This is a genomic window from Aeromonas sp. MR7 (assembly GCF_963899385.1).
Lineage (GTDB): Bacteria > Pseudomonadota > Gammaproteobacteria > Enterobacterales > Aeromonadaceae > Aeromonas > Aeromonas bestiarum.
In genome coordinates this window covers 115,343-172,236 of sequence record NZ_CAWQXH010000052.1, presented here as the reverse complement: position 1 = coordinate 172,236, position 56,894 = coordinate 115,343, and the positions used below count along the sequence as shown (strand labels likewise).

The following is a 56,894-nucleotide window of genomic DNA, read 5'->3' as shown; positions in this document are numbered from 1 at the left end:
GGCGCTGATCACGCTGCGGGCGCTGCTGCAAACCTGGCGCTCACGCACATCGTTTCCGCTTCGGATCACCCTGGCCGCGCAAGTGCTGGGGCTGGCCATGGCCGCGACCCTGCTGCTACCCGCCCTGCTGGATCAGGGAGCCATCTCCATGGAGCTGATGCGTGGCGGCATGTTCGACTTCAGGCGCAACTTTCTCGACCACTTGCCCTCGGGCTGGGGCGACTGGCGCTTTCGCGGCCATCTGGCCTGGCAAAGCCTGCTGACCATGGGGTTGCTGCTGCTCGCCTGGGCAGCGGCCCGTGAGCCACGCCACCCAGAGCTCCTGTGCTGGGGGGTGTTGGGGGTAGGTGCCTTCCTGATGATGCTGCCCCTCAGCCAGCCAATCTGGCACCTGCTGCCACCGCTGCAGCGGCTGCAATTTCCCTGGCGGTGCAATCTGATCCTCACCCTGGCCACGGTGGCGGTGGTCGCGCTGGGAACCCCGGTCAAGCAGCCATGGCAAGGGATCTGGTGGAGCCTGCTGCTGATCACCCTGGTCTCCAACCTCGCCTATGTCTATTACGCCCCCCTCACCCAGGCACCGCTCAAGACGGTGATCGATGCCGAGTTCGACAGCAAGCGCAGTGCCCGGGAATACCGCCCCATTCAGGTGCCCAGTGGCCGGTTCACCCCGACTCTGCTCGCCTGGAAGGAGGAGTTTCAACCCCCGGTCACCACTGAGCAGCAAGGCGCCGAGTGGACGCTGGTCCGCTGGCAACCCAGATGGCTGGAACTGACGGTGAGGACACAGAGGCCCACCAGGCTAACCTTGCACCAATATGACTACCCGGGCTGGCAGGCCAGGCTGGATGACTCGCTGACGCTGACGGTCAGCGCAAACCGGCAGGGGCTGCTGCAAGTCTGGGTGCCTGCCGGCCAGCACAGGCTCAGCCTGAGGCTGACGGCTCGCTGGCCAGAACGGTGGGGTGGCGGAATTTCCCTGCTGGGCTGGCTCTGCTGGCTGCTGCTTGCCTATCGAGGCTGTCAGGCGCCGAAACGGCAGTGATCCGGCAGCCCGGACCGCAATTCGCCGCCGGGCATCACAGCCAGAGCGTGACGGGGGACGGCATAGCCCTGCCCAAACCAGCCAAAACTGATAGACTGACTACTTGTTACTTTTTTCACGCGAACTTGCTCACGATCGGACATCCTATGCCCCAACCCGCAGCCCTCTCTCCCCGTTTTCTGTTTATCCTGCTCGGCGCCCTGGCGGGCCTGACGCCGCTGGCAGTGGACATGTACCTGCCCGCCATTCCGGCCATCGCCCGGGATCTCGCCACCAGCATAGACGGTGCCCAGCTCACCATCAGTGCCTTCCTCGGCGGCTTCGCCATCGGCCAGCTGTTCTACGGGCCGCTCGCCGACAGCTATGGCCGCAAGCCGGTGATCCTGGCGGGTCTGGTAATGTTTGCCATCGCCTCGGTGGGCTGCGCCATGGCGGACTCCCTGCCCGAATTGCTGGCCTGGCGCATGCTGCAGGCGGCGGGCGGTGCGGCCGGCTCCGTGGTGGTCAATGCCCTGCTGCGCGACCTGTTCGAGAAGGATGCGTTTTCGCGGGCCATGTCGTTCGTCATCCTGGTGATGACGCTGGCGCCCCTGGTGGCCCCCGTAATAGGCGGTTACATCAGCGCCCACAGCGACTGGCGGGTGATCTTCTGGCTGCTGGTGGGCATCAGCCTGCTCATCTGCGTAGTGATGCAGTGGAAAATTCAGGAGACCCTGAAGCCTGAACACAGGCAGCCGCTCAGGCTGGGGCAGGTGCTGCGCAACTACTGGGGCGTGCTCTCCCATCGCGGCGCCATGGGTTATGTGCTGTGTGGCGCCCTGTCGAGCTCGGGCATGTTCGCCTTTATCAGCGCCTCGCCCTACGTCTACATCGAGTATTTCAAGGTGCCGACCGAGCACTATGGCTGGCTGTTCGGCCTAAACATACTGCTGATGATGGTGGTCACTTTCGTCAACAGCCGGCTGGTGAAAGGAGTGGGCGCCGAGCGCATGTTGCAATACGGTCTGCTGATGCTGCCCTGTGCCGGTGCCCTGCTCATCTACAACGCCTGGAGCCAGACCGGGGGCCTGTGGGGCATCGTCATCCCTGTGGTGCTGTTCGTCGGTCACATCAGCCTGGTGGGGGCCAACGCCATGACGGGACTGATGGGTCACTTCCCCCAGTCGGCAGGCACGGCCTCGGCCCTGGCCGGCACATTGCGCTTTGGCATAGGTGCCCTGGTGGGCATTCTGGTCAACCTCAATCCGCCCGAATCGCCGCTGCCCATGGCCATCGCCATCGCCGGCTGCGGCTTTGGTTCGGCCATCAGCTACTGGCTGCTGACCGGCAAGAAATAAGCGCCTGACGAAAAACGCCGCCCTCCTTGATCACCAAAGAGGGCGGCGTTTTCATGTCCGTTGTGTTGTTCCCGCAAGCGGCAGGGAGGCGCAGTTGACTTGCCGGGGAATTACTTCTTGCCAAAACCCGACTGCTTGAGGGTGTAGCCGGCGCTGTTTTGCCAGGCATCCAGGCCGCTGCGGTTGTTGCCCGCCACCAGACTGGCGGCCAGGCTCGGGCTGTTGAACAGCTGATCGGCGGTGAACACAAACCCTCCTTCACTGCGAGGGGCCAGGATCCCCTTGCCCAGCAGCTCCTGACGCAGTTCGATCACGGCTTCACGCAAGGAGGCGGCATCCTCGCCATTGGCGGTGGAGCCCGCCAGCACCATGAAGCCGGGATTTTGCCGCTTGCCCACCGGATAACCGTGGGCCTCGGCGCCCTTGCCGTTGAAGTGGTACAGCTCGCGCTCCCCCGGCTTGTTGTCGGAGAGCGCCTTTTGCAGGGTCATCAGCTCGTTATAAATCTCGATGGGGACGACGGCAGCCTGCTTGTTGCCCTTGCTATCGATGATAAAACTGACTTGCTTGTGTAACATCCTTGCTCATCCTGTGACCCATGGAAGCCCCTATTCTAACCACCTCTGGCAAGCGGGATCCAGCGAGGATCCTCACCTCTTTTGCAGGCTTGATCACTAACTGGCCCTCTTGATCCGTCGCGAGGCGTGTTGATCATTCCCGCCCGTGGTAGCCTAGATGGCATGATGAAAGCCATTGACCATCAAGCGGTTATCCCATGCTGACCCTGCGCAACCTCTGCAAGAGCTTCGATAACGGCAGCGAACGTCTGCCGCTGTTCCATCACCTGGATCTCACCCTGGCCGCTGGCGAGATCACCCTGCTGCTGGGGCAGAGCGGCTGTGGCAAGTCGACCCTGCTCAACCTGATCGCCGGCCTCATCCCCCCGGATGAGGGGGAGATCTGGCTGGGGCAGACCCGGCTCGACAACCAGTCCCCGGACGATCGGGCCCGCCTGCGCGGCCGGCATTTTGGCATCGTCTATCAGGATTTCAATCTGTTGCCAACCCTGAACGTGGAGGAGAACCTCTGCCTGCCGCTCGCCATCAACGGTCTGCCCCGCCATGAGACAACCCTTGACGCCCTGCTCACCCGGCTCGATCTCGTCCACAAGCGCCACGCCTGGCCGGAGCAGCTCTCCGGCGGCCAGCGCCAGCGGGTGGCCCTGGCCCGCGCCCTCATTCATCAGCCCAGGTGGCTGCTGGCCGACGAGCCCACCGGCAGTCTCGATGAGCACAACGCCGAGCAGGTGATGGCGCTGATGATGGAGGCGGTGCGCGAAACCGGCGCCGGGCTCTTGCTGGTGAGCCACAACCCCGCCTATGGCGCCCTGGCCGATAGAGTGCTGCGCCTCGAAGGGGGCCAACTTGTCGAGCTCAAGGGCGCACGCCATGAGTGACGCCAGCCGCGATCGCGAGGCCGCATCATGCTGCCGTTAAAGGCGCTGCTGCGCCTCTATCGCACCCATCCCTGGCTGCTGCTGATGAGCCTGACCGGGCTCATGCTGGGGGTCTCGCTGGTGGTGGCCATCGAGCTTCTCAACCACAGTGCCAGCACCAACTTCGTCGCCGCCCGCAGCCAGCTGGCGGGGGATGCCAACTACCGGCTGGCCCCGAGCGGCGGTCTGGATGAGCAGCTTTACGTCAAACTGGTGCGCAGCCAGCCGAGCCTCAATGCCATGCCGCAGCTGCACGCCTGGCTCAAAGACGAGCAGGGGCGCAGTTTTCAGCTGCTGGGGATGGATCTGTTCAACCCCGGCCCCCTGCGCCGGCTGTTTGGTGAAGGCCCATCCAGCGAACCCGCCTTTTCGCTCAACCGCGCCGACAGCGTCTGGCTGGCGGCGCCGGAGGCTAGGAGGCTCGACTGGCTGCCGGGCCAGTCCCGCACCTTTGTGCTGGGCGGCGAGGGTGATCATCCGCTGACTCTGACCCTGGCGGGCACCTTCGAGCCAGGCGCCGTGCCCATGGAGCGGCTGCTGGTGACCGACATAGGCCTAGCCCAGCCCCTGCTTGGCAAAGAGGGTCGACTCGATCGCATCGTCTTCCAGCTGAGTGACGCCGAGGCCCGCGCCCTGCAAGCCCTGCTGCAAACCTATCGCCCCCATCAGCCGCTCTGGCTCGAGCCCATCAGCCCGGCGCTCGATGCCAGCCAGCTCGGCGATGCCCTGGCGCTCAACCTCACCGCCCTCTCCCTGCTCGCCATGGCAGTGGGACTGTTTCTGGTGTTCAACGCCCAGCGCTTCGTGCAGAGCGTGCGTCGCCCCCAGCTGGCCCAGCTGATCATTCTGGGGCTGCCGCCGAGCCGGCTGCTGCGCTGGCTGGCGCTCGAACTGCTGATCCTCGCCACTCTGGGCACACTGCTCGGGCTGCTGCTCGGCAGCCTGCTGGCCCTGGCGCTCATGGGACAGCTGACCCAGGCGCTGGCCGATCTCTATGGCCCCAATCCCATCGATCTGCTGCGTCTCTCCCCTCTGAGCCTGCTCAAGGCGCTGGTGATCGGCCTTGCCGGGACGCTTGCCGCCAACCTGCCCGGCTGGTGGCAACTGCTGCGCCAATCCCCCCTTGATCTTCGTGAGGGCAACAGCCGCCCGCCGCGACATACCTGGAGCCGCCGGGGGCTGGCCATCGCCATACTGCTGCTGTGCGCACTTTGCCTCTGGCTGCCACAAACCGGCCTGGGTGGCGCCCTGTTTGTGGCCGGTGGCTGGCTGCTGGCCATGGCGCTCTGGCTGCCGGACGCCCTGCGCTGGCTGCTGGGGCGGCTGCGCCGCGCCATGGGGGCGCCGGATCGCCACCACCTCCTGACCGCCCGACTCGGGGTGGCCGAAACCCAATATCATCTGGATCGCACCGCCATCGCCGTGATGGCGCTGCAGCTGGCCATAGCCGCAGCCATCGGCATAGGGGTCATGGTGTCGAGTTTTCGCTCAAGCGTGGAGATCTGGCTGGGCCAGCGTCTGGCCGCCGATCTCTATGTCACGGCCCCCAAGGGGGTGGCAGGCAACAAGGGCGCCCTGAGCAAGGCGACCCTGGCCGCCATTCTGGCCGAACCTGAGGTGGCGCAAGCATCGCGCCGCGCCGTGCACCCCGCCCGCTGGCAGGGCCAGCCCATTGAGTGGGCGCAGATGGACTTTATCCCCGAGCTTAAAGCCGCCTATCCCCTGCTGGCCGGGCGCTGGCCCGAGGGCCCCGATGAGGTGCTGGCAAGCGAGCCGCTGACGGTACGGCTCGGGGTCAAGGTGGGCCAGACGCTCAGCATCACAAGCGAACAGGGGCCAAGGCGGCTCACCGTCACCGGCGTCTATCAGGACTACGGCAGCGACAAGGGGCAACTCCTGCACGCCTTCGAAGAGGGGAAGGTGCAATCCCTCGCCCTGTTCAGTGCCAGCCCCGAGCAGCTGGCCGACCGGCTGCGCGCCCGTTTTGGCGAGGGGGTCAACCTCTTGCCCGCCCCCGCCATCCATGCCGCCGCCCTCAAGGTGTTCGACCAGACCTTTGTGGTGACCGAGTTGCTTAAATTGCTGATTTTGGGCATCGCCTTCGTCGGCATAGGCTCGGCCTTCATGGTGCTGGGGCTTGCCCGGCGCAGTGAGTTGCAGACCTTGCAGAGTCTGGGATTGAGCCCGCGCCACTGCCGCCGCCTGCTGGTGTGGCAGGGGGCGGGCCTCGGGCTGCTCACCGCGCTGCTGGCACTGCCGGTGGGCTATGGGCTGGCCTGGGTGCTGATCGAGGTGGTCAACCCCCGCGCCTTTGGCTGGCGCCTCGCCTTCGAGGCCGCCCCCTTGCATGCCATAACGGCCCTGCTGCTGGCGCCTGTGTGTGGCGCATTGGCGTCCTGGTTTGCCGCGAGGAAACTGGTATGAAAAAACGCAATGTCTGGCTACTGCTGCTCACCTGCACCCTTTATGGCGGGGCGGCCTGGGCCAACGATCTGGGCGCCATCCTCGGCGGCGGCAGCGATCAGTTCAAAAAGGCCGTGCCGGGCCAGCCCATCCGCTTGCCCGCCGATCACAGTGCCCACCCCGACTACAGATCCGAGTGGTGGTATCTCACCGGCAACCTCAAGGATGAACAAGGACGCGACTATGGCCTGCAGTGGACCCTGTTTCGCCAGGGCATAGAGCAAGCGATAACGTCGAACAACCCCTGGCTCACCCCCCAGCTCTGGTTGGCCCAGTTTGCCATCACTGACCTCGGCAAAGGCAGCCACCAACAGGATGAGCGCACCAGCCGTCAGGGACCGGGGCTCGCGGGTGCCAGCGGCGGCGAATATTGGCTGCGGGAATGGGGGCTGACCTCACAGGGGAAGGCACTCTTCCCCGCTACCCTCAAGGTGCAGAGCAAGGCGGGGGATCTTGATCTCAAGGTGAGCGCCGCCAAGCCTGTGGTGCTGCAGGGCAAGCAGGGTTACAGCGAGAAGAGCCCGGGCAACGCTTCGTTTTATTACTCCTACCCCAGGCTGACGCTCACCGGCACTTTGACCCTCGATGGCGAGGAGCGCACCGTCACGGGCCAAGGCTGGTTCGATCACGAGTGGAGCAGCTCGGTATTGGCCGACTGGCAGTCAGGTTGGGACTGGTTCTCGCTGCAACTTGCCGATGGCCGCGAGCTGATGCTGTTTCGCCTGCGCACCAAAGCGGGCCGCCCCGAACCCGAAAACCGCTACGGCATCCTGATTGAACAGGACGGCAGCAGCCGGGTGCTCTCCCCCGACAGCATACGCCTCACCCCGGGCAAGACCTGGCGCGGCCCCAAGGGGCAGCCCTACTCCGTCGAATGGCAGCTTAAGGCCGCCGATTTGAATCTCGTTATCAAGGCACGTCAGCCCAATCAGGCCATGACAGGCCGCTTCGACTACTGGGAGGGAGCGGTGACGGTATCTGGGGATGCCAAGGGGCTGGGCTATCTGGAGATGACGGGGTATTGAGTCGAGCAGATATTTAGCATTGCGATTGTGCATCTAGTTTTGGGATGACTTTAGCTTCACCATAGCCAATAGGCTGATAACAAAGCTATTTTCAGTCATGGGATAAAGTAGCAGAGATTTCCAATATGCAAAGTGTCAAACTTTGCAGTTGATACTTATATATAAAATGTGGAACATCTATCGGCCATTAGATATATAGCTAGGTTTTTGCATTTTTAATTTTACCAGCTTGTTTGATAGTGATTTAAGGTTTCCATCAGGTCACTGCGAAATCAAATACATAGCATCATAACTAAATTTTAGAGGGTAATAGTATGGGAAGTTTAACCATAGTGAATGCCTTGGGTGTTGATGTAGAAATTATCGAAGCAAGTCCGTACCAATTCATGACCCTGACCATCAAGAACGGCCAATCTGCGGTTGCAAACGTAGCGACCAGTTTTGAACGATTCATACTGAAAATCAGAGTGCTGGGGAATATCTATTATTACGACCTTAATAAAGGACACTGGTATGGTGGTGATGGTGATAACCACTACCCTAACCCAGGCAGCAAGGTAAATATCATTTTGACTGGCGATCGTGGCAGTTATATTGAAACCAGCTACAACTATGCAGCTGATAACACAACAGTCATGTGCAAATACGCTTCAGACACCAAAGCACTGGATAAAGTCTAAATCCTTCCCTCAAATATTTTAAGATTGTGCCAAATAGACCCTAGGCATATCCTAGGGTCTTAATTAAGAACGTAATGCTGTCAGAACTTTTCGCCCATCACCATCAGGCCGTTTTGCTCGGGAAAGCCCACCACCAGGGTCGCCTTGCGGGTACCCGGCATCTCGAACGCGGCAGCGTAGGCCTGCGCCCCATCCCTGGCCTTGGCCAGACCCAGCACCCACTTGTTTTCGAGCGGGCTGAGATCGCTTGATGCCTTGAAGCTGCACTTGCCAAACCCGCTCAGACTGAGCTTGCTCAGACCATTGTGCTGATCGGCCTTGCCCTTGCCGGTCAGGGTACAACCGGCTCTGGGGAACTCGATATCCAGGGTCAGAGAGCCGCCGTTGTTGGTGCTGCGGATCAGGCCCACCATGGCATCGGCAAGGCCGGCGTCATCTTCCACCAGCCAGCTGTCGCTGGTGATCACCCGGGTGGTCAGCTTGCTCACGGCAAGGTGACCGCTCCAGTCGCGATAGAGGGCTGTGCTCTGATCCGGATCCCGGAACTTGGTGCCGACGCGGGTAAAGTCAAAGGTCCAGCGCTTGACCTCCTTGCCAGCCAGATCGGTGACCGATTGGTCTTGAAAGCTGATGAGGTTGTGGTCGTTGCTCTGGGCATCGAGCCGCTTGCCCCGCACCGAGGTGCGCTCCAGCAGCACCGGATAGATGCCATCCTTGTTCTCCTTCCGGGCCGCCTGACCGGTCCATTGTGAGATGGTGACCGGCTTGCCATCGTTCTCGACCCAGACACCCCAGCGCTGCTCGCTGTCGCCCTTGGGGTAGACCAACGCCAACCCGCTCGGCCCCTTGATCATCTTGAGCGGCCCCTGATCGCCGTCGCGACTGAGCAGGTTCGCCTCATAGACGCCGGCATCGGGCAGTGGCAGCGGCGCGCGCTTGGCAATGCTGTTGGCGGCTTTCTCGCTGTCACAGGCGGACAGGGCGGCGGTGCAGGCGATGGCCAGCATGGCTTTGTGGTGCATTCTCATTGACGCTTGTTCCTTGCAATTGCTTTGTTATGTGAGGTGAATTCAATCGCCGCTGAATTTACTGGAGGGAGGGTTCGCCGGTCGACTCAAGATCTGTAACCAGCTGTTACAAGGCATTGATGGGCAAGGAACAAAACCGGGACTTGCCGCCCAAGCGGCTCGAAAGGAAGGTGAGCCCAGCGCCCCTCCCCCACTTACCTCGTGACTTAAGCGTCAAAATCTGACCGCCATCAAGATTTCATTCAAAACCCACGGGTTGGCTATGTTTTCACTCAACAAAGTGAGTCTGCGTTTGATAGGCTACTCATCCGGCCCTCTGATCCCCAAAGGCAGCCAGGAGCCCTATATGGATTTCCTCGATTCAATCCGGTTAAAAGCAGCATTTGGGGCGCTGAAACCCCGTGCGGTAGCCATGTAATTTTCTGATATGCAGCGTAACAAACGGATACTAGCGAAACTCACAATAAGATTGTAAAACAGGTTCCATATATCCACAGCATGGATCACGTGGGGTTGCCTAGTGTATTTAAATATCAATGATCCTTTCAGTTCTTCAGAAGTACTCCTGGATATATATGTAACAGAAATCCTTTACTATATGGAAGCCTTCCATATAAGGAGTTGTTGAATGGCTATTAGATACTTATGGGGGTTCAATGAAAGGTAAAATTACTCAATGGAATGACGGTAAAGGTTTTGGCCTTATTAAATCTGACGATAATTCAGAAAAAATTTCTTTCATACCTCCGCTATAAACCAACGATTCAAACAACCACAAATTAATGATGATGTATGGTTTGAAGCTACAGTAGATAGTCAACAATGCATGAGAGTCACTGTAGTTTACTATAAAAGCTTGACACTTATCTCTATAAAATCGCACGCCAAACAAAACCCTCACATTAAGAGTCAATCAAGTGATAGAAAAATCATCCTTGAGCCAGTCAGGAAAACGCCTCTAGATTTTTTATTGTTAATCATTACTATAGTGTTTATAGCTTTAGCTGGCTTTAATTACTATAAAAATATTGTAACAATATCGGCGATAATTGCATTACCTGCAGTCATTTTTTTGCTATTTTTAATTATTCCAAAATACCTTCAAGTAAGTTATTTACCTGTTCTAGTTGCCGCTGCAATGTTCCGTTTGATAATCGAACTATACGCGCATGGAACATGGGCACACTAAAACTCTACTGTTCAAATTGCCATACTGAATGGTTGCACAATCTAGAAACCCCAAGTAATAACCCCTATTCGTCATCAAGCCAAGGCAATGGTTACCTTGGCACTCTAGCAATGCTGATAGCCATTCCTGTGGGTTTATTATTTATTGCACATTGGCTGAGTTGAACATCAATTAAAAAACTTGGTGTGTGCCAGCTACGCATTCAAGCGCGCCAACCCAATCAGGCCATAACGGGGCGCTTGACTACTAGGAAGGGGGCTGCAACTGTGAAGGGAGATGACCAAGGACTTGGCTATCTGGATAGTGACGGGGTATTAATCGCTTGTAAATCTGATCGCCTTCAAAAAATAATTTAAATTACATTCATTGGGTGAGTTTTCACTAAACAAACTGACATATAATTGATATCCTCTTCAGCTAGCCCATTAACTGCCCTGTTATATATGGTTTCTATGATTCATTGGCTTAGAAGACCAAGATAAATCTGCGAAAGTCCGATTATGCTTCGCTAATCGAACCTACCGAGCTAAAAATGGATATGACATAAATGAAAGGTATTATTGCTAAAATAGAAAGTGACAAATATACTGTCTTGGTGAGTTTTCATGAAAATGGAATAGAAAAAAATATAATGATGAGAGTTTTAGATTACGATGTCAGTAAGCTTCGAGTAGGAATGGATGTCGAATTTAACAACAATGAAAAAGAACTTTATGGTAGAGTTATTTGCAGGGTGATAAATAGGTGAAAGCATGAGTGGACTCAATAAGCGAAAATATATCAAACCTAAAAGTAGAGGCGAATGGTTAAAACATCCCATAGCAATAGTATTAGTAACCGCATTACTATCATCAGTTGGCTCAATTATTGGAGTTAAATTATCAGCTCCAATTGTTTTTACTCAATTTAAAGAGCAAAGGAACTATGAAAACAAAGCCAATGCATATTCACAGTTTCTGATGAACATGAGCAATGATGTATCATCTGCTTCAATAAAACTAATTTCACTAAATCAAATGGTTCAATATTCAAATACTGACTATAGCATTCAGAAAATCGAAAACAATATAGCTTCACTTGTCAAGTATGATACTGAAAACAAACTATTTCCTTATCTAATAAGTAATATGCAAACGCTTAGGCTTTATGGGAGTGACAAGGTAGAACTATACATAAATGATTTTATTAAAGTTTTTTTTGGTAATGATCACCTAGTTGATTGGGAGTTACATGATATCGATACTAGAGAGATAAGAAACACATGGATAAATAATAAAGGTGCAATTTATGGCTGGGAGCCTCAAGTTAGCGATGATGACAGAGCAAAATTTATTATTCTATCCTCTCAATATGTTGAGTTAGTCACGCGCCTTAAAAGTGAGCTGTCGAACTCTAATATCTAATGTAGTAAGTGCTTCAAAAACAAGCTGCCATGATATGGTGTCTACAGACTAGTAGGTTCGAATTTCGATACATATTCAAATTTTCATAGTTCTAGAAACGGAACAGTTTCGAGATAACACAGGGGCACTTATCTATTATTACTTGATGAACGAAAGTGATATTTAAGGTTCCCGCTACCAAGTCTCACTTTGTCAGATCTATTTACTGACCCGCCCCGGCGTCCTTGACTCATTAGATGGTGCTCGCCGCAGTTGCTTGACTGGACAAAAACGCCAACGACTGGCGGTTAAAGTGCTCAGGCTGCTCCACGTTACAGACGTGGCCGCAGTTTTCTATGATCTCGAGCTGGCTGTAGGCATCGCGGGCCACCTGCTCGCGCACCGGCGCCAGGAACATATGATCCTCCTCCCCCATCACATAGAGGGTCGGAATCGGCAGGGCGCGCTCCTTGAAGTAGCGCATCAGGGGGTTGACCTCGGTGGCGAGGCGGAACCAGCGTTTGAACTCCTTCTGGCACAATTTGCGCGCCTCGCGCACGAACAGGTTGCGCGACTCCTGATGGTGCTGGCGCGGCATTATGATGAAGGCGAACAGCCGGTAGAGCCACATGTAGGGCAGGATGTGCTGGCCGACCCGGCCAAGCTGCACCAATACCCGGGAGCGGATGTCGAGGCGCAATATGGCGCCGCCCAATACCATGCTCTTGACCCGCTCCGGGCAGAGCTCCGCCAGATGGCGAATGAGGATGGTGCCGAGCGAAATGCCGACGAAGTGGGCGGAGGAAATGCGCAGGTGATCGAGCAGGCGCACTATGTCTTCGGTCACGGCCCGGAAGCTGTAGTGACCCTTGACCACCTGCTGCAACTGGTGGGATTGACCGTGGCCACGCAGGTCCAGCAGCAGCACGTTGAAGTGCTCGCGATAGGCGCGCAGCTGCTTGAACCAGATGGAGGAGCTGCCACCTGCGCCGTGCACGAATACCACCCAATCCCTGTCGGGGCCAAGCTCGAACGTCTTGTGATACAGCATCTTGCGACTCCCTCATCGACGGCATTGGGGTATAGTAGGCGCGCATCTTAGCAGATATTTTCACCCAAAAAATACGTTTGCATGGCAACTGGCGAGGAGCGTGACCATGGAGTTGACGAGTTTGAGAGCCTTTCTGCTGACCCTGCCGGGCACTCAGGAGGACACCCCCTTCGGCCCGGAGATCCTGGTCTATCGCATCGCCGGCAAGATGTTCGCGCTGGTGGATTGGCAGGCAGCGCCGCTCACCATCAACCTCAAATGCGAGCCCGACCTCGCCCTGCTGCTGCGGGAGATCCACCCCGAGGTCAAACCCGGCTGGCACATGAACAAGCAGCACTGGAACACGGTAACACTGAGCGACACCCTGGCCAGCGATCTTTGGCAAGGCTGGGTGCACCACTCCTATGAGCGGGTGGTCGCCGGTCTGCCCAAGGCCAAACGGCCGCAAGCGCCGACACTGTGAGCCATCCCATGCCAGAGCAGCCCGATATAGTCCCGCTGAGCGAGCGGCATATCCCCGCCCTCATCGCCCTGTTCGAGCAATCGGTGCGCCAACGCGGCCCCGAGCACTACAGCGAGGCGCAGGTAGAGCAGTGGGCCCTCGGCGCCCATCATCCCGGCTTTGTCAGCCAGTTGCGTGAGCACCACGGCTGGGTGCTGGAGCAAGCCGGCGCCGTGCTCGGCTTCGTCACCCTCAGCGACGATGGTCACCTGAGCCTGCTTTATGTGAGCCCTGACCATCAACGGCAGGGGCTTGGTGGCCTCTTGCTCGCCACCGCCCTCAGCCAGGCCGCTCGGCTCGGCATCGAGACCCTGACAACGGAGGCCAGTGCCTTCAGCTATGGGCTATTTTTACGGTATGGCTTTGAGCTGACCGGATTGGAAAGCGTGGAGCGCGGCGGGGTCGGTTTTATCCGCTATCGTCTGCACTGGCGCTTGCCAAGCTAGGTCCAGCCACTAAAATACGCACAGTTTTTCCGTATTGTTGAGGATTGAGGCCGCCATGGTTGTAGAAAGCGAAGGCTATATCGCCCTGATTGAGTATCTGGTGGAAAGTCTGGGACTGTTTGAAACCCAGCAACAGAGCAGTGGTGAACAGACCATCGAAGATCTGGTGAGCGGCCGGGTGGCCGGCAACCTGATGGCCATCTGCGAACAGAACCCGCAGCTCGATCCCAAGTTGCGCTTCATGATCATGCAAGAAGCCGATGCCGTGGTCGCCGATCTGGAAGAGGTGCTCTCCGCCGTCTGGCTGCGCGCCCCAACCCCGGCCCAGCAAGCCTTCCTCGAAGAGTTCATCGATCTCATCAAGAATCTGTTTGACGGCGCCATCAGCTAGCCCGTCGAGACAGCTTGTCGCCGTGGCGCAGACCCAAGCGCCCGAATATTCCCGCAAACAGCACGAATGAAAAGGGCCGCCTTCAACGGGCAGCCCTGCTTGCTATCATTTCAACTCATCAAGCTTTTCAATGACTTTTAATGAATATCGAGGCAAGAAATGTGTCTGGTCTTGGCTCCCATCCTTGGAAGCTACCAAGTTAGGCAAGGTCGATCCGGTTTAGTTCCCGGCCATGACACATTTTTTTACGATTTTTTTCATCGCGCTGACACTCAGCTTGTTCAGCGGCATGTTGACCGTCAAAAAGAGCCGCAACTGCGGCTCTTTTTCATGTGCAAACAGGGAGTCGCCAAACGCGGCTCTGCCTCTTAGCGATTGAGGCTCGGCGGCAGGCAGACACCTATGCCACCCAGTCCGCAATACCCTTCCGGATTCTTCTCCAAATATTGCTGATGGTAATCCTCGGCGTAATAGAAGGGCACGAGCGGCAAGATGCGGGTGCTGATGGCGCGGCTGTCGCCACTGGCCAGCATGGCCTGCTGATAGGCCGCCATGCTCTGCTGGGCGATGACCTGCTGGCTCTCGTCGGCATAGAAGATCACCGAGCGGTACTGGGTGCCGACATCACCGCCCTGGCGCATGCCCTGGGCCGGATCGTGCTGCTCCCAGAACAGCTTGAGCAGATCACCGTAGCCGATCACCTTGGGATCAAACACCACCTGCACCGTCTCGGCATGGCCGGTCAGCCCGCTGCACACCTCCTTGTAGGTCGGATTCTGGGTGACCCCGCCCTGATAGCCGGCGGCGGTGGAGTAAACCCCTGGCTGTTGCCAGAACAGGCGCTCCACGCCCCAGAAACAGCCCATGCCAAACCAGGCTGCCGCCATCTCTTCAGGCCAGGGACCCTGGGTCGGGTGGCCATTGACCGCATGCTGCTGGCCAATCACCATAGTCTCGCGGCGTCCCGGCAGCGCGTCTGCCGGTGAAATAATCTGTTCCATGAACCCTGTCCTTGTATAAAAACCTGTGCGATCGCACAGCTGACGAAAAGGAGTCTCGAAGATAACAGTTTATGGGCCGGGATCAACCAAGGCCGCAGCCACGCTGGGATGGCGACATCCTCCAGCGTCCGGCCATCGTCCGGCGGGAGTCCCTCATCCCCCGTCAGCCCAAATGGCGGCATAAAACGGCAAAATCAATATTTAGTCTTGATTTGTGAATTTATTTTCATATATTGAGCCCATTGCTGTTTTTTTATGGAAGAAGCCACAAGTGCGTGAACGCGAACCCAGCCTGGTCTATGCCTTTCGGCAGTCTACCCCCTATGTCAACGTGCACAGAGGCGCCACCTTCGTGCTGATGATGGGCGGGGAAGCCCTCTGCCACCCCAACTTTGCCAACATCGTCAGCGATATCGCCCTGCTGCAGACCTTGGGGATACGCTTGGTGCTGGTGTTCGGCTCACGTCCGCAAAACGACGAGGCGCTGGCCCAGGCCGGCATCGAGGCGCAATACCACAGACGGATCCGGGTCACCGATGACGCCAGCTTCGCCCTCATCAAGCAGGTGTGTGGCGGCCTGCAGTACGACATCACGGCCCAGCTCTCCATGGGGCTGGCTAACACCCCCATGCAGGGGGCACGCATCAGCGTGGTGAGCGGCAACTTCGTCACCGCCCAGCCGCTCGGGGTGGATGACGGCATCGATTTTTGCCATAGCGGTCGGGTACGCCGCATCGATGTGGAGGGGATCACTCGCCAGCTGGATCAGAAGAGCCTGGTGCTCATCTCCCCCATCGGCTGCTCGGTCACCGGCGAGAGCTTTAACCTGAGCTCGGAAGAGGTGGCCCGCCGGGTGGCGGTGGATCTCAAGGCCGACAAACTCATCTGCTTCAGCAGCACCCAGGGGGTGATGGACAGACACGGCGAAGCCATCTCCGAGCTCTTCCCCGAGCAGGCCGAGGAGCTGCTGGTGGAGCTGGAGCAGGCGGGGGAAGAGATGTCCGGTACCGCCCGCTACCTGCGCGCGGCCATTGCCTCCTGCCGCGGCGGCGTACCCCGCTCCCACCTGGTGAGTTATCAGGATGACGGCGCCATGCTGCAGGAGCTGTTCAGCCGCGATGGTCTCGGCACCCAGATAGTGCGGGAAAGCGCCGAACAGGCCCGCGCCGCCACCATAGAAGATATCGGTGGCATTCTGGATCTCATCCGCCCGCTGGAGGAGGAAGGCATACTGGTGCGCCGCTCCCGCGAGCAGCTGGAGATGGAAATAGACAAGTTCACCATCATAGAGCGCGACGGCCTCATCATCGGCTGCGCGGCGCTCTACTGCTTCATGGAAGAGGCGATGGCGGAGATGGCCTGCGTCGCCATTCATCCCGAGTATCGCAACTCCAACCGGGGGGATCAGCTGGTGGCCAAGGTGGCCGAGCGGGCCAGGCGGCTCGGCATTCGCCGCCTGTTCGTGCTCACCACCCGCTCCATTCACTGGTTCCGGGAGCGGGGCTTCGAGCCGCTGGAGGTGGAAGACCTGCCGGTGGAACGGCAGCGCTTCTACAACTGGCAGCGCCGCTCCAAGGTTTTGTCAAAAACCATTTCGTAAGTTATTGATCTTGTGTCTGGTTGTCGCCGATTGTTAAGTTTTTCACAATCTCGATTGACAGTGCAATCCAGCGCAGGGTATTTCTAATTGCACTCCACCGCCTGCGGTGGAGCCAGAAGAGGAGCGCTGCCCAGGCAGCCCGAGGGAGGACGCCAGAGTCCGATGAACTTGGGTCAGGGGGAGCAGCGCCGAGACGAGTGAGGCAACTGGATGCCTCAACGTCGGCTGCGGGGGCTGAATCCCCCGGGTTGTCATCGGTAGTGGTCATCCCCCACCGAGCCCCACAAGGGGCTGGTACGGGATGGGCTCTGCGGGTGGAGTGCTTCTGGCCGGGATAGCCTCTCTCATTCCTGCCATTTTCAGCCTCCTCCTCTCTTTTTGCCCGATGGATCCGGATTTTTAAATTAAGACAGGAGTATGCAATGAGCCCGATCAATGTCGCCAAGTTTGGCGGAACCAGTGTCGCCACGGCTGCGGCCATGAACAACTGCGCCGATGTGGTGCTGGCCAACCCGGCGACCCGGGTGGTGGTGCTGAGCGCCAGTGCCGGCGTCACCAACCTGCTGGTGGCCCTGGCCCAGGGCGATCTGGACGAGACGGGCCAGGAGGCGCAGCTGGCCAAACTGGCCGAGATCCAGCAGGCCATACTGACGGCGCTGGGTGACCCAAGCGATCTGAGCACCCTGATCCATGCCACCCTAGGCGAGATCCGCACCATGGCGCGCCAGGCCAGTCAGCATACGGATGCCGAGCTGGCCGATCGCCTCATCGCCTGCGGCGAGCTGATGTCCACCCGCCTCTTCACCGAGCTGCTGCGCCAGCGCGGCGTCAAGGCCCACTGGCAGGATGTGCGTCAGCTGATGCGCACCGACAGCCGCTTTGGCAAGGCAACCGTGGATCTCGCCGCCACCCGCGTCCTCTGCCAGCAGGCACTGGGCCCCCTGCTCGGCGACAGCCTCATCATCACCCAGGGCTTCATCGGCTCGGATGCCGATGGCCGCACCACCACCCTAGGTCGGGGCGGCTCCGATTACAGCGCCGCCCTGCTCGCCGAGGCGCTGGATGCGGGCAGCATAGAGATCTGGACCGACGTACCCGGCATCTACACCACGGATCCGCGCCTGGTCACCCGCGCCCGCCCCATCCCCGAAATCAGCTTCGTCGAGGCGGCCGAAATGGCCACCTTCGGCGCCAAGGTGCTGCACCCGGCCACCCTGCAGCCGGCGGTACGCCAGGACATACCCGTGTTTGTCGGCTCCAGCAAGGATCCGGCGGCCGGCGGCACCTGGATCCGCGCCAGCACCCGCACCAGCCCGCTGTTTCGCGCAGTGGCGCTGCGCCGCCAGCAGGTGCTGGTCACCCTCCACAGCCTCAACATGTTCCACGCCTATGGCTTCCTGGCCGAGGTGTTCGGCATCCTGGCCCGTCACCGCATCTCGGTGGATCTCATCACCACCTCGGAGGTGAGCGTGTCGCTGACCCTGGATCACACCGGCAGCCAGAGCAACGGCGAGCCCATCTTGAGCGACAAGGTGCTGGCCGAGCTGGGTCAGCTGTGCAAGGTGAAGGTCGAGACCGGGCTGGCCCTGGTGGCGCTCATCGGCAACCGCATGAGCGAGGCGGCCGGGGTGGGCAGTCAGGTCTTTGACGCCATCCGCGAGCACAACATCCGCATGATCTGTTACGGCGCCAGCGCCCATAACCTCTGCTTCCTGGTCAAGGAAGAGGAGGCGGGCCACATAGTCAACCGCCTCCATCAGGAGCTGCTCGACTGAGCCAGCCGAGGTTTGACACCGCATGAAAGAGGGGCACCCAGGGTGCCCCTCTTTTCGTTGCGGCCAAGGTCATAGACGCAGATAGCCTAGCCCGCCAGGGTGGGCACCGGCAGCAGACAGGCGCGGATCGCCTCGCGCAGGCCAGCGAGTCGGGCCAGCAGCGTCGCCTGATCGAGCCCGGCTTCGTCCGGCCCCAGGTTGTCCGCCAGCTCGGCGAAGTGCTCGGTCACAGCCCGCTCCAGCCAGTCGAGCCGGCGCAGGGTGAGCGGGCCGCAGCTCTTGCCGCTGAGATCATCCTGGATGTCGAGCCTGTGGCTGCGATACATGTCGCGCCACCAGTTGGCGGCCAGCGCAGCGTCGCTGGCCAGTGCCGAGCGCCACTCCCCCTGCAAGCCCTGCAAGCGGGCCAGCACGGGGGCGCTGGCACCCTCCCGGGCCAGGTATTGCAGCTCGCGCTGCACCCAGGCCAGGCACAGACCGCGCCAGTAGCGAAACTGCGGCAGGGGATCCGGCTCGTTGAGCCAGAGGCCGGAGAGGGTGCGGGTCTCCAGCCGCTCGGGCACATGAAACTGGGGATCGGAGAGGCCGTTGGAGTTAAATTCATGACGGGGATCGAACGGCCACATGTAACCAAAGTCGAACACGGCGATCTGCTGGCCATCGTCGAGCAGGTTGCCCGGGCTCGGATCCCAGTCAAACCAGCCCCAGTGGGCAAGCTCGGCCTGCACCGCCAGCATCTGCGCCAGATTGCGCTCATTGAGATCATGCACAGGCACGCCCCGTAGCCAGGGGGAGATGAGCACCCCGGCCCGGGCCGAGCCGAAGCAGGTACAGACCACATTGGAGAGAATGGTGGGGTGCAGCTCGCGCAGGGCCTCTATCTCGCGGCGCCGCTCCAGCTCGGTCAGGAAGGCGGTCTTGCCGTCGACGTTGGCCACCAGGGAGTCGTGCCGGCGCCGTTTCAGGCACCAGTGATGTCCCTCCACCTTGAGGTGAAACACCTCGGCGGTGAGACCGTGACGATAGACCTTGATCACGGCGGGATGATCCTCCTTGAGTCTCACCAGCTGCGCCAGTGGCAAGGGGCAATCCCGCTCGCGCCCGATCCGTATCTCCTCCTTGCTCTCCAGCATGCGGAGCAATCTTGCCTGACGTGCCGCTACCTTGGGATTCATACATGCACCTCCATCATTATTGAGAGACTAAGCAGCAAGGCAGGCGCAGGCCAGAGGCAAAGCGTCATGATGACGCTTTCATCACAGAATGAGTGCGGCCGTCCGATCCGGATCACAGTTTGCATGGATCCATGGTCATGAAATATTCATTGTCTGGTCATTAAATTGACAACAAGGAACAAGCCCCTCACCATCGGGTCAAATTAAATGCAGCAGCCAATCGCCGTCATCACTCGCTCAAAGGATGAGCTCATATGAAAGTCCCCTCTTCAGCACGCTTGTCAGCCAGGGTACCCAGTCTGCCCTCCCTGCTGCTTGGCTTGCTGGCCGCGCTGCTGCTGCTGACCCTGATACTGCCGCAGATCAATCCCGGCAGCTGGCTCGGCCGGGCCCAGCCGCTGGTACTGGGGCCTGCCGATCAGCCGATCGCCACCCTCACCCGTCATGCCCTGCTCTACAAGAGCGACAGCCGTGGCCTCTACCTGGTGGTGCGCAGCCAGTGGCAACTGCTCAAGCCGTTGCAGGAGGGGGACAAGGTAAGGGTGGAGTTGCTCAACGAACGGGGTGAGCGGATCGATCAACTGAATCAGCCGGTAGACAAGCGCCAGGTGTGCCGCAAAACCCGCTGTACCCTGGATCTCAACAGCACACTGCGGGCGCCCGACGATGCCCTCGCCAGCCGCTATCAGCTGCGGATCGGCCTGCTGCTCAAGGAGAGACCCGAGAGCGCCGAGTTCAGCCAGATCCTGCAGACCCTGCCGGAGCAGGGTTTCAACCTCAGCTACCTCTTCACCAGCCTGGTGCTGGTGCTGGCCCTGAGCGCCGCCGTGCTCAGAACCGTGCTGCCCCGCCTCAGACGCAGCCTGCGCTGGCGAGTCATCGGCAGCCTGCTGCTCGGCAACCTCACCTTCGTGCTGCTGCACGGCTTCGTGGTGTTCAAACTGGGGGAGTTTCTGCTCTGGTCAGGTTTCAGGCCCGAGCACTACTACCTCGCCTGGGGCAGCATGGTGCTGGGCTGGAGCCTCTGCGCGCTGGCGGGTTTCAACCTCTACATGGGGCTGGTGTTCACCGCCCTCTCCGGCATAGGCCTGCTCGCCAACTTCATGAAGATCGCCATCTACGGGGTGCCGCTGGGGGGGGACGATCTCGGCAACCTGCTGGCGCTGCTGCGCATCCTGCTGGAACAACATCCCGTGTTGCCAGTGCTGGGCGCCGGCCTGCTGCTGTTTCTCTGCTGGCGCTTCGCCCTGTCGCGCTGGATCCTGCGCACCCTGGCCGCCACCGCCGCCTTCTTTGCCCTGTGCGTATTCGCCACCCAGACCGGCAACAAGCTGCTGGGGGCCAACATTCGCTACGTGGACAGGGCGGTCAACTATCACAGGGACATCATACGGGCCGGCCCCGGCCTCTATCTGTTCAACCTGGTGGACGAGATGCTGCAAAACGGCAGCGTGTTTCGCTACCCCTTGCAGATCAACGAGTTCACTCCCCAGCTAAGCCATGCGAGCCAGGGGCAAGCCCCCCGCTTCGATCTGGTGATAGTGCTGCAGTACGAGTCGCTCTGGCTCGGCTGGCAAGGCAAGATCTGCGCCCCGCCCCCGACCCTTAGCCTGCCCGCCAGCGTGCAGCAGTGGCACAAGACCATCCACTCCCCCACCACGGGCGGCATGACGGTACTGGCCGAGTTCGAGATGAACACGGGCCTGCCGGTGGGCCTGCTCAAGCAGGGGGTCGTGCCCTACTACTACCTCTCGGAGCAGGTGCCCGGCCTTGCGCAAAGCGCCAGACAAAGTGGCTACAAGACCCTGTTTGCCCACCCCTATGTGGAGAAGTTCTGGGGCCGCGCCAAGGCGATCCCGGCCCTTGGCTACGAGGAGCGCTGGTTCGATACCCGCTTCACCACGCTCGAACATAAAGGGCTCTATATCTCGGATGATGCGCTGATTGATCACCTGCTCAGGCGCAGCGAACAGGATAACCAGCCCCTGTTTGCCTATGCGGTCACCATGCAGGGCCACGGCCCCTTCGACGGGGATCGCTATCAGGCCCAGCAACTCGACAAGGCCTGTCCTGATCAGAGCGCGGCAGAGCGCCAGCTGCTCAACACCTACTACACCGGAGTGGTGGATGCCATGGCCTCGCTGGAGCGGCTGCTCAAGACCCTGGACCAGTCCGGCAAGCGCTATCTGGTGGTGGCCTTTGGCGATCACCAGCCGTTTCTGATGTCGGCGGGCAAGGGGATTCACGGTGACAAGCCGCCTCGCGATGCCACCTACCAGATCCCCATGATGGCCTTTGCCCGCGATGATGGTGCCCTCAACCTCGCGACCCAGTTCGCCCCGGTGCGCCAGCTCTACCAGATGGGCCAGGCCACCCGCCAGCTGCTGGCGGGGGACCTGACCCCGATCCCGGATCTGGCCCTGCTCCACCCTGTGCTGGGTGAAGAGAAGGGATTCGACGTCTCGCCCCTGGTGCCGCAGATCCGGGCCAGCTTCCGGCCGGATGCCCTGCCCTGATCCCTGATCTGAGAACGTAAAAGAGGCCGCTGTTGCGGCCTCTTTGCATTCTGGTCTGGATTGCGCGCTGCTATTGCACCGTGCTCTGAGCTGACACGGCCGCTAACGCAGCCAAGGCTCGCACAGGGTGAGAGTCTGGGCATCGAGATCCAGCTCAGCCTCTATGCCAAGAGGCAGGGTCAGCATGGGGTGGGTGTGGGCGCAGTCAAACTCCGCCAGTATGGGAAAGGCCGGCTCCCCCACTACTTCCAGCAGAATATCGAGCGGCCGCTTGCCACTGCCCTGTTGGTTGAACAGCTCGTGCTTGCCGAGCACCAGAGCACCGATGCGCTCAAACACCCCGCACAGCTTGAGGTGGGCAAACGATCGCTCAACGGTTTCGGCGGACAGCAGGCTGTCTTCCAGCAGCAGAATATCCCCGCTTTCAATCGGCGGCATGTAAGGGGAGCCCCAGATCCCCGCCAGGGTATTGAGGTTGCCGCCGATCAGCCTGCCCCGCACCTTGCCCGATCCCACCGAGATCAGCCGGTTGGGCAGGCACTGCTTGGCCCGGGTCTGGTTTTCCCAATCCAGCCGCTCGTCGGTCCATTGCGCCGGGGTCGGCAAGGTATGAGGCGCGGCGGCGCCACCGGCCTGGCAGATCTGGCGAAAGCCCGACAGGGTCTCGTCCACCAACGGCGGCAATTCACCGAACGAGGCCACCAGCGCCGGGCCGTAGAAGGTAACCAGGCCGGTTTTGGCATAAATGCCGAGCAACAGGGCCGTCACGTCCGAGTAGCCGATGATGATCTTGGGGTCCCGCTTGAGCGCCTCGTAATCGAGATACGGCAGCAGGGAGTTGGAATTGCTGCCGCCGATCACCGACATGATGCAACGCACCTCTGGATCGCGAATGAGTGCATTGAGCTCGGCTGCCCGCGCGGCTATGGAGCCGGATCGCCAGTGATCCTGCTGGCCGGTCAGGCTTCCCGCCTTGAGCCTGAAGCCCTGCGCCTCCAGAAACGCCCTGGCGCGAGCAAAGCGCTGTGGCGCCCAGGCCGTGGCCGCGCTGGAGGGGGAGAAAAAACCTATGGTGTCGCCAGGTTTGAGCCCTGGCGGCTTGAGTGATGTCATCGCAAGACGTCCTGTTCCGATTATGACCATCCAGGGCATGGCGCCCACAAGAAAGGACTCATAATAGCCATGCCATGGCCCTAAAGACACCAGGAAAAGATGGCAGAGCCAAGGTGCTGCCCGGCTCCAGCCGGTTGATGATCAGGGGATTGAGGCCGGGCACGGGCACGCGGAGTGATTCACTCGCTGGTCGGTTTAACCCAGAAACGGCGCACCCATTTCTGGGTGATCTTCTCGTAGGAGCCATCCTTGCGCATCTGATCGAATGCCTTCTGAAGCTGCTGTATGGTGGCGTCATCCGTGTTGCGGCTGAAGGCGAAGTAGAACAACATTGTCTCCTGAAACTGGAACATGGGGACAAAATCCGAGTAGTGATGCCCCAATGTCTCTATGTGATAGGCGGCCCCCATCTGCATGGCTGGGGCCACGTCTGCCCTCCCGCGCAACATCATGCGAAACTTGTCATCCTCGTCGTGTACCAATACCAGATTGAGCCCTTTTCCCGACAGCTCACGGGCCATCGCCGAGTCGCGTACCACGGCAATCCGCCAGGGAGCCAGCTCGGCTAGCTGGCTGGCCACCAGATCGTCACGGTTTGCCAGGCGATAAAACCAGATGACGCGAGGACCGATTGGGCCAATCCAATGGAAGAGCGCCTCCCGCTCCGGGAGCCGTATCATGCTGAAGATGACGGTATCGGGATCATACTGCGCCATCTGGTAGGCCCGCGCCCAGGGCAGCAGTTGTATGCCCTTGCTGTCGAGCGTGATGCCGCTGACCTCCAGCATTCGGTGCAGCATATCCACCGAGAGCCCTGTGACCTGACCATCCCTATCCCGGTAGTTGTAAGGGGGAAGCTCCTCTGTCACCGCCTGAATGCTCGCCCCCACGGCACTGCCCAGCCAGCACCACAACAATAACCAGCGAATATGGAACATGATTGACCTCCAGACCGTCCTCTCTTGTGTCAAGTATGGCGGGCGTGAGCCGTACTGCGTATAGCTGCTGACCATCAAGAACAGGCAGCGGATCGGCTGCCATCCCGCCACGCCGGGGCGTAGAAACTGAAAAACCGGCAGAAGGTTGCCGGTTTTTCAGTGTATTCAAGGGATCAGACCAGCACGGCGGTACCGCTGATGCTGACCATCAGCATGCTGCCGTTTTGCCCCACCACCTCGTAGTCGATGTCGATGCCAACCACGGCATTGGCACCCAGGGCGGAGGCACGTTCTTTGAGCTCATCAAAGGCAATCTCGCGGGCGCGGGCCAGCTCTTTTTCATAGGCGCCGGAGCGGCCGCCTATGATGTCGCGGATCCCGGCAAACAGATCCTTGAAGATATTGGCGCCGAGGATGGCTTCGCCCACGACTATGCCGCGATATTCACGAATGGTCTTGCCTTCCAGGGTGGGGGTAGTTGAGAGGATCATCTTGGTTTCCTTATCGATTCACTGGAGAGACAGCCTAAAGCAGCGATAGTTTCCAGGCAAGAAAACAGACTCGATGCGTGTCTGTGGATCACTGCTGTCTGTGTTTCGAGGGGCAGGATCCGTAGAGAGTCGACCGGTTAGATCCTGCCGGCATCAAGCAACGGGAGACAAGGTTGAGCAAGCTGCACGATCAGCATCCAAGCGCCCCCTCAATAGCCGATCTGGCCCAAACATCAAGTGATAGAAGTGTCAGTTGTGGCCCATTTCGCCTTTCCATAGGGTGAGTCTGTCCCGGCCCGACGCCGGAGACTGACCCACTTCGTCACGAGGACAGCATCATGATGCAGCTCGACACCCGACCACCTCATCCCACCCCTTCAACGCGGGTACCTTTCCACGCAAGCCACCTCGCCGAAGCCCGTGCGGAGGCCACACCATGACCACAATCACCACGCTGGATCTTGGGGATCAAGGCCTGCTGGCAGCCTACCTGTCTGCGGCCTCACCGGCCCTGCTCAACCAGAGCTATGCCAATCTGCTGCTGATGCAGCAGTCCCTGGCCAGGAGTGAGCTCGACTCATCCCTGGCAGTCAAGATTGAGGCCTACCAGGCCCAGATGCTCAACCAGGCGCGCTACTACCAGCAAGACAACCTGCCTGGCCTTATCCATCTGATGAGCTATGGCTCGAATTTCTACGCCCTGGTCGCGGCCTTCAACCGCTTGCTCGGCCAGGATGACGATGCGGCCGTGCTGGCCGGGCGAGCCAAGCTGGCAGAGCAGCTGACCTCGCTGGCCGATCAGGCCCGAAGTTACCGGCTCTTGGCCCAGACGCTCAACACCCGGGTTCAGGTCGCCTGGGGTTCGCTGCGTCCCCTGATGGAGAACTTCCTGGGGGTGATCACTCAGCTCGAGCAGGATCTGATCGCCGATGCCCAGCGCCAGGCCAAGGCCATAGACGCACTGAACCAGGCCATAGCGGCAAACATTCAGGCCATTGTCGATGAGGGTGGCAAGGCCGGTGAGGGTGTCAGCCAACTGGGCCACGCTATCGTGACCTCGCTGGCGCTGGAGGAAAAACCCGCCGCCAAGCCTGCCGCTAGCCAAGGCACGGCCAAGGGATCAGACCAGCAGACCCAATACATGATCGCCGGTATCCAGGCCCTGTCATCCGGCATAGCCGGTGCCAGCCTGGCGGCCAAGGAGCTCAAGGCCAATACCCAGAAACTGGCTCAGGCCTACCAGGCGCTGGCCGAGACCAACGCCATGCTGACGGTCGCAAAGTCGGTGCAGGCCCAGAATCAGCTGTTTGTCAGCACCTACGAGACGGTAGCCAGGGCGATCACCGGCCTGCCCTCGGGCTGGCAGAAGGTGGCCGACGCCTATCAGAGCGCCGTCCCCATAGTGGCCGACCTCAGCAACGACGGCGATGTGCGTCTGCTCAGGCGCACCCTGGCACTGGATACCCAATCCTGGCAACAGCTCTCCGATCAGGTGAATGACATCAAGACCGCCTACGCCGGCAACGGCGTCCTGCCCGATGCTTAACCCCACCACAAAAGGACGATAGACATGATAAATGCAACCATCTCCATGGATCAGAGCATGGCCGGTCAGGCCGGTCAGGCGCTGCAGATCCAGACCTATTGCAACAGCGTCAAGCAACAGGTGTCAGTGGATTTCAGCCAGTTCCCGAACCTCAAGGACAACCAGACCCAGATCAACCAGGGACTGGACGTCGCCAAAGGGCATGCGGATCTGTACCTCAACCAGATCCAGCCGCAGATCATCACCAATATCAGCAACATCTCCAACTATTACGCCCTGCAAAATGCCATCCCGACCGTGCTTCCTCCCGGTTCCACCAAGGCCCAGTGGCTCAGGCAGTTGAACGTCATCAAGGAACAGGCCACCGAGTACCACAAGGTCTCCTCCGATACCCGTCTTATTATCCTGGATCTCAACAACAACCTGATCACCGACTCCCGCAACTTCCAGGGCATAGTGGTGAACCTCAACAGCAAGGTGCAGGGTGACAACGGGGTGCTGGCTCAGCTCAACGGTGACATCGACAAGGTCAACGCGGCCATCGACGGCGCCATCGCCGGCATAGTGGTTGGGGGCTTGCTGGTGATTGGCGGCGCCTTCGTCACTGCCATAGGCGCAGTGGCCGACTTCGTCACCGCCGGCACCTCGACACCTGTGGTAATAGGTGGGGTCGCCATGATGGTGGCAGGCGCCGCCGGTATCACGGCAGGCTCCATAGTGCTGCACAACTCGCTGGGCGCCCGCCAGGATCTGTACCAGAAGCGCAGCAACCTCAACAGCGAGGTACTGATCGCCACCCAGATCGGCAATGGTTATAAAGGGCTCCAGGTACAGGCCCAAAACGCGGTCAATGCCGCGACCCAGATGAGCAATGCCTGGGACGCCCTGACCTCGGATCTCGGCAGCCTGATCACGGATCTGGACAAGGGCATCACCAGCGGCGACGACATCCGCCAGCTCTGGTTGACCGCCGCCGACACCACAGTGAAGACGGTGCTCGTCGACGTGAACACCATCAAGGCCCAGATGGCCGGCGTCAGCCCCATGCAAGTGCCCGCGACCGCCACCATAGCCGATTTCGTCGGCCGTCTGGCCGCCTAAACCACGGGAGGGCGGCCAGGCCGCCCTCTTCCATCAAGGAGAGCCCATGAGCAACGGTATTCTTTCTCAATCCATTGCCAACATGCAGCAGGCCGAAGCCGTCATTCAGTCCTTCACCGGTCTGCCGCAAAACGCCGTCAACATCCAGCAGAACGTCGAGGAGGTGGTCGCTGCGCTGCTGCCCCAGGTGCAAACCATGCAGCAGCAGGTACTGGCGTTTGGTGCGCGCCTGGAGGTGCAACTGACACAGCAGCTGGCCAATACCGGCCCCTTCAACCCAGAGGCGCTCAAGGCATTCGTCGATCTGGTCCAGCAGGAGATCGCCCCCATCCAGACGCTGACCGCCCAGACCCTGACCGCCAGCCAGACGGCCAACGATCGCATCACGCAAGACAACATAGCGTTGCAACGGATCGGCGTGGAGCTGCAAGCCACCATAGCCGGGCTGCAATCCAACCTGGCCGGGGCCCGTCAGGAGCTGGACTCCCTCAACAAGAAAAAGCTCTACCTGCTGGGGCTGGGATTGCTGGGGCTGCCGGGCCTCATCGCCCTGGCCGTCACCCTGACGCAAACCCAGAACAAGGTTAACAGTCTGGAGGGACAGATGAACCAGATTGAGGGGCAGATCCAGCGTCAGCAAGGCTTTCTCGGCCAGACGACGGCCTTCTCCCAGCAATTTGGTTCCCTCATCGATCGGGTGAGCAAGGTCGGCAACACCATCACCCTGCTCGGCGGCGATATTGCCAACGTCGCCCGCGATGCCGGGCAAGGGGATCCTGAGCTGGCGCGGCTCTTCTTCACCGCCGCCCTCACCGAGGTTCGCACCCTGCAGGTGGACGCCTCCTGATATCCCTGAAACAAAAAAGGAGAGGCCTTGGCCTCTCCTTTTTCATGGTGCGCGGGGCCATTGCCGCCCCGGCACGTTTGCCCCAAGCGGCTTAGTGCAGCTTCAGAGTCGGGCGCAGCACCCGGTTGATGCGGCCTACCAGCATGATGAGGCCGGTCTTGACGTAGCCGTGCAGGGCGACCTGGTGCATCCGATAGAGCGAGATGTACACCATGCGCGCTATGTAGCCTTCCACCATCATGGAGCCACGCATCAGGTTGCCCATCAGGCTGCCCACGGTGGAGAAGCGGCTCAGCGACACCAGCGAGCCGTGATCGTGGTAGAGGTAGGGCTTCATCTCGCCCCCTTCCAGCTTGGCCAGGATGTTCTTGCACGCCTGGGTTGCCATCTGGTGGGCGGACTGGGCGCGCGGCGGCACAAACTTGCCATCCGGCTGCGGGCAGGCGGCGCAGTCACCGATGACGAAGATGTTCTCGTCACGGCTGGTCTGCAGCGTCTCTTTCACCACCAGCTGGTTGATGCGGTTGGTCTCGAGCCCGGCGATATCCTTCATGAAGTCCGGCGCCTTGATACCGGCGGCCCACACCATCAGATCCGCTTCGATGAGCTCGCCATCCTTGGTGTGCAGACCCTCGCTGGTCGCTTCGGTGATCATGGTGGCGGTACGCACGTCCACCCCCAGCTTCACCAGCTCCTGATGGGCGGCGCCACTGATGCGCTCCGGCAGTGCCGGCAGGATGCGGGGGCCCGCTTCCACTAGGCTCACCTTCAGGCTGTCGGTGGTGAGGTTCTTGAAGCCGTAGGCATAGAGCTGCTCCACCGCGTTGTAGAGCTCGGCAGAGAGCTCGACGCCAGTGGCACCACCGCCGACGATGGCGATCTTCACCTTGTCACCGGGCTGGTATTCGGTGGCGAACTGCAGGAAGCGGTTCATCATGCTGTTGTGGAAGCGGTGTGCCTGGGAGGGGCTGTCCAGGAAGATGCAGTGATCCTTGATGCCCTTGGTGTTGAAGTCGTTGGACACGGAACCGATCGCCATCACCAGGATGTCGTAGGGCAGTTCCCGCTCGTTGACCACTATGTCACCGTTATCGTCGACGATCTTCGCCAGTACGATGCGCTTTTCGTCGCGCTTGATGTCGGTCAGGCTGCCCAGCTGGAAATCGAAACCATGGTTCTTGGCATGGGACTGGTAGCTCAGGGCATCGATGCCCGCATCCATGGAGCCGGTGGCCACTTCGTGCAGCAGGGGTTTCCACAGGTGGGTACGGTTGCGATCGACCAGGGTGACCTTCGCCTTGTTCTTCTTGCCCAGCTTGCGACCCAGGCTGGTGGCCAGCTCCAGACCGCCGGCCCCGCCGCCGACGACAACAATATTGGTCATGGTTAATTACCTCGGTTCCATTAAAGCGAAGGGAGCCATCGGCTCCCTTGATAGTTGAATCCATGACGTGACGATCAATCAGGCTTCCTTGAAAGCCTTCATCTGTTGCAGGTGATGAGAGATGTTCCTGAACTTGTGAGTCTCTCGCTCATCCCACACGATGTTGTAATAATTCTTCAATTCACGCTCAGTTTCGCCATTATCGCGGATTTCATCCTGAACGGAAAGGATGCAGAGGCAATTTCCTGAATTTTTACTACGAAATTCAGACACACATTTGGTGCCTATATCCTCGTACTCTTCCGGTCTGTCTATCTTGCCCTGCATGGTGATCTCGGGGTGCAGGTTGGGATTGAAGATCACCTGCTTGATGCCGCACAGGAAGCCGATCCGCTCGCTCCAGTAGCCTCCCAGCCCCACTCCGCAGATGAGGGGCTTGGGGTCCGTGCTCATGTCGAGCTGCTTCTTCACTTCCTTGAGCAGGTGGCTCATGTCATGACGGGGATGAACCGTGCTGTAGTGCACGAAACGCACATCATCATCGATAAACTGCAACTGCAGCACTTTTTCATGATTGCCGGGGCTGGTGGCATCAAAACCATGCAGATAGATGATCATGGACAAGACCTCAAAAACTGTGTCGGTTCTATCGAACCTACCCCAGCGGCGGGGCCCTGCGCCACCAAAACATCCCACTTTCTTGCTTTGGATCACGCCTCCGGTTGCGGATGAAACCAGATTGAGGGGGCCTTTCCCCCGCGCGAGTATCAAAGTGAGAGCCCGCAAGGCAGAAATGATACGCCGGCTACCAATGTGAGACCCCGTCTTGCGGGCCAGCAAACGATTGCCCTTCATAGCTTTCCAACCCTGTGATCCCGTCCACAAAACCACCGGCAGGCGCATCACTACCAAGCCAATGCGCACGTTTTGTGCAGTATCCGCCTCCATGGGTGCGCAGCCGGGCTGGCCATCCACGCCGACCATGATGCCTGCGCGCACAGGATCGGCGCCCGTCCCCCTGTCCAACCCATCCCGGGTCCCTGAGCGGGGCAGCCAGCCCATCTTGCCCGGCCGTACCGGTCGGGCCGCAAGGAGTGAGGTATTCATGAACCAGACCAATCCCCCCGGGACGACCACCCACAGTCCCGTCGATGAAGTGGAACGCATGCTCCCCCCTGGCCAGCTCTTTACCCTGGGCTTGCAACATGTGCTGGTGATGTACGCCGGCGCCATGGCGGTGCCGCTGGTGATAGGCGGCAGCCTGGGGCTGCCCAAGGATCAAATCTCTTATCTCATCAGCTCGGATCTGTTCTGCTGCGGTATCGTCACCCTGCTGCAGTGTCTGGGGATAGGCCGGTTTGCCGGGATCCGGCTGCCGGTCATCATGTCGGTCACCTTCGCCGCCGTCATGCCCATGCTGGCCATAGGCGCCAACCCGGATCTGGGGCTGACCGGCATCTTCGGTGCCACCATAGCCGCCGGGATCCTCTCCACCCTGCTGGTGCCCCTGGTCGGTCGCCTGATGACGCTCTTCCCGACCGTGGTGACGGGTGTGGTGATCACCTCCATCGGGATCAGCATCATGCAAGTGGGGATCGACTGGATGGCGGGGGGCAAGGGCAATCCCGAGTACGGCAGCCTGCGCTACATAGGCACCAGCTTCCTGGTGCTGGCCTTCATCTTGCTGGTGACCCGCTTCACCAAGGGCTTTTTCAGCAACATCTCAGTGCTGCTCGGCATACTGTTCGGCTTCGTCATCGCCATCGGCATGGGCGAGGTGAACCTGACCGGCCTGGATGAGGCCGCCTGGTTTGCCCCCATAGTTCCCTTCGCCTTTGGCTGGCCCACCTTCGATCCCATCTCCATCGCCACCCTCACCGTCATCATGCTGATCACCTTCATCGAATCCATGGGGATGTTTCTGGCCCTCGGCGACATAGTCGGTCACCCGGCCAGCCGGGGAGACATAGTGCGGGGGCTGCGAGTGGACGGCATAGGGACAGTGATTGGCGGCATCTTCAACAGTTTTCCCCACACCTCGTTTTCCCAGAATATCGGGCTGGTAAGCGTGACCGGGGTGTCGAGCCGCTGGGTTTGCGTCATGTCGGGGGGGATACTGCTCGCCTTTGGCCTGATCCCCAAGATGTCGCTGATGGTCGCCTCCATTCCCCCCTTCGTGCTCGGCGGCGCCGGCATCGTCATGTTCGGCATGGTGCTGGCCACCGGCATTCGCATCCTGGCGCGGGCCGATTACAACAGCAACCGTCACAACCTCTACATAGTCGCCATCAGCCTGGGAATAGGCATGATCCCCACCGTCTCCGGCCACTTCTTTCAGCACTTTCCCGCCGCGCTGCAGCCACTGCTGCACAGCGGTATCCTGCTGGCGACCCTGAGCTCGGTGCTGCTGAACCTCTTCTTCAACGGCTACCAGCCGGATCTTAGCCACCAGCCCCGCCCCTTGCTGGTGGGCCCGGTTCGGCCAGTCGACCCCCGGCCATAAAAAAGCCGCCGGGCAGATACACTGCCCGGCGGCGCCTTCACGTGCCAGAGTTCCCTTAGCCGCAGGTCTGCTCGAAGCGATCCACCGCCGCCGCCACCAGCGCCATGCTGCCCTGCCAGAAGGCAGCCTCACGGATATCCTGACCCAGGTGTTTTGCCACCAGATCTTCGGCGCTCATGCGGCCGGTATCGCGCAGCAGGGCACGATAAGCCTCGGCCACATTCGTTTCCCCTGCCGCCTGACGGCTCATCAACTGCTGATAGACCCCCAGGCTGAACAGATAGCCAAACAGGTAGGGGTAGTTGTAAAAACCGAGCCCGGCGATGGAAAAATGCGCCTTGGCCGCCCAGAACAGAGGGTGATAACGCACCAGACTCTCCTCATACCAGCGGCCCCAGGCTTCGTCCGTCATCGTCTTGAGCCGCTGTGCCGACACATAGCCCTGTCCACGGGCAGCCACCAGCGCCTGCTCGAAATCGAAGCGGGCCGGAATGTTGACCAGGAAGGTGGCGGCACCGTCGGCTTCGGCCCAGGCGATGGCCTGCTGCTGCTCCGGCGTCTGCGCCTGTTCGAACAGGGCGCTGCGCACCAGGGTTTCGGCAAAGATGGAGGCGGTCTCCGCCAGCGTCATGGGGTAGCTGCGCTGGCTCATGGGCAGATCGCGAATGAGCCAGTTGTGCCAGGCGTGACCTAGCTCGTGGGCGAGCGTGATGACGTTGTCCATGGTGCCGGCATAGGTGATGAAGACCCTTGGCTCCACCGGCTCGGCAAACTTGGTGCAGTAGGCACCGGTACGCCGGTTCGGGGTGGGCGCCGCATCAATCCAGCCCTTCTCGGCCATCATGCGGGCAAACTCCCCCATCTCGGGATCGAAGCGGGCAAAGGCCGCGGCTATGATCTCGATCGCCTCTTCAAACGGGATCTCTCGACTGCTAGCCGCCGGAGGCGGTGCAAACAAGTCCTCCGGCCCCGGATCTGTAATGCCAAGCTGCCGGGCCATCAGCCCCAGCGCCCGCTGGCCCAGACCCCGGGCGTTATAGGTCTCGGCCATGAGGGTATCCAGGGTGGTGCGCTCTATGTGACTCTGATGGCAGGAGAGATCCAGCGCATCAAGCACACGCTGCTTGCCGCGCTGGCGCGCCAGTTCAAGTCGCCAGCCGTTGAGGGCATTGAGGATGGCGGCCACCGTCTCCTGCTCCCCTTCCCAGCCAGCGCTGATGGCATCAAAGGCCTCGCGGCGCAGGGCCCGTATTGGGCTGGATAGCAGATTGCTCGCCTCGGCCAGCCCCATCTCGCGACCATCGATAACGAGGCGGATCTTGCCCACCAGATCGTTGTAGAGGTTGCCCCAGGCGTGCAACCCGTCGGTGCCAAGCCCAATCACCAGCTGCTCGGCCTCCACCGGCAGGCGCTGATCCTGCAAGCGGCGCTCATGGCGCAGCCGGTAATCCTCTTCTCCGAGCAAGGGATCCAGCATCAGCCGCTCAAACTCGGGCTCGGGCAGTCCCAGCATCAGATCTTCCACCGGGGCCAGGGTCTTGAACAGATCGGCGTTGAGGGCGCGGGCGCGGGAAGCCAGCTGCTTGGCGAGCACATCGCGGGCATCCTGACTGCCCTTGCAGGCCGCCAGTATGGCGACGTTCCAGCCGATATTGCGGATCCGCTGGGCCCGCAGGCGTACTTCGCGCAAAAAATCGGGCAAGGCGTCAGTATTGCCCAATACCTGCTCAAGACCGTCGATAAAACTGGCAAGCTCGGCGAGGTTGGCTCGGGCCAGGCTCATGTCCGCTTCCAGCTCGGGGCAATCAAGGGCGGGATAGATATGCTGGTTGTGCCACTGCTGTGGGTAAATTCGTTGCTGCATCAAACGCTCGTCATCAATATCAGGGGCAGAGGCTGCCCGGGGTGAAATGCGCGTGGCCGGGCCGCTGCGGGCCCGCCACGAAAGAAACAGGGGCCGCCGGGGCGCCCCCGAACGGCCGGTCTGATCAGCCAATGCGATAGACGGGCCAGCCCGTCACACCAGTCGCTCGAGGCGGTCGACCGCCTCCTCCACATAGCGCAGGCTCTCCTGCCAGAAGGCGGGTTCGCGAATGTCGACCCCCAGGTGTTTCTCCACCAGATCCTCGGCGCTCATGCGGCCCGTGTCGGTGAGCAACGCGCGATAGGCGTGGGCAAAATCGCCCCCGGCCCGCTCCTTCTGGGCATAGAGCCCCAGGCTGAACAGATAGCCGAACAGGTAGGGATAGTTGTAAAACCCGAGCTCGGTGATGGAGAAGTGGCCCTTGCTGGCCCAGAACAGCTCGTCGTACTGGCTGAGGGTGTCACCATACCACTGCTGCTGCGCGGATTTCATCATCTGCCGCAGCTGGCTTGCCCCCACATAGCACTGCTCCCGCGCCGCCACCAGGGCCCGCTCGAAGGTGAAGCGGGCCGGAACGTCGAGCAGCAGGCTGGCGGCACGCTCCCCGTCCAGCCAGGCGATGGCTCTGCGCTGCTCCATGTTGTCGGTGGCGGCAAACAGGGCATCGCGCACCAGGGTTTCGGCAAACAGGGAGGCGGTCTCCGCCAGCGTCTTGGGGTAGTCGCGCTGCTCCAGCGGCAAGTCCCGCAACAGCCAGCTGTGCCAGGCGTGCCCGAGCTCGTGGGCCAGGGTGATGAGGTTGTCCATGGTGCCCTCGAAGGTGAGAAACACCCGAGGCTCGGGAGGATAGGCATATTCGGTGCTGTAGGCACCGCTGCGCCTGTTTGCGCTGGGGGCCGCATCAATCCAGCCCTTCTCGGCCATCATGCGGGCAAAGGCCCCCATTTCGGGGTCAAACCCGGCGAAGGCATCAGCCACCAGAGTCAGCGCCTGCTCGAAGCTGAGCAGGGCCGGGGTCGCGGCGGGCGCAGGGGCATAGAGATCCCAGGGGGCAAAATCGGTGATCTGCCGGGCGCTGGCCATGGCGCGCAGGGCTCGCCGTCCCAGCGCTTTGTGGGCGTCAGCCTCGGCCATAAGGGTATCCAGAGTGGCGCGCTCGATATGGCTCTGATGGCAGGAGACATCCAGCGCATCGAGCCGACGCGTCTTGCCACGCTGGGCGGCGAGTTCGTTGCGCCAGCCGTTGATGGCATTGAGGATGGCAGCCACCGTCTCCTGCTCTGCCTGCCAGGCGGCCTGAATGCCGTGCCAGGCGCTGGCACGGCGCGCCCGTTCCGGGTGGGCCAGCAGATTGTCCGCCTGGGCCAGTCCCATGGGCTCTCCGTCCACGACCGGCCTGAGCCGGCCCACCAGACTGTCGTAGAGTTCCCCCCAGCCTTGCAGCCCATCCACTCCCAATCCTTCGATCAGCTGCTCGCTCTCGAGCGACAGCCGTTGATCCTGCAGGCGGCGATCATGACGGATAAGGTAGGCAAGCTCGAACAGCTCGGCATCCTGCAGCAAGGCTCGAACCTGCCCCTCGGGGGCACTTGCCCAGAACAGGGTCACCGGCTTGCTGAGCTGGGCCAGGGTCGCCTGCAACTGCTGGCCACGGGATAGCAGCACCTTGGCAGCTTCGTCGCAACCATTGCGACTGAGCCGGTTGTAGGCATAGGTCTGGCTGTTCCACACCAACCGGTTCACGTCGGTCCAGCAGGATCTGATGGCCCGCAGCAGGTGGCGCAAGCCATTGACGTCAGTGGTTTGAGGAAGCTCGTCCAGCAGTTGACTCAAGGTCGTCAGCGTATGACGGGCCTGATGAAAATCGGCGTCGATCGCCGGGCAATCGGGGGCGGCATAGATGTGATCATCCAGCCAAACGGGTAGGTTCATAACTGTCCTTGTTTGTTTGCATCCATGTCGAGTGGCCCCGCCTCTGTGGGCGAGTGCCACTGCCGATAGTACGAAGGGAGCCGGCACTTGCACAGCCCCCATCCAAGTCAACAAACAAGACGAACAATCATCTGTGCGACGGCCTCTGTCGGCCGTGCACAAACCGTGGACAGGCCGCCGTTATTTGGCGGGTTTGAGTTTGCTCACCAGGGTCATGGCCAGCACCAGCACCATGCCCGCCACCACACCGGCCACGGCGTTGAGCAGGGTCGGCGTCACCGCGGCCAGCACGGCGCCCACGGATGGCAAGGTGGCAAGGGCTGCGGCCGCACCTTCAACCAGGTGATGGGCGAAGGGCCAGCCATGCACCAGAATGCCGCCACCCACCATGAACATGGCGATGGTCCCCACCAGCGCCAGCAGGTGCATCAAACGGGGCGCCGTCACCAGCAGGCCCCGGCCCAGGGCGCGGCGCAAGGGGCCGCCATCGGGCTTTTGCAGCAGGTGCAGGCCGATATCGTCGAGCTTGACGATTAGCCCCACCAGGCCATAGACCCCGACCGTCATCAGCAGGGCTATGCCCGCCACCACGGAGATCTGCAGACCCAGGCTGCTGCCCTGCACTGTGCCGAGCGCGATGACGATGATCTCGGCAGAGAGGATAAAGTCGGTGCGAATGGCCCCCTTTATCTTCTGCTGCTCGAAAGCCACCAGATCGTCCGGCACAGGGCCCCTGTGTTGCTCGCTCTCTGCCGCCTCGTGGGGCAGAAACTTGTGGGCCAGCTTCTCCGCCCCCTCGAAGCAGAGGTAGGCGCCCCCCAGCATCAGCAAGGGGGTGATGAACCAGGGCACCAGGGCGCTGATGGCGATGGCGGCGGGCACCAGAATAAGCTTGTTGCGAAACGACCCCTTGGCCACGGCCCACACCACGGGCAGCTCCCGCTCGGCCCGCACGCCGGAGACCTGCTCGGCATTGAGGGCGAGATCGTCCCCCAGCACGCCGGCGGTCTTCTTGGCCGCCACCTTGGTCATCAGGGCCACGTCATCGAGCACGCTGGCAATATCATCGAGCAGGGCCAACAAACTGGTTCCGGCCATATCAGGCATTCCTCATCTCAGTGGAAACATCCCCCGGGCACGCAGGCCATCTCGCCGGGCAGGCGCCACAGGCGAGTGCCGAGCAGAGGGGGGTCCTTATTTCAGGCAAAAGATGGCACAGTGTAACGAGAAGCCGCCCGTTAGGCAGCAACCACATCAGGGTCAATTGGCCTTGTTTCACCCCGAGTCCCCCCGGCTCAAGGAGTTCCCATGCAACCCTGGCAATCTCTGCTCGATTTCTGGTTTGGCGATGACGCCGACGACGCCACCCGCGCCAAACGGCAAGCCCCGCTCTGGTGGGGAAAAAGCAGCGAAACCGATGCGCTGATAACCAGCCGCTTTGGGGCGCTGGCCGAAGCCGCCGCCACCGGCTCTCTGGCCCACTGGGCCGAGGTGCCCGTCGGCCGGCTGGCGCTGATCCTGCTGCTGGATCAACTGCCACGCAACATACATCGCGCCACGCCCGGCGCTTTTGCCCAGGACCCGCGGGCCCGGGATCTCTGTCTGAAGGGCTTGTCGCTGGGGGCAGACAAGGCGCTCTCGCCGCTGGCGCGGGTCTTCTTCTACCTGCCGCTGGAACACGCAGAATCGCGCGAGCAGCAAGTACGCAGCGTGACCCTGTTCGAGGCGCTGGCGGCCGAGCAGGCCGGCAGTCCGGCGCAGGCCACCTTCGCGGGCTTCACCGATTTTGCCCGCCGCCATCAGGTGATCATCGAACGCTTTGGCCGCTTCCCCCACCGCAACGCCATCCTGGGTCGCACCAGCACGCCGGAGGAGGCCGAATTTTTGCAGCAACCTGGCTCCGGTTTCTAGGCCAGCCGCAGAGACAAAAAAAACGGGCCCGATGGGCCCGTTTTGCATGCAGGGAGTGGACAAGGGGCATCACGCCGCCTCTGCCAGCTCCTCCTCTTTCTTCTGGTAGGCCTGGGGCGAGAGACCCAGCAGCTCCTGCACTGTGGAGGCGACCGTGATGGAGGAGATGGTCCCCACCAGGATGCCGGCGAACAGGGTGAAGGCGAAGCCGTAGAGGGCATCGCCGCCGAACAGCAGCAGGGCGCCCACGGTAAAGAGGGTGGTGCCCGAGGTGATCATGGTGCGGCTGAAGGTCGCCTTGATCGCCACGTCCGAGCAGTCGTGGATGGAGAGCTTGGTGCGTGAGCTCAAGATGTCCCGCAACCGGTCCGAGATGACGATGCTGTCGTTGAGGGAATAGCCGATCACCGCCATCAGGCCGGCGATCACGTTGAGGTCAAACTCGATGTTGAACAGCGCTAGCAGCCCCATGGCCACCAGGCCGTCGTGCAGCACAGACACCAGAATGCCGATGGCCTGACGCCACTCGAAGCGCACCGCCAGGTAGGCGGAGATGGCCAAGGAGGCCACCAGCACCGCCAGCATCCCCTGCTGGAACAATTCGGCACCCACCTGAGGGCCGACTATGGTGGTGCGCAGCAGCTCCACCGGCAAGTTGAGCTGTTGACCCAGCATGACTGCCAGCTCCTCGGCTGGCCAGGGCAGCTCGTGGGGTGGCAGCTTGATGAGCCACTCCCCCGGGATGCCGGCGCCGCTCAGCTCGACCGCCCCTGCCAGCGGGGCGCTCAGCAGGGCGTTCAGTTCATGGGCCTCTTTCAGGGTCTGGATGCGAAACTCCAGCAGTATACCGCCGGTGAAATCGAGCCCGAGCGACAGCCCGTTGATGGCCAGCACGGCTATGCTCGCCACCGTCAGCAGCACGGAGATCCACAACCCGATGTAACGCCAGCGGGTCAGGCCCATGGCAACGATCATTCTCAACATAGTTTTATCCTCGACAACAGCTGACTCGGGCTTCCCGCCGGGAAGCGCGTGGCGCAGGCGCGGAGCAGGCTCGAACGCGCGGCGCTATGGCACAGAGTGAATGCAGGGGTCACGGTCACACCCTCAGCAGCTTGTCGCTGCTCTTGCCCCACAGGGGGTTGATGATGGCGCGGGTGCCCCAGATGCCGGTCACCATGCTGGAGATGAGACCCAGGATCAGGGTGATGGAGAAGCCCTGCAGCGGGCCCGAGCCGATGGAGTAGAGCACCACGGCACAGATCAGGGTGGTGATGTTGGCATCGAAGATGGTGCGAAACGCCGAGCGATAGCCAAAGTCGATGGCGTTGGCGAGACTCCCCCCTTCCCGCAGGCGGTCCTTGATCCGCTCAAAGATCAGCACATGGGTATCCACCGCCATGCCGACCGTGAGCACCAGACCGGCGATCCCCGGCAGGGTCAGCACGGCCCCCGGCAGCACCGCCAGCATGCCCACCTGCATCAGCAGGTTGGCGATGAGCGCCGTGATGGCGACCCAGCCGAACTTGCGATACCAGGCCATCATGAACAGCATCATGCCCGCCATGCCGAACGCCAGCGCGGTGAAGCCCGCTTCTATGTTCTGCAAGCCCAGGGTCGGGCCGATTGAGCGCTCCTCCAGGATCTTCAGCGGCGCCGTGAGGGCGCCGGCCCGCAGCAGCATGGCCAGCTCCTGGGCCTCTGGCAGACTGCCAATACCCGTGATGCGGAACTGGTTGCCGAGCGCCGTCTGTATGGTGGCGACGTTGATCACCTCGCTCTGGGCGCGCAGCTTGCCCTGGGCGTTGGTCTTGTATTCGGTGAAGACGGTGGCCATCGGCTTGCCCACGTGCTGGCGGCTGAACTGGTTCATCTTGCTGCCACCCAGGCTGTCGAGCACGATATTGACCTGGGGTTGGCCCATCTCGCCCATATTGGCGCGGGCATCGACGATATGCTCACCGCTCAGCACCGGCTTGCGGGCCAGACCGACGGCCTGACCGCTGCGATCCGCCATGAAGAAGCGGCTGTCGGCCTGGGCCTCGTAGAAGGCCAGCGACGCGGTCGCACCTATTACTTCCTTGGCCTGCTTGGGATTGTGCACCCCGGGCAACTCGATGCGGATGCCGTCCTGGCCCTGACGCTGGACCGAGGCCTCGACTATGCCGAGCTCGTTGATCCGCTTTTTCAAAATTGACAGGTTCTGGGTCACGGCGTTGTTGGCCAAGAGGGTGCGCTCGGCCTCGCTCATCACCAGCCGCAGCTCGTTGCCGCTGCGATTGAGTTGCCACTGATCCTGCCGGGTGCCGGCGGAATCCTTGATGATGTTGAGCCAGGGCGCCTGATCGGCCACCTCGGGCAGGGTGACTCTCACCTCCCCTTCGCTCACCCGGGCCACGTTGGCGCCCCGCAGGCGCGCCTCGCGGAACTGGGTGCGCAGCATGTCCACCAGGTTTCTGGTCTGGTTGTCCACCACGAAGCTGAGATCGACCCCGATCAGCAGCTGGGAGCCGCCGCGCAGATCCAGCCCGAGCTTGATGGGAGCGGCGCCGAGCTGGCTGATCCAGGTCGGGGCATTGGAGTAGAACTCCAGGGTCAGGGCCGCGCTGTCATAGCCCTGCTGCTCCAGCAGCTGCTTGGCCCTCTGCTGTTCGGACTGGCTGTTGAACACCAGTTCGACCCGCTCTTTCTGTTGCACCTGTTTGACCGGCGCTATCTGGTTGTCGGCCAGCAGGGTGCGCTGCGCCTCGGTCAGGCTGGTCTGGCCGTGCAGGCCAAGGGAAGGCTGCTCACCGAAGAAGGTGGGCAGGGAGTAAAACGCGAAGGTGAACAGCATGAGCAGCAGCAGGGCATACTGCCACATGCTCATGCGATTCAGGGTGGTACGACTCTTTTTTCTCATGGCAAAAGCCTCTGTCAGGAGAAGGCGGCGCACTCGCCACCCATGGCGGGGGCGGCACGCAAGAAAATACAAATGAGACTGGGCGCCCGTTCACGCGCGGTGAGCAGGCTTTACAGGAGACGATGAGGCAGTGCGGCGAGGCCGGACCCCATCGGGATCAGGCGAGATAACTCTGGGAGAAGCGGTATTGCAGGTGTTGGCGTTGCAACCTGTGCCGGTGAATGGTGGCAAAGCGGTCGCGGAAGCTGTTTTTGGGGTAGAAGAGCGCCGCATAGAGCAGCAGGCCGCACAGCAGCAGCAGGATCGCCTGCTGTGACCAGCTCATGATCAGCTCGTAGACGACGCTGCCGGGCTGGTGATCGCTGCGCAGGGAGTGTTCGAGCCGCAGCAGATGATTCTGATGGGAGCCGACAAACTTGACGACACCGTCGTCGCTGTCGCTGGCGCTGTGGATCACCAGCAGGGTATCGGACTGATCGCCCGTGCCGGCATCGCTCATCACCTGGCCAGGCTGGGAAGCGGCCTGAGGCGCGGATACCTTGAGCCCCTCCACCGAAACGGTAGAGAGCAACAGAGTGAGCGAGATGAGCAGTGTCATCAACGCCAGTTTCACTTTGTCCAGCAGGCTCAAAAAGTTAATTCCCAAATAATAGAAAGGGCAAACTACCACAGGCACCCAACAAGGACAAGGGCGGCAGGGTCGTCAAGCCTCGCACGGCGCCCTGCCGAAAACGAAACTCACCCCTGTGACATCTGCCTGAAATCGCGGGCATAGCCCTTGAGCAGGGTGTAGAGATGGGCGCGCTGGGAGATGTCCAGCGACTGGCTCAGGGCACTCAGCCAGTTGACGGTGCGCTGGCGGGATTGATCCGTGTAGCCGGTGAAACGGCCATCCATGAGTCCATCCCCCTGCTGCAACAGGGCGGTGAGCTGGGCGCCGAAGTCCGGGCTCTGGCGCTGCTGCATCAGCCTGTCCAGCTCCCTGGTCCAGGCGGTCTGAAACTCCAGCCAGGGGGCCTGCAGCTCGTATTGCCACTCCACCCACTGGGCCACCAGCGGCGCCTGGGCCGGCTTCACCTCCCCAATCCAGAACACCAGCCGCTCGTTCATCTTGCCGGTGAACTCCTTGAGCAGCTCGGCCTTGGGCTGGCGGGCAAAATCCTGCTCCCGCTCGGTCTGCCGGCTGAGCCTGTCCTTCATGAACATGGCCACCTGCTCCTCGGTCAGGGTACGGGCCAGCCGCACGGCGCGGGGAACCGTGTTCTCCAGGGTGCGGGTCAGGCTCTGCTGGGCCGCATTCAGATGAAGCGAGACCTGGGCCGGGCTCATGGGGCTCGCCACCGCCCTGGCCAGCGCATCCAGATCATCGGCGTAACGGGGCACCTCGTACTGGCGGTGCCAGGCCATCAGCCCCTTCACTTCGTTATCCAGCAGCCGCTTCTGGCTGCGATCCAGCGAGAAATAGTCATCCAGCTGCCAGACGATGGCCACGTCCAGCCAGTAATAGACCACCCGGGTGGAGCAGCCCACCAGCAGCAGACAGATCAGCAGCAGGCTCCAGCTGCGGGGTTGACGCCAGGAAAAGGAGGTCACCATGCACTACTCCCAAGGTTGACGAGTTGATGATTCATATCGATCTGATCCTGCCTATGCCAGCGTTGATACGCAGCGATGCGTGTCGAGCAACACTTGCCCCCCACCACCGGCCCTACTCCAGCCGTTGACGATTCGTGTCGATCAGGGCCTGGTAATCGGGCCCGGGGGGGTGCTCGGCCATCAGCAGCGCCCACAACAAGCCTATGTAGTCGACCCAGGGCAGGAAGGCCTGGCTCTGAAAGCCCCGGCTTCCCAAACGCGCCCCTGCCCGCTCAAGATAGCCGCTCTCCAGCGCCTCTCGCTGGCCGTCGTCCCAGCCGTGGGTGCGCTGTATGCTGGCCACCTCGAAACCGGGATGACCGGCGGCGCCATACTCCCAGTCGATGACCCAGGGCCGGGTTCCCAACAAGTTAGCCGGATTGAGATCATGATGGCAAGGGAGCCAGCAATCGGCCGGCTCGCGACTGGCCAGCAGTCCCCGTTCCAGCGCAGGCAGCCAGTCAGGGATCCGGGCCAGACGGCCGCGATAACCGGCGGCATGAGCCCGCACCGCCATCACCACGGCGGGCACCGGCAACCGGTGCAGCCGTACCAGCACCTCGGCCAGCAGACAGGGCTGCTCGGCGGGGGACGGGGGCGCCTCGGCCCAGTTGGGTTCATCGCACCAATCCAGCAGCATCAGGCCGCTGGCGGGATCGCTGTGATGACAGGGCAGCGCCAGCCCCTGCCCCATGGCTCCCCGATAGAGCTGCCACTCGGTCGCCCGATCGATACCGAGCCGACAGGGATCCGGATGACCGAGCCGCAAAAAATGACTGCGCCCCGAGGGGAGGCGCAGTCGATAGTTGCAGTTGGTCAGGCCACTGGCCAGCGCTTCCAGCCGCCCCGAACGCCAGGGGGCCGGCAGGCTGGCCAGCAACTCCAGCTCCGCCAGATCACCAGCCAAAGGTGGATTTCTTCGCCTGTTTGCGGATCTCTTTCTGATCGGCCCACAGCAGTTCGCCGTTTTGCAGATCCATCAGGTTCATGGTCATCTGGTAGTAGACATCCTTCACCTTGCCGTTGTCCTTGACGATGCTGGCGAGGTTGCCATAGACCATGTAGCGGGCACCTGTCTGCTTGCCCAGACGCACCATGGAGGCGGGATCCACCATGCCGCTGCTCTGTTGGTATTCGAGCTGCTGCTTGACCGCCGCCACCTTGCTCATGTCGACGAAGCGGAACTTGCCGGCTCGCAGCAGCTTGGTGCGAATGGTGTCCGTGATGGCCTCGGTGTCGATGTGCTCAGAGGTCTTGTTGCGGATGGAGTCCATGAACATCACCGGACGACCGCCCGCGGTGATCTCGCTGGTGGCCGGCGAGGCGAGCATGGAGTCCGCCATCTTGTCGGCAATGGCCTGCAGATCCGATGAGCCGTAGTCCACTGTCACCGTCTCGGTTTCGGTCGGATCGCCATAGCTGACTGTGGTGCTGGAACAGCCGCCAAGCAGCAGGGCGCCGGTCAATATCAGCAGGGCATGATTCATTTTCATCAGTAGGATTCCTCAATCACTTCGCGTACGTAAATCCGGTATCCCCGGGCGGCCGGGCTCGGCGCCAGGGCAGAGAGGGTGCGGGTCTGATAGCCGTGCAGCTTGATGGGGGTCCAGCCGCGGCCATCGCTGGCCACCTCCTGTCCCGCCTCATCATACCAATAGAACAGGTATTGCAGCTTGTTGTCACCGCGCTGGGTGCTGGCCGCCGCCACATTGACCTGCAGCAGGCCGTTTTGCTCGCGCCGGCTCAGCTCGGTCAGGGTCACATTGACGTTCTGATGCTGCTCCTGCACGGGGGCCGCTCCCGCCGCGCCATAGAGCGCCACGCCGGAGGTATTGGTGGCGCAGCCGGTCAGCAGCATCACCAGGGCCAAACCGTATGCTTTCATCTTGATCTCCTTAGCCGGCAGGCCATCTGGGCCCGACCGTCAGTCATGGGTGTCATGGTCCGGGCGCGCTTAGAGCGGCATCACCCGGGTCGTCAGGCCGGCGCCGAGCCGCTGCACCCACACCAGGGTGGTACGCCCGCCGTGAACGGTGAGCGGCAGGGTGCGCATGGCGCTGCCCGCCCCCAGGGTGAGCTGCACCTCGCCTGCCGGCAGCATGCTCTGCCAGCTGGATGCCTGGGCCGGCAACGTCAGCCAGCTGCGGGTATCGGCCCGCTCCGAGAGGGTATTGAAGATGCCGACCAGAATATTGCCCACATCGCCCCCCTCCTTGGCGGCGGTGCGCCTCAGCTGCTCCTTGGTCACCAGCCGCAGCGCCTGACGGGTCAGCATGCCCGGCAACCGCTCCTGCAGATCCTTGGCGGCCAGCGCCTCCAGCCGCACCAGCTCGCTGGTCTGCTCAACCCGCTTGCCCACCGACACCGTCAGCGGGCCCGTGTTGCTGGCCCGGTTGTCGTAATAGGGCACGGCCACGGTAAAGGTACGAAAATCGCCGCTGGAGGTGGAGATGGGCAGCGGCAGGAACAGCTCGCGCCGCGCCGGGATCAGCCCATCTTCAAACAGCACCACCAGCTGCCCCTGATTTTTGGTTAAAGGCGGCGCCTTGCGACCCAGCTTCTTCTCCGTCTCCTTGAGCTCATCGGGGGAGCCGCGCAGCCGCGCCAGGCGCAGCAAGGCATCCTGCAGGCTCTGGTTGTCCGGCGCTATCTGGTAGCCACGCTGATAGTCGACCCAGGCATCGTTGAGATCCCCGGCCGCCTCATAGAGCACGCCGGAGAAATAGAAGGTGTAGGCGTTCTGGAAACCGTTTTTCACCTGGCCTATCAGCCGGTCGAGATCCGGTGCCCCGCGCGACATCAGCTGGCGCATCTCCCGCTCTGTACTGGCTTCGGCCCCTTTCTCTCTGGCCTTGCTTACCTCCCCCGCCCGCGCCTTGAGGGCACGCTCCTGCACCTGGTTGGCCCGGCGCACCTCCACCAGGGCGCCGTCGGCGTCTCCCCGCTGCAGGTAGTTGAGGGCCAGATAGTGATGCAGCATGGTGCGCTCATAATCCGGCGCCAGGTAGGCCATGCTCTGATCGTTGGTGAGCAGGCTGCCCGCCTGACCCAGCCCCTGGCTCAGCCGGTATTGGGCCTGATTGTCTTCCCACTCGAGGCGGCTGTCGGCGGCGGCGAAGGCCTGCTTGCTGCCCGCATCCTGACCGGCCAGCCAGGCGATGCGGCCCTGCTCGAGCCGGTCCAGCACATAGGTGTCGTCCCCCTGGGTGGACTCGCGCACCTCGGGCAGCGCCTCGGCGGCGTGCCCCAGCAGCAGCTGGTTGCGCAGCGGCACCATCTGATCGGAATAGGAGACGAACATGTCCTGCCAGTGAGAGGCGCAGCCCCCCAGCAGGGCACTGGCCAGCAGGAGGCCGGCCAGACGGGGAAAGCGGTGCATCACAGGCAGAGCAGCGGCCCCAGGGATTGACCCCCTACCAGATGCATGTGGATGTGATAGACCTCCTGCCCGCCGTGGCGATTGCAGTTCATGATCAGGCGATAACCATCCTCGGCGATCCCGGCCTCGCTGGCCAGCTTGCGGGCCACTGTGAACATGCGACCCAGCGCCAGCTCATGTTCGGCTTCCACGTCGTTGACCGTGGGGATCAGTACATTGGGAATGATCAGGATATGGGTCTTGGCCTTGGGCTGGATGTCCCGGAATGCGGTCACCAGATCGTCTTGATAAAGGATGTCGGCGGGGATCTCTTTACGGATGATTTTGCTGAAAATGGTTTCTTGCGCCATGGATAACTCCTTTATATGAAAAAGAAAATTCAACACCAACCTCAAGCGGCTCCCGAGGTGGCCATCAGGGCCCGCCAAGTGTGACACAAGCCGACATTTGACACAGCCGTTGTCCCATTCTCTTCAGTTATTGTTAAAAATACCGATAGCCGGAAGACGTCAGATGGCGTCGCTCGCCCAGGGTGGTAGCAGGGTATCAAATGGACGGGGTATTCAGGCAAGGGACTTTTGCATATACAGCGGGACAATAATGAAACAAACAATGTCAGACCTCTCCATCTTGCAGAGGGTCTATTTAGGCTTTGCCATTCTGGTGGCCGTGATGGCGGCCACCTCGGTACTCACCTTTCGCAGCCAGAGCGAGCTCAATCAGGCGCTGGATCAGGTCACCCGGCAATCCATGCCGCTGGTAATCGCCAGCAGTCAGACCCAGATCAGCCTGCTCAGCGCCAACAAGTGGCTCACCGACGTGCTGACCGAGCAGGATCCCAAACAGATCCCGGCCGAGGTGGCCGAGCTGCAACAGGCCAAGGCCCAGGTCGACAAGACGCTCGCCACCCTCAGCCGGCAGGCGGCGGCGCACCCTGAGCTGCAGGGTGAAATGGCGGCACTGAGCAAGCTGGTCGGCGACTATCTGCAGCTGACCGGCACCCTGCCCACCGAGCATCAGGCCCTGCTCACCCGCTTGCACAAGGTGAACCAGGCCAAGGGGCAGTTCCAGGTCAGCCTGCCCCAGTTCAAGAAAAACCTCGGCGACATGATGGTCACCATAGACGACAGCTTCATCAAGATGCTGTCCGAGACCCTGACCACCAAGCTCTCCGCCATCGAGCTATCCACCATGGATGCGCTCAACCAGAGCATACCCGCACCCATCGAGGGGGCGCTCAAGCGCAACAAGATGCAGATCGAGGGGTTCAACAGCACCATCAAGGATCTGCAGGGGGAGCTCAAGAACTTCGACAATGACATGGGCCACTACGTGCACGGCTTCGTGCGCGACACGACCGCCAGCGAGGGGGTGCTCTCCCAGTACCTGGCGCTGATGCAGCAGCAGGAGCAAATGCGCGAGCAGAGCAAGCAGGCCAGCAAGCTCATCGTCAGCATCCAGAGCAAGCTCGAGGGGATCACCGACCAGAGCCAGCAGTTGATGAACGCCAGCATACGCGCCTCCGGCAAGGTGCAGGCCCAGAGCACGCTCACCCAGGGGATCAGCATCGCCATCGCCATCCTGGTGGCCATTCTGGTGGCCTACACCCTGGGCAAGGCGATTCGCCGCCCGCTCAAGGAGCTGCTGCGGGTGCTGACCGAGGTGACCCAGGGCGACATGACCCAGCGCATCGGTTTTCGCAGCAAGAACGAGTTTGGCCAGCTCGGCAGCCAGATCAACCTGCTGATCCAGCAGATGGGGGACGTGCTGACCCAGCTCTCCCAGGCCTCGACCCAGCTCAACAACGCCGCCCACGACAACCGTCACACCACGGAATCGGTACGGGCGGATCTGGAGAAACAACGTCAGGAGACCGCCTCGGTCGCCGCCGCCATGACCCAGATGGAAGCCTCGGTGCGTGAAGTGGCCCAGGCGGCCAACCAGACTCTGGAGCGGGTGCAGGACGTGGAGAAAGCCTCCGAGACCGGCCGCAAGGTGATGGCCGGCAACATCACCACCACCCATCAGCTGGCGGGCAAGTTGCAGCAGACCGGCAAGGTGATCGGCGATGTGAGCGCCATGAGCAACCAGATAGGCAACATACTCGACGTCATCCGCGGCATCGCCGAGCAGACCAACCTGCTGGCGCTCAACGCCGCCATCGAGGCGGCCCGGGCCGGCGAGCAGGGCCGCGGCTTTGCAGTGGTGGCCGACGAGGTGCGCAGCCTGGCGGGGCGCACCGCCCAGTCCACCAGCGAGATCCAGACCATGATCGAAAACCTGCAGCAGGGGGTCGCCAAGGCGGTGACTGTGATGCAGGAGTGCTCCCGCGAGATGGACAGCTGCGTGGATCAGAGCTCCCACGCCAACAACGCCATGGAAGAGGTGCAGGGGATAGTGGTGCTGATCAGCGACATGTCGAGCCAGATAGCCTCCGCCGCCGAGCAGCAGCAGGCCACCAGCGCCGACATCGCCACCAACCTCAACCGCATCTCGGATATCTCGGATCTCAACTATCAGGGCATAGCCCGGGTGGCCGAGACCAGCCAGCAGCTCGACTCCCTGGCCGAGCAGCAGGAGAGCCTGGTCAAGCGCTTCCGGCTCAGCGCCTGATGAGGTCATCTGTTTTTCCATTGCCCTGACACGACAAGGCCCCGCAGATGCGGGGCCTTGCTTATTCTGGCAACGAGCGCGGGATCAGGCGTAGGCGATGGCGCCCTTGCCCACCCCTTCATAGGCCACGATTTTCACGAACTTGTCGCCCACCTGCTTCTTCACCTCGCGGGCTATATAACAGGCCAGCAGCTCTATGGTGGTGTCGGTATCGATCATCTCCACCTCTCCCGCCGGCATGGCCAGCTGGAACAACCCCTGGGGCGCCACGTACTTGAAGCCGAGATTCTGCTCGCCGGCATCCTTCAGGGTCGCCTCGGCCAGCTCGCTCAGGGAGAGTTCGCCAAGGGCCACCTTGTCCTCTTCGGTGCCGAGGTAGATGTCGGCCCAGCGCTCGGCCCAGTTCAGCTCCAGCTCAGCGTCGCGCTCACCGTCCAGGTGGATCTCGATGGGAGAACGATGGCCGTGGGCGATGCGCTGGCAGTTGCCATCGTGCTTTTTCAGGCCGTGGCTGTAGTGGTAGAAGGCGCCATCGATCTGCTCCTGGCGCAGGGTCAGCGACAGATCCTTGATGTTGCCGGGCAGTCGCTGGGCCAGCACAGCCAGCAGATAGCGGGTGACGGACTCCTTGTCGATCTGGGGCGCCGGGATGAAGGCAAAGCCCTGAGTGGGGCAACGCAGGTGAATGGAGCGACCCGGGCGCAGCAGATCCACCGTGCTCTCCTCCCCCTCCAGATGGGCCACATGGACCAGTGCACACTCGGCCGGCACCAGCAGCTTGTGATCCACCTCTTCATCGATGATCGACTTGATCAGTTTTTTCACCCGACCAAAGTCCAGCAGCATGCTCATCTCGTTGAGCTCGCCGCTCATCTCGACATCCACCAGCCAGCTCTCCCCCACCATGCCACGGCGTTCACACAGGTAGCTGGAATCGATCACGGTCAAATCTCTTACAAATAACTTCATCAGTCAGGCCTTGCTACAGAGAAAGTGCAGTTTGCGATATTATGACCCGCGATCACTGACAAAGGAACCGGACTCCCCCATGAACAAATTGCTAATCAAGAATGCCACCCTGGTCAATGAAGGCCGCATCTATGCCTCGGATGTATTGATTGAAGGGGAACGGATCGCCCGGATCGCCCCTCACATAGAGGCGCCCGATGCCGTGGTGATAGATGCAGCAGGTCGTCACCTCATCCCGGGAATGATCGACGATCAGGTCCATTTCCGGGAACCCGGCCTGACCCACAAGGGGACCATCGCCAGTGAATCCCGGGCCGCCGTGGCAGGAGGCACCACCAGCTTCATGGAAATGCCCAACGTCAATCCCCAGACCACCACCCTCGATGCCCTCGAAGCCAAATACCAGATAGCCGCCAACTCCTCCGCCGCCAATTACAGCTTCTATCTCGGCGCCACCAACGACAACCTCGACGAGATCAAGCGCCTCGATCCCAAGCAGTCCTGTGGGGTCAAGGTGTTCATGGGGTCATCCACCGGCAACATGCTGGTGGACAACCAGGAGACTCTGGCGGCGATTTTCCGCGAGAGCCCGGTGATGATAGTCACCCACTGCGAGGACACCCCCTCCATCAAGGTGTTGGAAGACGAGGCCCGCGCCAAGTGGGGCGAGGATGTGCCGATGCGCGAGCACGGCCGCATTCGCAATGACGAGGCCTGCTACAAGTCCTCCAGCATGGCGGTGGGTCTGGCGAAAAAATACGGTGCCAAGCTGCACGTGCTGCACCTCACCTCCGCCAAGGAGCTGTCGCTGTTTACCGCCAGCCATGATCTCAGCGAGCTGAAAGACAAGAACATCACCGCCGAGGTATGCGTCCACCACCTCTTCTTCAACGAGGCGGATTACGACACCCTGGGCAGCCAGATCAAGTGCAACCCGGCGGTGAAGACGGCCGCCGACCAGCACGCCCTGCTGGATGCGGTACGCAACGACGTGCTGGACATCATAGCCACAGACCACGCCCCCCACACCTGGGAGGAGAAGCAGAACAGCTACTTCAAGGCGCCGTCCGGCATCCCCCTGGTGCAGCACTCCATGCTGGCCCTGCTGGAGCTCTACCACAACGGCGTGTTTTCGCTGGAAACCATCGTCAAGAAAACCTCCCACGCGGTGGCCGAGCGCTTCCAGGTGCAGGATCGCGGCTACATTCGCGAGGGTTACTTCGCGGATCTGGTGCTGCTGGATCTGGGCAAGCCCTATGTGGTCAACGACAGCAACCTGCTCTACCTGTGCGGCTGGTCACCCTTCAACGGCTACCGCTTCCACAGCACTGTGGAGATGACCCTGGTCAACGGCCAGATCGCCTGGCAAAACGGTCAGGTCACCGATCAGGTGCTGGGCAAGCGGCTGACCTTCAACCGCTGATCGCTTCATCGCCGATGCAAACGGCCGCCTCCGGGCGGCCGTTTGCATGGTGGGCTGAACAGTGGGTTGAAAAAGGCCCCTGACATGGGCCCTCGATGGCCTGATTTAGCCGCTGTGGCGGTACTTTGAGCGCCAATTGCTCGCAAAGCAGGCAAACAGTCTCAGAGTGGGATTTCCCCTGTTGACAGGGTCGGGTCATCTCCATAAACTCAGCCCCCGTCAGCCGAGCTGACTCCGTCGGTGTGTAGCGCAGCCAGGTAGCGCATCTGCATGGGGTGTAGAGGGTCGGAGGTTCGAATCCTCTCACACCGACCAAATTCCCCGAGAAAGGCCTTGTCAGATGACAAGGCCTTTTCTTTTTGGCGCGGAGCAGCCCTTAGCGGCACAACGCTGCCCGCATTGTGTCGCCGATCGGTTTGTGCTGTAGTGATGCCGTGTTTTGCCAACCGGTGTTCGAGATGCCCCCTCCCCGCGTCTTTTGCCATCGTCTGCTGTTGCTCGGCCTCGGCGCGGCCCTGCTGCTCGGCTGCGCCACCCCCTATCACAGCAAGCCATCGTTCTGGAACGGCCAGACCGGCTTCTCCCAGACCCTGCTTGCGCCCGACAAATGGCAGCTGGAATTTATTGGCAACGACCTGGTGAGCCGGGAAACCGCCCGCAAGTATGTGCTGAAACGGGCGGGCGAAGTGGCGCAAGCCGAAGGTTATCAGTGGCTTGAGGTCAATGAATTGACCCTGCAGCGGGATGCGGTCAGGGTGACACCAAGCCGCCCCCTGTTCGGGTTCGATGACGACGAGCCCGATCCCTTTCTGGATCAGCGCACCGTGGAGCACCGCATCTCGGCATTGCTCATATTTACCCTCACCCGCAGCGCAAAAAACGACCGAACCATGAAAGCTGATTATCTTGCAAACATTAAAATAAACGGCGATTAATATAGGTTAAATGCAAGATCCATATCACATACAACTAATGACAACATAAAATTCTGCTACAAGGCTCTGGATTTACCCCCCCGGATTAGGCATGCTGCCAGCACACCGGCTGTCAGGAATCTACGGCCCGGATCACAAAAACGGACTGAAGTGGCACCCCTGCCACCCTAAACGCTTTGCACTTATCAAAACTGGGACCCCCCCCATGAAAATGAATAAATTGACGGCTGCCATCCTCATCGCGATGCTGGTTGGCATCCTGACTGGTCAGGGCTATCGCATGTTTGCCCCGGATCAGGCCGCTGGCTTTGCCAGTGACATCACCATACTGACCGACATCTTCCTGCGCCTGATCAAGATGATCATCGCTCCCCTTGTCTTCACCACCCTGGTGGTCGGCATCGCCAAGATGGGCGATACCCGCACCGTGGGCCGCATCGGTGCCAAGACCCTGGGCTGGTTCATGCTGGCCTCCCTGCTCTCCCTGACCCTGGGTCTGGTGATGGTCACCCTGATGCAACCGGGCGTGGGACTCTCCCTCTCCCTGCCGGATGATGCCGCCAGTTCCGGCGTGGTCGCCGGTGCCATCTCCCTCAAGGACTTCGTCACCCACGCCATTCCGAAAAGCGTGGTTGAGGCCATGGCCACCAACGAGATCCTGCAGATAGTGGTGTTCTCTCTCTTCTTCGGGCTGGCCGCCGCCGCGCTGGGCGATGCCGCCAAACCCGTGGTCAAGCTGATGGCAAGCGCCGCCGAGATCATGCTGAAGGTGACCGGTTACGTGATGAACTTCGCGCCGTTCGCCGTGTTCGGTGCCATCGCCGCCATGGTAGCCAAGGAAGGGCTCGGCATACTCGCCACCTACGGCACCTTCATGGCCCAGTTCTATCTGGCCCTGGCCTGCCTCTGGCTGCTGCTCATCGCCATGGGCAGCCTGTTCATTCGCCGCCGCGTGCTGACCCTGCTGGCCATGATCCGCGAACCCATACTGCTGGCCTTCTCCACCGCCAGCTCCGAGGCCGCCTATCCCAAGACCCTGGATCGGCTGGAGAAGTTCGGCTGTGACAAGCGCATCGCCAGCTTCGTGCTGCCCATGGGCTACTCCTTCAACCTGGACGGCTCCATGATGTACTGCACCTTCGCGGTCATGTTCATCGCCCAGGCCTATGGCATAGAGCTCTCCCTGGCCCAGCAGATCACCATGCTGCTGTTGCTCATGGTCACCTCCAAGGGGATGGCCGGCGTGCCGCGCGCCTCTCTGGTGGTCATAGCCGCCACCCTGAACCAGTTCCATATTCCGGAAGCCGGCATCCTGCTGCTGCTCGGCATAGACCACTTCCTCGACATGGGTCGCTCCGCCACCAACGTGCTGGGCAACGCCATCGCCGCCAGCGTGGTTGCCAAGACCGAAGACAGCCTGGGTGAAACCGAGCCGCTGGGTGAGGCGGATACCGCCAAGGCGTGATTTATCCCGCCAGCAAGATACAAAACGGCCCGCAGATGCGGGCCATTTTTTTGGCGGCTGCCTGCCCCTTAGGGCGAGTTCAGCACCAGCGGCGTACCCGCCGGCAGTACTCTGCATACGCCTCGCCGAAACGGGCCCGCAGCGCCCGCTCTTCCGGCACGATTTGGAAGCGATCCAGCCAGCCCCACAGCAGCAGCGGGCCGAGCCAGACCGCCAGCCCGCCCAGATAACAGGCCAGCGCCATCATCCAGCAGACCAGCCCCAGGTACATGGGGTTGCGGCTGAGACGGTAGAGCCCGCCCGTCACCAGCGCACTGGCCTGCTCGGGCCGCATCGGACTGACGGTGGTGCCCTGGCGGCGAAAACGCAGCAGGGCGCCAAACCCGAACACTCCTCCCAGCAGCACCAGCAACAGCGCCGGGACGGGCCACCCCTCCCCGGTTCCGCCCCACGCCACTATGCCCAGCGCCACTATGCCGAACAACAGCACGGGCGGCACACGACACTCTAGATCTATCATCTATTGACTCCCATGACAGGTGCCACAATCGACACCTTGCGTTACACTTCCCGACGGGAATAGCGCCCTGGAAAATTGTCAAAGTTCATAACAATAACAATGCCTTGGCTACACTTTATCCCATCTGCGTGAAAACGGCCCCCTAGCGGCCGTCATGCACCTCAACCCAAACAATAAAAAAGGAACCACCCCATGCACAAGAAGACACTGCTGGCCACGCTGATCCTGGGCCTGCTGGCCGGTCAGGCCGTCGCGGCCCCTTACCTGCCGCTGGCCAGCGATCATCGCAACGGCGAGGTGCAGACCGCCAGCAATGCCTGGCTGGAAGTCGATCTCGGCGCCTTCGAGCACAACATCCAGACCCTCAAGGATCGCCTCGGTGACAAGGGCCCGCAGATCTGCGCCATCATGAAGGCGGACGCCTATGGGCACGGCATCGACCTGCTGGTGCCCTCCGTGGTCAAGGCCAACATCCCCTGCATCGGCATCGCCAGCAACGAAGAGGCCCGCGTGGCCCGCGAGAAGGGCTTTACCGGCCGCCTGATGCGGGTGCGCTCGGCCACCCCGGACGAAGTGGAGCAGGCCCTTCCCTACAAGATGGAAGAGCTGATCGGCAGCCTGGTGAGCGCCCAGGGCATAGCCGACATCGCCCAGCGTCACCATACCAATATCCCGGTGCACATAGGTCTCAACTCCGCCGGCATGAGCCGCAACGGCATAGACCTGCGTCTGGCGGACTCCAAGGCCGATGCGCTGGCCATGCTCAAGCTCAAGGGGATCACCCCGGTCGGCATCATGACCCACTTCCCGGTGGAAGAGAAAGAGGACGTCAAGCTGGGGCTGGCCCAGTTCAAGCTGGACTCCCAGTGGCTGATCGAGGCGGGCAAGCTGGATCGCAGCAAGCTCACCATCCACGCCGCCAACTCCTTCGCCACCCTGGAAGTGCCGGATGCCTACTTCGACATGGTGCGCCCGGGCGGCCTGCTCTACGGCGACTCCATCCCCTCCTACACCGAATACAAGCGGGTCATGGCGTTCAAGACCCAGGTCGCCTCGGTCAACCACTACCCGGCCGGCAATACCGTCGGTTATGACCGCACCTTCACCCTCAAGCGCGACTCCTGGCTCGCCAACCTGCCGCTGGGTTACTCCGACGGCTACCGCCGTGCACTCAGCAACAAGGCCTATGTGCTGATCCAGGGTCAGAAGGTGCCCGTGGTCGGCAAGACCTCCATGAACACCATCATGGTGGACGTGACCGATCTGAAAGGGGTGAAACCCGGCGACGAGGTGGTGCTGTTTGGCCGTCAGGGCGAGGCCGAGGTGAAGCAGGCGGATCTGGAGGAGTACAACGGCGCCCTGCTGGCCGACATGTACACCATCTGGGGCTACACCAACCCCAAGAAGATCAAGCGCTAAGCAAATCTCTGCTATGAAAAAGGGCTCCCGCGGGAGCCCTTGTTGTCAGTGCTTTATGGTCTGCCGCGTTCAAGCGGCTTTTTTGCGGGTCACCCAGAGGCTGAGCCCCATGGACGCCAGCAGGATCAGGGCTACCACACCCAGCGCTATGTCACTCAGGGGGATCTTGAACAGATCCCGCCGAGATTATTTACAGCGCCTTCAAACGGCCTTTTTGCGAGTCACCCAGAGGCTCAATCCCATGGACGCCAGCAGGATCAGGGCCACGACGCCCAATGCAATGCCGGTCGGGATCTTGAACACATCCAGCAACAGCATCTTGACCCCGATGAACATCAGGATCAGCGCCAGGCCGTATTTCAGCAGGGCGAAACGCTCGGCCACCCCCGCCAGCAGGAAGTACATGGCGCGCAGGCCCATGATGGCGAAGATGTTGGAGGTCAGCACTATGAAGGGATCCGTGGTCACCGCGAAGATGGCCGGGATACTGTCCACCGCGAAGATGAGATCGCTCACCTCCACCAGCACCAGAATGAGCAGCAGCGGGGTGGCATAGCGCACACCGTCACGCCAGACGAAGAACTTCTCCCCCTCCAGGGTCTCGGTCACCTTGAAGCGACGACGCATCCAGCCCAGCAGCGGGTTGTTGGCCAGATCTGGCTCCTTGTCGGCCGCCCACAGCATCTTGACCCCGGTCAGCAGCAGGAAGGCACCGAACAGGTAGAGGATCCAGTGGAACTGCTCGATGAGCCAGCTGCCCGCGAACACCATGCCGGCACGCATCACGATGGCACCCAGTACCCCGTACAGCAGCACCCGGCGCTGCAGCTCGGCCGGAATGGCAAAGTAGCCGAACAGCATCAGCCAGACGAAGACGTTGTCCACCGCCAGCGCCTTCTCGATGAGGTAGCCGGTGAGGAACTCCAGCCCCTTCTGGTTGGCGATCTCGCGCCCGGCGCTGTGATCCAGCCAGAACCAGATGGCCAGGTTGAAGAGCAGGGCCACGCTGATCCAGATAAGGGACCAGATGCCCGCCTCCTTGAGGGACACCTTGTGCGCCTTGCCACCCCCGACAAAGCGTATGTCAATCCATAACAGGACCAGCACTATGCTGAAGAAACCGGTCCACATCCACCATTCACCCATTTTTCACTTCTCCCAAAAACGACAAAACCCACGACCGAGAGGCGTGGGTTTGCGTTTGGAGCAGATACACCTTGCCTCTCGGCAAGGTCTCACTTACAGCTGATTTGCATCAACTGCCCGGCTGCCGGGTGCACTGCAGGATATGGGTGCACCGTAATGACGACAAACCAGCGAGAAGTTACTCCCCTTGTTGGGCGGATAGTAACAGTGGCCAAAGATAACGCCAAGAGACATCTTCACCTCTGGCCAAAATTAATCGGGGCACCACCAGGGTGCCCCGCAAACGCATTCAACAAACCGGCATCAAAGCGGATCGGCCTTGAGGCAGGAGACCGCATGGTCGAAGTTGCCCTCAAGCATGGGGCGGGTCTTGGCGCACTCGGGACCCGCTACCGGGCAGCGGGTGCGAAACACGCAACCGGACGGCGGATTCATCGGCGATGGCAAGTCCCCTTCCAGGATCTGGATGACCTTGCTGCGCTCCAGATCCGGATCCGGAATGGGCACGGCCGACATCAGCGCCTTGGTATAGGGGTGCAGAGGGTTTGCGAAGATCTCCTTGCGCGTGCCCAGCTCCACAGCGTTGCCCAGATACATCACCAGCACCCGATCCGAGATGTGCTTGACCACGGACAAGTCGTGGGCGATGAAGATGAGCGACAGCCCCATCTCCTTCTGGATAGCCTTGAGCAGGTTCACCACCTGAGCCTGGATGGAGACATCCAGCGCCGACACCGGCTCGTCACAGATGATCATC

50 protein-coding genes, 1 tRNA gene and 1 riboswitch (2 of these 52 running past the window's edge) are annotated in these 56,894 nt (G+C 61.1%); of the genes, 25 read left to right on the top strand and 26 right to left on the bottom strand.

The window, feature by feature from the left end:
- Positions 1–1,045 carry the 3' portion of a 6-pyruvoyl-tetrahydropterin synthase-related protein gene (locus AACW87_RS21685; protein WP_241326132.1) on the top strand. 602 nt of this gene lie to the left of the window's left edge, so 1,045 of the gene's 1,647 nt are visible here — the last part of the coding sequence; its start codon lies beyond the left edge, outside the window; it ends in the stop codon at positions 1,043–1,045.
- A gap of 146 nt (positions 1,046–1,191) precedes the next feature.
- Positions 1,192–2,382, top strand: coding sequence for a Bcr/CflA family multidrug efflux MFS transporter (locus AACW87_RS21680; RefSeq protein ID WP_043556132.1), 1,191 nt, complete (start codon positions 1,192–1,194; stop codon positions 2,380–2,382).
- Positions 2,383–2,492: 110 nt separating this feature from the next.
- On the opposite strand, the gene AACW87_RS21675 is transcribed toward AACW87_RS21680, so the two are convergent.
- Positions 2,493–2,960, bottom strand: a complete 468-nt coding sequence (locus tag AACW87_RS21675) for a DUF4357 domain-containing protein (RefSeq protein ID WP_043141117.1) — start codon at positions 2,958–2,960, stop codon at positions 2,493–2,495.
- Between the two features lie 197 nt (positions 2,961–3,157).
- Between AACW87_RS21675 and AACW87_RS21670 the strand changes: the two genes are divergently transcribed.
- The 4 genes from AACW87_RS21670 to AACW87_RS21655 all read left to right on the top strand — a co-directional run bounded on the left by AACW87_RS21670 (position 3,158) and on the right by AACW87_RS21655 (position 8,045).
- Positions 3,158–3,838 carry an ABC transporter ATP-binding protein gene (locus AACW87_RS21670; protein ID WP_241326131.1) on the top strand — a complete coding sequence of 227 codons (681 nt, stop codon included), beginning with the start codon at positions 3,158–3,160 and terminating at the stop codon, positions 3,836–3,838.
- Between the two features lie 27 nt (positions 3,839–3,865).
- The gene (locus tag AACW87_RS21665; protein ID WP_241326130.1) at positions 3,866–6,301 is read left to right on the top strand and encodes an ABC transporter permease; all 2,436 of its coding nucleotides are present in this window, start codon (positions 3,866–3,868) and stop codon (positions 6,299–6,301) included.
- Positions 6,298–7,365, top strand: coding sequence for a lipocalin-like domain-containing protein (locus tag AACW87_RS21660; protein WP_241326129.1), 1,068 nt, complete (start codon positions 6,298–6,300; stop codon positions 7,363–7,365). Before AACW87_RS21665 ends, AACW87_RS21660 begins: the two co-directional genes overlap by 4 nt.
- Positions 7,366–7,679: 314 nt before the next feature.
- Positions 7,680–8,045: a hypothetical protein gene (locus tag AACW87_RS21655; RefSeq protein ID WP_241279025.1), complete on the top strand. Its 366-nt coding sequence runs from the start codon at positions 7,680–7,682 to the stop codon at positions 8,043–8,045.
- An 80-nt stretch (positions 8,046–8,125) separates the two neighbouring features.
- Here AACW87_RS21655 and AACW87_RS21650 read toward each other — a convergent pair whose 3' ends face one another.
- Positions 8,126–9,067 (bottom strand): hypothetical protein, encoded by a 942-nt coding sequence (locus AACW87_RS21650; RefSeq protein ID WP_339385751.1) that lies wholly within the window; start codon positions 9,065–9,067, stop codon positions 8,126–8,128.
- 1,742 nt (positions 9,068–10,809) lie between these two features.
- Between AACW87_RS21650 and AACW87_RS21645 the strand changes: the two genes are divergently transcribed.
- A complete protein-coding gene (locus tag AACW87_RS21645; protein WP_241326127.1) occupies positions 10,810–11,010 on the top strand; it encodes a hypothetical protein in 201 nt (66 codons plus the stop codon).
- 4 nt (positions 11,011–11,014) lie between these two features.
- Entirely contained in the window at positions 11,015–11,665 is a 651-nt protein-coding gene (locus tag AACW87_RS21640) for a hypothetical protein (protein ID WP_241326126.1), read from the top strand.
- 232 nt (positions 11,666–11,897) lie between these two features.
- On the opposite strand, the gene AACW87_RS21635 is transcribed toward AACW87_RS21640, so the two are convergent.
- Positions 11,898–12,695 carry an alpha/beta fold hydrolase gene (locus AACW87_RS21635; RefSeq protein WP_241326125.1) on the bottom strand — a complete coding sequence of 266 codons (798 nt, stop codon included), beginning with the start codon at positions 12,693–12,695 and terminating at the stop codon, positions 11,898–11,900.
- Positions 12,696–12,801: 106 nt separating this feature from the next.
- Here AACW87_RS21635 and AACW87_RS21630 point away from each other — a divergent pair, with 106 nt between their 5' ends.
- The 3 genes from AACW87_RS21630 to AACW87_RS21620 are packed head-to-tail and all read left to right on the top strand — an operon-like array spanning position 12,802 to position 14,034.
- On the top strand, positions 12,802–13,158 hold the full coding sequence (locus tag AACW87_RS21630) for an MmcQ/YjbR family DNA-binding protein (RefSeq protein ID WP_241326124.1): 357 nt from the start codon (positions 12,802–12,804) through the stop codon (positions 13,156–13,158).
- A gap of 8 nt (positions 13,159–13,166) precedes the next feature.
- Positions 13,167–13,643: a GNAT family N-acetyltransferase gene (locus tag AACW87_RS21625; protein WP_241326123.1), complete on the top strand. Its 477-nt coding sequence runs from the start codon at positions 13,167–13,169 to the stop codon at positions 13,641–13,643.
- A gap of 55 nt (positions 13,644–13,698) precedes the next feature.
- A complete protein-coding gene (locus tag AACW87_RS21620; RefSeq protein ID WP_042869761.1) occupies positions 13,699–14,034 on the top strand; it encodes a DUF3802 family protein in 336 nt (111 codons plus the stop codon).
- Positions 14,035–14,402: 368 nt separating this feature from the next.
- Here AACW87_RS21620 and msrA read toward each other — a convergent pair whose 3' ends face one another.
- A complete protein-coding gene (gene msrA / locus AACW87_RS21615) occupies positions 14,403–15,035 on the bottom strand; it encodes a peptide-methionine (S)-S-oxide reductase MsrA (protein ID WP_241326122.1) in 633 nt (210 codons plus the stop codon).
- A gap of 271 nt (positions 15,036–15,306) precedes the next feature.
- On the opposite strand from msrA, the gene argA reads away from it, so the two are divergent.
- Entirely contained in the window at positions 15,307–16,635 is a 1,329-nt protein-coding gene (gene argA, locus AACW87_RS21610; RefSeq protein ID WP_241326121.1) for an amino-acid N-acetyltransferase, read from the top strand.
- Positions 16,636–16,743: 108 nt separating this feature from the next.
- Positions 16,744–16,968, top strand: a riboswitch (Lysine riboswitch).
- Between the two features lie 89 nt (positions 16,969–17,057).
- The gene (gene lysC / locus AACW87_RS21605; protein WP_241326120.1) at positions 17,058–18,410 is read left to right on the top strand and encodes a lysine-sensitive aspartokinase 3; all 1,353 of its coding nucleotides are present in this window, start codon (positions 17,058–17,060) and stop codon (positions 18,408–18,410) included.
- Between the two features lie 86 nt (positions 18,411–18,496).
- On the opposite strand, the gene AACW87_RS21600 is transcribed toward lysC, so the two are convergent.
- Positions 18,497–19,585, bottom strand: coding sequence for a hypothetical protein (locus tag AACW87_RS21600; RefSeq protein WP_241326119.1), 1,089 nt, complete (start codon positions 19,583–19,585; stop codon positions 18,497–18,499).
- A gap of 254 nt (positions 19,586–19,839) precedes the next feature.
- Here AACW87_RS21600 and AACW87_RS21595 point away from each other — a divergent pair, with 254 nt between their 5' ends.
- Entirely contained in the window at positions 19,840–22,101 is a 2,262-nt protein-coding gene (locus AACW87_RS21595) for an LTA synthase family protein (protein ID WP_241326118.1), read from the top strand.
- A gap of 102 nt (positions 22,102–22,203) precedes the next feature.
- Here the strand turns inward: AACW87_RS21595 and AACW87_RS21590 are convergent, their stop codons facing one another.
- From AACW87_RS21590 to AACW87_RS21580, 3 genes are all read right to left on the bottom strand, one after another.
- Positions 22,204–23,214, bottom strand: coding sequence for a S66 family peptidase (locus tag AACW87_RS21590; RefSeq protein WP_241326117.1), 1,011 nt, complete (start codon positions 23,212–23,214; stop codon positions 22,204–22,206).
- A 179-nt stretch (positions 23,215–23,393) separates the two neighbouring features.
- On the bottom strand, positions 23,394–24,152 hold the full coding sequence (locus tag AACW87_RS21585) for a substrate-binding periplasmic protein (protein ID WP_103470551.1): 759 nt from the start codon (positions 24,150–24,152) through the stop codon (positions 23,394–23,396).
- Positions 24,153–24,325: 173 nt separating this feature from the next.
- Positions 24,326–24,643: a heavy metal-binding domain-containing protein gene (locus AACW87_RS21580; RefSeq protein ID WP_043556151.1), complete on the bottom strand. Its 318-nt coding sequence runs from the start codon at positions 24,641–24,643 to the stop codon at positions 24,326–24,328.
- 436 nt (positions 24,644–25,079) lie between these two features.
- Here AACW87_RS21580 and AACW87_RS21575 point away from each other — a divergent pair, with 436 nt between their 5' ends.
- From AACW87_RS21575 to AACW87_RS21565, 3 genes are read left to right on the top strand one after another with little or no spacing between them, the layout of a single operon-like run.
- Positions 25,080–26,189: a hypothetical protein gene (locus AACW87_RS21575; RefSeq protein WP_241326116.1), complete on the top strand. Its 1,110-nt coding sequence runs from the start codon at positions 25,080–25,082 to the stop codon at positions 26,187–26,189.
- Between the two features lie 24 nt (positions 26,190–26,213).
- Positions 26,214–27,290 (top strand): HBL/NHE enterotoxin family protein, encoded by a 1,077-nt coding sequence (locus tag AACW87_RS21570; protein WP_043141162.1) that lies wholly within the window; start codon positions 26,214–26,216, stop codon positions 27,288–27,290.
- 46 nt (positions 27,291–27,336) lie between these two features.
- Positions 27,337–28,137 carry a hypothetical protein gene (locus tag AACW87_RS21565; RefSeq protein WP_241280615.1) on the top strand — a complete coding sequence of 267 codons (801 nt, stop codon included), beginning with the start codon at positions 27,337–27,339 and terminating at the stop codon, positions 28,135–28,137.
- A gap of 91 nt (positions 28,138–28,228) precedes the next feature.
- Here AACW87_RS21565 and AACW87_RS21560 read toward each other — a convergent pair whose 3' ends face one another.
- Positions 28,229–29,521 carry an NAD(P)/FAD-dependent oxidoreductase gene (locus AACW87_RS21560; RefSeq protein WP_241326115.1) on the bottom strand — a complete coding sequence of 431 codons (1,293 nt, stop codon included), beginning with the start codon at positions 29,519–29,521 and terminating at the stop codon, positions 28,229–28,231.
- A 78-nt stretch (positions 29,522–29,599) separates the two neighbouring features.
- Complete coding sequence (ycfP, locus tag AACW87_RS21555) at positions 29,600–30,139, bottom strand: alpha/beta hydrolase YcfP (RefSeq protein WP_043556158.1); 540 nt, start codon at positions 30,137–30,139, stop codon at positions 29,600–29,602.
- A 487-nt stretch (positions 30,140–30,626) separates the two neighbouring features.
- Here ycfP and AACW87_RS21550 point away from each other — a divergent pair, with 487 nt between their 5' ends.
- The gene (locus AACW87_RS21550; protein ID WP_241326114.1) at positions 30,627–32,024 is read left to right on the top strand and encodes a nucleobase:cation symporter-2 family protein; all 1,398 of its coding nucleotides are present in this window, start codon (positions 30,627–30,629) and stop codon (positions 32,022–32,024) included.
- Between the two features lie 55 nt (positions 32,025–32,079).
- Here the strand turns inward: AACW87_RS21550 and AACW87_RS21545 are convergent, their stop codons facing one another.
- The 3 genes from AACW87_RS21545 to AACW87_RS21535 form a co-directional block, all read right to left on the bottom strand.
- Positions 32,080–33,888 (bottom strand): M3 family oligoendopeptidase, encoded by a 1,809-nt coding sequence (locus AACW87_RS21545; protein ID WP_241326113.1) that lies wholly within the window; start codon positions 33,886–33,888, stop codon positions 32,080–32,082.
- 153 nt (positions 33,889–34,041) lie between these two features.
- Positions 34,042–35,820: a M3 family oligoendopeptidase gene (locus AACW87_RS21540; protein ID WP_241326112.1), complete on the bottom strand. Its 1,779-nt coding sequence runs from the start codon at positions 35,818–35,820 to the stop codon at positions 34,042–34,044.
- Between the two features lie 180 nt (positions 35,821–36,000).
- Positions 36,001–36,918: a DUF808 domain-containing protein gene (locus AACW87_RS21535; RefSeq protein WP_241326111.1), complete on the bottom strand. Its 918-nt coding sequence runs from the start codon at positions 36,916–36,918 to the stop codon at positions 36,001–36,003.
- Positions 36,919–37,128: 210 nt separating this feature from the next.
- On the opposite strand from AACW87_RS21535, the gene AACW87_RS21530 reads away from it, so the two are divergent.
- A complete protein-coding gene (locus AACW87_RS21530; protein ID WP_241326110.1) occupies positions 37,129–37,731 on the top strand; it encodes a DUF924 family protein in 603 nt (200 codons plus the stop codon).
- A 69-nt stretch (positions 37,732–37,800) separates the two neighbouring features.
- On the opposite strand, the gene secF is transcribed toward AACW87_RS21530, so the two are convergent.
- The 9 genes from secF to hinT form a co-directional block, all read right to left on the bottom strand.
- Positions 37,801–38,715 (bottom strand): protein translocase subunit SecF, encoded by a 915-nt coding sequence (gene secF / locus AACW87_RS21525; RefSeq protein WP_172955328.1) that lies wholly within the window; start codon positions 38,713–38,715, stop codon positions 37,801–37,803.
- Positions 38,716–38,830: 115 nt separating this feature from the next.
- Positions 38,831–40,633: a protein translocase subunit SecD gene (gene secD, locus AACW87_RS21520; RefSeq protein ID WP_103470543.1), complete on the bottom strand. Its 1,803-nt coding sequence runs from the start codon at positions 40,631–40,633 to the stop codon at positions 38,831–38,833.
- A gap of 157 nt (positions 40,634–40,790) precedes the next feature.
- Positions 40,791–41,264: a hypothetical protein gene (locus AACW87_RS21515; RefSeq protein WP_052449190.1), complete on the bottom strand. Its 474-nt coding sequence runs from the start codon at positions 41,262–41,264 to the stop codon at positions 40,791–40,793.
- Between the two features lie 107 nt (positions 41,265–41,371).
- Complete coding sequence (locus AACW87_RS21510; RefSeq protein WP_043141194.1) at positions 41,372–42,229, bottom strand: DUF6279 family lipoprotein; 858 nt, start codon at positions 42,227–42,229, stop codon at positions 41,372–41,374.
- 112 nt (positions 42,230–42,341) lie between these two features.
- A complete protein-coding gene (locus tag AACW87_RS21505) occupies positions 42,342–43,175 on the bottom strand; it encodes a phosphotransferase (RefSeq protein WP_241326109.1) in 834 nt (277 codons plus the stop codon).
- The gene (gene lpoB, locus AACW87_RS21500) at positions 43,165–43,761 is read right to left on the bottom strand and encodes a penicillin-binding protein activator LpoB (protein ID WP_005302153.1); all 597 of its coding nucleotides are present in this window, start codon (positions 43,759–43,761) and stop codon (positions 43,165–43,167) included. Before lpoB ends, AACW87_RS21505 begins: the two co-directional genes overlap by 11 nt.
- Positions 43,761–44,153 (bottom strand): YcfL family protein, encoded by a 393-nt coding sequence (locus tag AACW87_RS21495; RefSeq protein ID WP_098983816.1) that lies wholly within the window; start codon positions 44,151–44,153, stop codon positions 43,761–43,763. Before AACW87_RS21495 ends, lpoB begins: the two co-directional genes overlap by 1 nt.
- Before the next feature lie 69 nt (positions 44,154–44,222).
- Entirely contained in the window at positions 44,223–45,647 is a 1,425-nt protein-coding gene (locus AACW87_RS21490; protein ID WP_241326108.1) for a COG3014 family protein, read from the bottom strand.
- On the bottom strand, positions 45,647–45,997 hold the full coding sequence (gene hinT / locus AACW87_RS21485) for a purine nucleoside phosphoramidase (RefSeq protein ID WP_042869695.1): 351 nt from the start codon (positions 45,995–45,997) through the stop codon (positions 45,647–45,649). The genes AACW87_RS21490 and hinT overlap by 1 nt, the downstream gene beginning before the upstream one ends.
- Positions 45,998–46,247: 250 nt before the next feature.
- On the opposite strand from hinT, the gene AACW87_RS21480 reads away from it, so the two are divergent.
- Positions 46,248–48,260 carry a methyl-accepting chemotaxis protein gene (locus tag AACW87_RS21480; RefSeq protein WP_172955326.1) on the top strand — a complete coding sequence of 671 codons (2,013 nt, stop codon included), beginning with the start codon at positions 46,248–46,250 and terminating at the stop codon, positions 48,258–48,260.
- A gap of 84 nt (positions 48,261–48,344) precedes the next feature.
- On the opposite strand, the gene AACW87_RS21475 is transcribed toward AACW87_RS21480, so the two are convergent.
- Complete coding sequence (locus tag AACW87_RS21475) at positions 48,345–49,229, bottom strand: 6-pyruvoyl trahydropterin synthase family protein (protein ID WP_241326107.1); 885 nt, start codon at positions 49,227–49,229, stop codon at positions 48,345–48,347.
- A 79-nt stretch (positions 49,230–49,308) separates the two neighbouring features.
- On the opposite strand from AACW87_RS21475, the gene AACW87_RS21470 reads away from it, so the two are divergent.
- The 4 genes from AACW87_RS21470 to AACW87_RS21455 all read left to right on the top strand — a co-directional run bounded on the left by AACW87_RS21470 (position 49,309) and on the right by AACW87_RS21455 (position 53,052).
- Positions 49,309–50,652, top strand: a complete 1,344-nt coding sequence (locus AACW87_RS21470) for a dihydroorotase (protein ID WP_005314854.1) — start codon at positions 49,309–49,311, stop codon at positions 50,650–50,652.
- Between the two features lie 238 nt (positions 50,653–50,890).
- Positions 50,891–50,967 (top strand) — tRNA-Pro (locus AACW87_RS21465).
- Positions 50,968–51,110: 143 nt separating this feature from the next.
- Positions 51,111–51,587 carry a CC0125/CC1285 family lipoprotein gene (locus AACW87_RS21460; RefSeq protein ID WP_241326106.1) on the top strand — a complete coding sequence of 159 codons (477 nt, stop codon included), beginning with the start codon at positions 51,111–51,113 and terminating at the stop codon, positions 51,585–51,587.
- A gap of 205 nt (positions 51,588–51,792) precedes the next feature.
- The gene (locus tag AACW87_RS21455; protein ID WP_043141217.1) at positions 51,793–53,052 is read left to right on the top strand and encodes a dicarboxylate/amino acid:cation symporter; all 1,260 of its coding nucleotides are present in this window, start codon (positions 51,793–51,795) and stop codon (positions 53,050–53,052) included.
- 79 nt (positions 53,053–53,131) lie between these two features.
- Here the strand turns inward: AACW87_RS21455 and AACW87_RS21450 are convergent, their stop codons facing one another.
- Entirely contained in the window at positions 53,132–53,572 is a 441-nt protein-coding gene (locus AACW87_RS21450) for a methyltransferase family protein (protein ID WP_241326105.1), read from the bottom strand.
- A gap of 192 nt (positions 53,573–53,764) precedes the next feature.
- On the opposite strand from AACW87_RS21450, the gene alr reads away from it, so the two are divergent.
- On the top strand, positions 53,765–54,991 hold the full coding sequence (alr, locus tag AACW87_RS21445; protein WP_043141219.1) for an alanine racemase: 1,227 nt from the start codon (positions 53,765–53,767) through the stop codon (positions 54,989–54,991).
- 201 nt (positions 54,992–55,192) lie between these two features.
- Here the strand turns inward: alr and AACW87_RS21440 are convergent, their stop codons facing one another.
- Positions 55,193–56,137: a TerC family protein gene (locus tag AACW87_RS21440; RefSeq protein ID WP_043141221.1), complete on the bottom strand. Its 945-nt coding sequence runs from the start codon at positions 56,135–56,137 to the stop codon at positions 55,193–55,195.
- Positions 56,138–56,440: 303 nt separating this feature from the next.
- A protein-coding gene (gene oppF, locus AACW87_RS21435) for a murein tripeptide/oligopeptide ABC transporter ATP binding protein OppF (RefSeq protein ID WP_043141223.1) crosses the window boundary here: on the bottom strand, positions 56,441–56,894 show its 3' portion. Its footprint extends 542 nt past the window's final position; 454 of the gene's 996 nt are visible here — the last part of the coding sequence; the start codon falls outside the window, past its right edge — the gene reads right to left on this strand; its stop codon occupies positions 56,441–56,443.

Coding starts and splice junctions, on each gene's coding strand:
- AACW87_RS21535 (WP_241326111.1), bottom strand. CDS start 36,918: ATGGCCGGAACCAGTTTGTTGGCCCTGCTCGATGATATTGCCAGCGTG.
- hinT (WP_042869695.1), bottom strand. CDS start 45,997: ATGGCGCAAGAAACCATTTTCAGCAAAATCATCCGTAAAGAGATCCCC.
- AACW87_RS21540 (WP_241326112.1), bottom strand. CDS start 35,820: ATGAACCTACCCGTTTGGCTGGATGATCACATCTATGCCGCCCCCGAT.
- AACW87_RS21640 (WP_241326126.1), top strand. CDS start 11,015: ATGAGTGGACTCAATAAGCGAAAATATATCAAACCTAAAAGTAGAGGC.
- AACW87_RS21585 (WP_103470551.1), bottom strand. CDS start 24,152: ATGTTCCATATTCGCTGGTTATTGTTGTGGTGCTGGCTGGGCAGTGCC.
- AACW87_RS21645 (WP_241326127.1), top strand. CDS start 10,810: ATGAAAGGTATTATTGCTAAAATAGAAAGTGACAAATATACTGTCTTG.
- AACW87_RS21650 (WP_339385751.1), bottom strand. CDS start 9,067: ATGCACCACAAAGCCATGCTGGCCATCGCCTGCACCGCCGCCCTGTCC.
- AACW87_RS21675 (WP_043141117.1), bottom strand. CDS start 2,960: ATGTTACACAAGCAAGTCAGTTTTATCATCGATAGCAAGGGCAACAAG.
- AACW87_RS21665 (WP_241326130.1), top strand. CDS start 3,866: ATGCTGCCGTTAAAGGCGCTGCTGCGCCTCTATCGCACCCATCCCTGG.
- msrA (WP_241326122.1), bottom strand. CDS start 15,035: ATGGAACAGATTATTTCACCGGCAGACGCGCTGCCGGGACGCCGCGAG.
- AACW87_RS21450 (WP_241326105.1), bottom strand. CDS start 53,572: ATGATAGATCTAGAGTGTCGTGTGCCGCCCGTGCTGTTGTTCGGCATA.
- AACW87_RS21590 (WP_241326117.1), bottom strand. CDS start 23,214: ATGACATCACTCAAGCCGCCAGGGCTCAAACCTGGCGACACCATAGGT.
- AACW87_RS21570 (WP_043141162.1), top strand. CDS start 26,214: ATGATAAATGCAACCATCTCCATGGATCAGAGCATGGCCGGTCAGGCC.
- alr (WP_043141219.1), top strand. CDS start 53,765: ATGCACAAGAAGACACTGCTGGCCACGCTGATCCTGGGCCTGCTGGCC.
- AACW87_RS21495 (WP_098983816.1), bottom strand. CDS start 44,153: ATGAAAGCATACGGTTTGGCCCTGGTGATGCTGCTGACCGGCTGCGCC.
- AACW87_RS21530 (WP_241326110.1), top strand. CDS start 37,129: ATGCAACCCTGGCAATCTCTGCTCGATTTCTGGTTTGGCGATGACGCC.
- AACW87_RS21470 (WP_005314854.1), top strand. CDS start 49,309: ATGAACAAATTGCTAATCAAGAATGCCACCCTGGTCAATGAAGGCCGC.
- AACW87_RS21635 (WP_241326125.1), bottom strand. CDS start 12,695: ATGCTGTATCACAAGACGTTCGAGCTTGGCCCCGACAGGGATTGGGTG.
- AACW87_RS21630 (WP_241326124.1), top strand. CDS start 12,802: ATGGAGTTGACGAGTTTGAGAGCCTTTCTGCTGACCCTGCCGGGCACT.
- AACW87_RS21600 (WP_241326119.1), bottom strand. CDS start 19,585: ATGAATCCCAAGGTAGCGGCACGTCAGGCAAGATTGCTCCGCATGCTG.
- lysC (WP_241326120.1), top strand. CDS start 17,058: ATGAGCCCGATCAATGTCGCCAAGTTTGGCGGAACCAGTGTCGCCACG.
- secF (WP_172955328.1), bottom strand. CDS start 38,715: ATGTTGAGAATGATCGTTGCCATGGGCCTGACCCGCTGGCGTTACATC.
- AACW87_RS21660 (WP_241326129.1), top strand. CDS start 6,298: ATGAAAAAACGCAATGTCTGGCTACTGCTGCTCACCTGCACCCTTTAT.
- AACW87_RS21580 (WP_043556151.1), bottom strand. CDS start 24,643: ATGATCCTCTCAACTACCCCCACCCTGGAAGGCAAGACCATTCGTGAA.
- AACW87_RS21560 (WP_241326115.1), bottom strand. CDS start 29,521: ATGACCAATATTGTTGTCGTCGGCGGCGGGGCCGGCGGTCTGGAGCTG.
- lpoB (WP_005302153.1), bottom strand. CDS start 43,761: ATGAAAATGAATCATGCCCTGCTGATATTGACCGGCGCCCTGCTGCTT.
- secD (WP_103470543.1), bottom strand. CDS start 40,633: ATGAGAAAAAAGAGTCGTACCACCCTGAATCGCATGAGCATGTGGCAG.
- ycfP (WP_043556158.1), bottom strand. CDS start 30,139: ATGATCATCTATCTGCATGGTTTTGATGCCACCAGCCCCGGCAATCAT.
- AACW87_RS21545 (WP_241326113.1), bottom strand. CDS start 33,888: ATGCAGCAACGAATTTACCCACAGCAGTGGCACAACCAGCATATCTAT.
- AACW87_RS21680 (WP_043556132.1), top strand. CDS start 1,192: ATGCCCCAACCCGCAGCCCTCTCTCCCCGTTTTCTGTTTATCCTGCTC.
- AACW87_RS21670 (WP_241326131.1), top strand. CDS start 3,158: ATGCTGACCCTGCGCAACCTCTGCAAGAGCTTCGATAACGGCAGCGAA.
- AACW87_RS21460 (WP_241326106.1), top strand. CDS start 51,111: ATGCCCCCTCCCCGCGTCTTTTGCCATCGTCTGCTGTTGCTCGGCCTC.
- AACW87_RS21565 (WP_241280615.1), top strand. CDS start 27,337: ATGAGCAACGGTATTCTTTCTCAATCCATTGCCAACATGCAGCAGGCC.
- AACW87_RS21510 (WP_043141194.1), bottom strand. CDS start 42,229: ATGGTGACCTCCTTTTCCTGGCGTCAACCCCGCAGCTGGAGCCTGCTG.
- AACW87_RS21480 (WP_172955326.1), top strand. CDS start 46,248: ATGAAACAAACAATGTCAGACCTCTCCATCTTGCAGAGGGTCTATTTA.
- AACW87_RS21655 (WP_241279025.1), top strand. CDS start 7,680: ATGGGAAGTTTAACCATAGTGAATGCCTTGGGTGTTGATGTAGAAATT.
- AACW87_RS21595 (WP_241326118.1), top strand. CDS start 19,840: ATGAAAGTCCCCTCTTCAGCACGCTTGTCAGCCAGGGTACCCAGTCTG.
- AACW87_RS21440 (WP_043141221.1), bottom strand. CDS start 56,137: ATGGGTGAATGGTGGATGTGGACCGGTTTCTTCAGCATAGTGCTGGTC.
- AACW87_RS21455 (WP_043141217.1), top strand. CDS start 51,793: ATGAAAATGAATAAATTGACGGCTGCCATCCTCATCGCGATGCTGGTT.
- AACW87_RS21575 (WP_241326116.1), top strand. CDS start 25,080: ATGACCACAATCACCACGCTGGATCTTGGGGATCAAGGCCTGCTGGCA.
- AACW87_RS21625 (WP_241326123.1), top strand. CDS start 13,167: ATGCCAGAGCAGCCCGATATAGTCCCGCTGAGCGAGCGGCATATCCCC.
- AACW87_RS21620 (WP_042869761.1), top strand. CDS start 13,699: ATGGTTGTAGAAAGCGAAGGCTATATCGCCCTGATTGAGTATCTGGTG.
- AACW87_RS21490 (WP_241326108.1), bottom strand. CDS start 45,647: ATGCACCGCTTTCCCCGTCTGGCCGGCCTCCTGCTGGCCAGTGCCCTG.
- AACW87_RS21550 (WP_241326114.1), top strand. CDS start 30,627: ATGAACCAGACCAATCCCCCCGGGACGACCACCCACAGTCCCGTCGAT.
- AACW87_RS21475 (WP_241326107.1), bottom strand. CDS start 49,229: ATGAAGTTATTTGTAAGAGATTTGACCGTGATCGATTCCAGCTACCTG.